This window comes from Blautia sp. AF34-10 (assembly GCF_003477865.1).
Taxonomy (GTDB): Bacteria; Bacillota; Clostridia; order Lachnospirales; family Lachnospiraceae; genus Fusicatenibacter; species Fusicatenibacter saccharivorans.
On sequence record NZ_QUED01000009.1, the window covers coordinates 1 to 57,011 of the forward strand.

A 57,011-nucleotide genomic window follows, 5' to 3' on the forward strand; every position below is an offset into this window, starting at 1 on the left:
GAAAGAAAAAGAAAGACGGAACCTTATATAAGGATTATTTCTATTATGCCTGCAAACATCGTCGCCTGGTAGACGGTCATAAATGTGGATATCGTAAACAATGGAGCGAAGAGAAGATTAACAATGCAGTAGAAGAAGTTATCCGGAAACTGGTGAAGAATCCGAAATTTGAAGAAGCAATTCTGAATAAAATTGGTTCAAGAATAGATACAGAAGAAATAGAAAAAGAGATTGAAAGACTGGAAAAACAGTACAGGCAGCTGACCGGAGCAAAAGCAAGACTTGGACAGCAGATGGATAGCCTGGACATCATGGATAAATTTTATGAAAAGAAATATCAGGATATGGAGACAAGGTTATACCGTCTGTATGATGAAATTGAAGGCGTGGAGAACAGTATAGAAGAAGTCAAGAACCGCCTGCTGAATATTCAGCAACAGAAAATATCAGAAGAAAACGTCTATCAATTTCTTTTATATTTTGATAAACTATATGATAAGTTCACCGACCTGGAGAAGAAAGAATTTCTTAACAGTTTTGTAGAACAGGTGGACATTTACGAGCAGGAGCAGCCAGATGGCAGATTCCTGAAGCACATAAAGTTCCGTTTTCCGGTGTATTTTGGAGACAGGGAAACACAGGAACTTTGTTGGGACAATGAAAGTACTGTGGAGACCGTGTGCCTCTTGAGCAAACGAAAACCAGATGCCACGGTAAAACTCAGCGTGGATATGGATGATTACTATCGTATTAAAGATGGTAAAGAGCCTAAATAAAATCGAATAATACACTGAATTAAAGCAGGATAGAAGCTGTTGATGCGTTAGAAGATAACGTGTCAGCGGCTTTTTCTTTTTATCTGAAAATCTATTAGTCAAATCTGAAAGGAGTCAATTCTATGGCAAAGAAAAATGTAAGGAATATGAAGGTTTGTGGACAGAGCGGTTATAAATATGAGACAGTTCCGGCAATTACATTAAAAGGAAAGTGGCTGGAAGAACTGGGATTTCATCTTGGGGATTATGTGCAGGTGAAATGTGAAAATGGTCAGCTGATTATCACGCCGGATGTGGATAAAGCACAGGAGCAGGAAGCGAAGACCGCATTTATGGATGAGGAGATTAAGAAACTGATAATCAGATACCAGAATGAAAAAGAAGAAATTACTGCAAAATATGTGGCAGAGCAGAGTGCAGGCTGTTATGGAAAGAAAGCATGAGAGGGGGAGAATGTATGGCAAGGATTATAATGTGTGGATCATTTAAAGGGGGAGTTGGCAAAACTGCCAGCTCCTGGAATTTGGCGTATTCACTGGCTGAGATGGGAAAAAGGGTTCTGGTTGTTGATTTTGACAGCCAGGCAAATCTGACAACCTGCTTCGGAGTAGAAGATCCTGCGGCTGTGCCGGTGACGATTGGACATCTGATGATGAATCGGCTGGAAGATGAGGAAATGCCGGATCCGTCAGAGTTTATACAGAGTAGAAATGGTGTGGACTTTATTCCATCATCCATGATGCTTTCAGCAGTGGACAGTAAGCTGCGGATGGAGATGGGTTCAGAGAAGATGCTGACTGGTATTCTGGAGCCGCTGAGAGGGCTGTATGACTATATTATTGTAGACACCTGTCCATCGCTCGGAACATTGACGATTAACGCATTGACGGCGGCTGATGAGGTGATTATTGCCGTCAATCCGCAGCTTTTGGCAATGATGGGATTGCAGGATTTTATCCGGACAGTGAAGAAAGTCAGAAGCAGACTGAATGACCGCCTGCAGATTGCAGGGATCCTGCTGACTATGTGTGATGCCAGAACAAATCTCTGTAAGGTAATCACAGAACAGCTGACGGATACTTTTGATGGACAGATCCGGATTTTTAAGAGTATCATACCAAACACAGTAAAGGTGGGAGAATCAATTTATTACAGTGAGCCGCTTCGGGAGTATGCACCGGAGAATAAGGCTTGTAAAGCATACCGGAATCTGGCAGAGGAGGTGGTTGGGGATGAAAGCTAATGCACCAAAAAGAAAAGTATTTCAGGACGCACTGGATCTTCTTGCTGAGGATCCGGTGAAGAATACGCCAGTGCCTGTGAACGGGATTGTTTCTATTCCGGTTGAGGAAATACATCCGTTTCAGGATCATCCGTTCCGGCTGTATGAGGGAGAACGCCTGGAAGATATGGTACAGAGCATCAGGGATCATGGTGTGCTGAATCCGGTGATTGTGAGGAAAGCTGCAAGGGGCTATGAGATGCTTGCAGGGCATAACAGAACCAATGCGGCAAAGATAGCAGGATTGACAGAGATACCTGCGATTCAGTATTTATCAGGTTTTGCCGAAGCTGATTGAATTGTGGGGGATGAACATCAGGACGGATGTGGAGGCTAAAAAAAACTTCATGCAACAGACCGTGAAAGGACAACTCCCCTGTTTCTTCTCCGGTGTGTGCAGCTGGGGATTTCCATCCGGGATCTGGATCTGCTGACTATCGGGATGGTGAATGATATGTTTGTGGAAAGCAGGAACGATGAGTATAAGGGATGGAGACAGGTTGCCACGCAGGAGGATTTTGACAGGTTCTGATCTGATGAAATGTGGTGACAGGATGTTTCAGAAAGGGTATAATGGGTTTATCAAAGTCGGGATTTGGAGGAGATTCTTATTTATGAAAAAAGGAATAAATAAATCAATCTTATTTTATATTGCATCAGTTCTGTTTCTCGTAGCCTCAGCTATAGACTTTACGAGTGGAAATGAAAATTCTATGGCTATAGTATGGTTATGTCTTGGTTCTTCGTTTCTTTGCTTGGGTTCGACTCATAAGAAAAAGGAAAACAATACAGATGATAAATAATTTTCTGCTTGTATTGCTGGAAAATCGGGATTCATAGAGTCCTTTTGTGATTTGCAACTGCTGGTTGACAGATTTACAGCCTGAAATGGTGGAATGCAAACAGCAAAACTGTTATATTTAGCTCATAAAATCTGCAAAAGGAGGAAAAAATGATTTTAGCTGATAAGATTACAGAGGAAAGAAAAAAGAATGGATGGTCACAGGAAGAACTAGCCAATCAGTTGGGCGTATCCAGACAGGCAGTATCTAAGTGGGAAAGTGCAGGAGCTGTTCCAGATTTGCAAAGAATTTTACAGATGTCGGAGCTTTTTGGTGTTAGTACAGATTACCTATTAAAAGATGAAATGAAAGCAGAAAATATCACCTATCACGAAAGTACTGAAAGCTATGCAGAACCGTTGAAAAAAGTAACTATGGAGAATGCAAATGAATTTCTTGACATGAAAAGAAATGGATCCAAAGTAGTGGCAAACGCAACAAGTATGTGTATCTTAAGTCCAATATTATTGATTGTTCTTGTGACAATGGCAGAAGATAGCGTATTTCATGTTTCGGAATCTCTGGCAACAGTATTTGGATGTGTTTTTTTGCTTGGAATGGTTGCGGCAGCCGTCTTTTTGTTTATTACATATGGAATGAGTGAATCACATATGGAACATTTTGAAAAAGAATGCTTTGAAACAGAGTATGGTGTATCTGGAATGGTACGAGAAAAAAAAGATTCCTATGAACCAATTTTTATCAGAGGAACGGCTGTTGGGGTAGTGCTTTGTATACTGGCAGTGATTCCGACAATTATTGCCGAATCTATGGAAGCGTCCGACTATTACTGTGGTCTTTCCGTTGGATTACTGCTATTCATACTTGCAATAGGAGTGAATCTGTTGGTTCGTGTTGGGATGGTAAAAAGCAGTTACGATACCCTTCTTCAGGAAGGGGAATATACAAAAGAAGAAAAACTGTTTAAGAAAAAGACTGACACGTTTTCTGGTGTATATTGGTGCTTGACTACAGCGATTTACCTTGCATGGAGCTTCTGGACGATGAGCTGGGATATTACATGGATTGTATGGCCGGTTGCAGGTGTTTTGTTTGCAGCATTGCTTGGTGTGGCGAAAATGGTGTTAAAGAGTGGCAGTGAAACTCAGCACTATATTTAAGATGGAGTTAAGTTTATTTTCCGCATATTATACTCATCCAGAAATTCAAGTTTGGAGAATTGAGGAAATCGTGAGCTGTTGAATGAATTTTTGAGGATTACCGAGGAAACAGTATGAAAAAATGCAAATATTGTGGTAAAAAACTAAATGGCAATTTTGAATTTTGTAACAGTAAATGTGAAAATTGTTATGAAAAGATGGTGGATAAGGACAGCCATAAAATCAAGTATTTTATATTAGGTATTATTTTGGGTTTCTTAGTTATGTTTTATGGCATTATTTCTAACAATAATGTCTTCATAATAGGCATTATTTCTAACAATAATGTCTTCATAATAGGAATTGGAATTATAGTAATGGGTATGGATGTTGTTTTATTGCCATTTACAACTCCCGAAACAATAAATTTTCTAGGATATAAAAAGTCGAAATTTGCAGGAAGAATATCGGGTATATTGCTTATAGTAGTTGGAGTATGGATGTGGTTTATTCAATGATAAATCCCAGCCTGTAAAATTGAAAATAAATTGAAAATCACGAAATCGGAGGAGTTAATGATTATGTGGAATGAATTAGGCATAAGTGGAGGAACTGCAATTGTTATTTTGATCGCACTGTATTTCGTTATCAAATGGGCAGTGAAAAATAGTATCAAAGAAGCCTACAGTGCTATCACTGGAAAGAAAACGGATGAAGATGTCAGAAACGAAAAAGAACTGAAAGAACTTGGATTTGAGTTAGAAGATAAATAAAAGTTTTCAGGGGGGTTATGAAGAAAAAAGTACTTGCAATTATGTTGGTTACGGTATCAATAATGTTGATTTCGGCGTGCGGGAAAAAAGAAAAACTGTACGAAATTCCTAACCTGTCGCAGTATAAGACAGATTATGTAGGAGATTCTTCGAATGTTATAAATATTGTAAGCGGTCAAGAGTATCCGGAGGGATACTCATATGACAGTATAGAGATACAGTCTGAAACAGAGCCTTATGGATTAACAGTTTTTCTAAAAGATGAGCCGTCTGCATCTAGGATTGAAGATGAATTGCAGGTCAATGCAGATATGACATTTAACTTGATTGGTAATTTGGGAACACTTGAGTATAGAATAGCAGACAGCAAAGAAATCATTGCATCGTATGAAAGGTAGAAAGAGTATTCTTCAACTTTCAGTTCTATTGATTGAATAAGAGATGATATGGAAAGCATTTGTCAGGAATGGCAGGTGCTTTTTTTGTGCCCGGAGTGCTCCGGGTATTTTTAAGCCTTTTTTTATGAGATTTATGGGGGAGCCGCATGGCAGGGAACAGAATCCAGGGGATCACTGTCGAGATTGGCGGCGATACCACGAAATTGCAGACCGCCTTAAAGGGGGTTAATACAGAAATCCGGAATACGCAGAGCCAGCTGAGGGATGTGGAGAAGCTGCTTCCGGTGACGGGAGTGGCGGCAGATATGGTAATTTCGCCGCAGATGGCCGCGGCAGACAGCGGTGTGATTACCGGTACGGGAACATCCGGCGGTGCGGATCTGACAGCCGGTATTGTGGCGGCACAGCAGAGAATGAGTCTGAGGAGCGGAGGTAGATAGGATGGCTTTTTTTCAGTATCTTGTGTTTGACGGGGAGAACCTGCCGCTTCCGGATTCTTATGAGGTGGAGCTGGAGGATGTGGAAGCGGATTCCAGCGGTGAGACAGAGGCAGGGACAACACAGAGGGATGTGGTGCGGCATGGTGTGGTGCGGATCCCGGTGTCGTTTTCCGTTACGGCGAAGTGGTTGAAGAAGCTGGCGGGGTATGCGAAGAAGGATAAGATCAGCGTGTAGTATTTTGATGTGGAGACGCTGGGGATGAAAACAGCGGAAATGTATGTGACGGGGTATAAGGCGAAGCTGAAAAAGGACACCAGTTATAAGGGGCTGTGGACGGTGAGTTTTACGTTGAAGGAGATGTAGGGAAATGGTATACTGGAAGCATCAAATCGTAATTTGCACAATTCTTGAACTCAACACAAACTGCCATCAGTGTTGTTCCGTTGCCCGTTCTTTGCTGGTAGAATAAAACCATCAAATGAAGGAGCAACAAGCCATGAATACAGATAAAATCTATGCAGAACAACTCGCAAACGAATATGCACTCAAGGACACCTCCAAGGTGATTGCTCTTCGCAAACTGGATGCAAAAGCCAAGCTTCCCGCAACCGTTTTTACCTATACCTTCGGCATTATCACTGCGCTGGTAGCCGGTGTTGGAATGTGCCTTTCCATGAAGGTCATCGGCAGCGGTAGCACCACTATGTTTGTCCTCGGCGTGATTGTCGGCATTATTGGGCTGCTGGGCATGGGCGTTAATTACCCCATCTACAAAAAATTGCTGGCACAGGGCAAGCAGAAATACGCTTTTGAAATCATGGAACTGGCAAAAGAAATCAGCGAGATGTAAACAACAACACGAAAGAAGGTGAGAACGATTGAATAGATCGGAAAGCAGATATTTTGCTACCGCAGCCAGAATGGACGAAGCCTTTCTGACCCTTCTGGCAAAAAAGGATTTTGAGTATATTACAATCAAAGAAATCTGTGAAGTAGCAGGGGTCAATCGTTCCACCTTCTATCTGCACTATGAAACGATGTCAGACCTGCTCTCGGAGAGTGTCGGTCGTATGAACGAGCAATTTCTTGCTTCTATGGAGAAAGATTCGGATGCCTTTTCTACAAAGCTGCGGAATTGCCCGAGGGATGAATTATATCTAATTACGCCGGATTATTTAACACCTTACCTCAGCTACATTAAGAATAACAAGCGACTGTTCCGCACAGCAACAGAAAATGCGGCGGTGTTGGGGATGGATAAAAGCTATGATAGGATGTTCCGTCATGTGTTTACGCCGATTCTCGACCGCTACGGTGTACTACAGCAAGATCGACCTTATATCATGGCCTTTTATATTCGGGGACTGATGGCAATTATCTCAGAATGGCTCAAGAACGACTGCACCGATTCCATTACGTATGTTACAGGTTTGATTCAGCAGTGTGTAAAAATTCCACAAAGCGAAACACCGAACGCTGTTTGACAATTTCAAGTTTGGAGAATTGAAAAAAACGGAATTTATCTATTAAGACATATAAACTCTTGACAATAAAGCTCCTATATAGTATGTTTTTAATAAACTACTATATAGGAGCTTTTGTGTGGAAATGAATGGAGGATTTCTTGTCACCAAAATAAAACAGCTTGGAGACCGGATTTTTGAGAAGATTCTCAGTGAAAAGAATATTGATGCGTTTAATGGAGCCCAGGGACGTATTCTTTATGTGCTGTGGCAGGAGGATGGTATCTCAATCAGGTCACTCTCGACTAAATGCGGATTAGCGATAACATCTCTTACTACGATGCTGGAAAGAATGGAAAATCAAGGGCTGATAAGCCGTGTTCAGTCTGAAACGGACAAAAGGAAAACACTCCTGTTTCTGACTGAGAAAGCACATGCCTTAAAGGGCGAGTACGATTCTGTATCTGATGAGATGGGCAGTATTTACTACAAAGGTTTTTCAGAGGAAGAAATTATCCGGTTTGAGGAATGTCTCGACCGCATCAGAAAGAATCTTGAGGAGTGGCAGAAGTCATGAGTATTTGTATCAAAGATCAGATTCAGAACATGAATATCGTCATTGGCTGCACAGTGGGGTGTACATATTGCTATGCCCGCAACAACGTGAAACGCTGGCATATGATTGATGACTTCGCTGACCCTGAATTCTTTCCGGGTAAGCTCAAGATGATGGAAAAGAAACGTCCGCAGAACTTTCTTCTTACTGGGATGAGCGATCTCTCCGGATGGAAGCCGGAATGGAGAGACGAGGTATTTGCAAAGATCCGTGAAAATCCACAGCATCAGTTCCTGTTCCTTACCAAGCGACCTGATCTGCTGGATTTTGATACCGATCTGGAAAATGCATGGTTTGGCGTTACGGTGACGAGGAAAGCAGAACGGTGGCGTATCGACGCCCTTCGGAAAAACATCAGAGCAAAGCATTACCATGTTAGCTTTGAACCGTTATTCGACGATCCCGGTACAGTTGACCTTTCCAGAATCAACTGGATCGTTGTCGGCACTATGACCGGGGCTCAGAGCAGGAAGATTCATACGGAGCCGGAATGGGCATGGTCTCTGACGGATCAGGCACACGCACTCGGCATTCCGGTGTTTATGAAGGAAGACCTTGTCCCTATCATAGGGGATGAAAATATGATTCAGGAAATGCCGGAAGAATTTAATAAAGTGTTAGAGGTACAGAAATCATGGAAGAAGTAATAAATGGAATCCTCATTCGTGAGGTGGAAACAAAGAACATCATGACTAAGTCTAGTCTGCCGGTAGGCGGTTACTCGGTCAATCCCTATGTGGGCTGTACACATGCCTGCAAGTATTGCTATGCTTCTTTTATGAAGCGCTTTACCGGGCACAAGGAGGAATGGGGCACTTTCCTTGATGTGAAGCATTGGCCGGAAATTAAAAATCCGAAGAAATATGCCGGACAGCGGGTGGTCATCGGTTCTGTGACAGATGGCTACAATCCACAGGAGGAGCAATTCGGGAATACCAGAAAACTTCTGGAGCAGCTGATCGGCAGTGACGCAGATATTCTGATCTGCACAAAGTCGGATCTTGTGGTACGGGATATTGATCTGCTGAAGAAGCTTGGACATGTAACCGTTTCATGGTCGATCAACACACTAGATGAAAATTTCAAGAACGATATGGATTCTGCTTCGAGCATTGAGCGCCGTATCTCTGCTATGAAGCAGGTATATGAAGCAGGTATCCGTACAGTCTGTTTCGTATCCCCGGTATTCCCCAGTATCACGGATTTTGAAGCAATCTTTGAGCGGGTAAAGGATCAATGCGATCTGTTCTGGCTCGAAAATCTCAATCTTCGAGGCGGTTTCAAAAAGACAATTATGGATTATATCGCCGGAAAATATCCTGATCTTGTACCACTTTACGACGAGATCTATAACAAGCATAACCGCAGCTACTTTGAAGCACTTGAAGTAAAAGCTGAGAAAATGGCTAAGAAGTATGATTGTGCCTTTGTGGATAATGAAATGCCTTATGGCAGAGTCCCGCAGGGACATCCGGTGATCGTAGATTATTTCTATCATGAGGAAATCCGTGGGACAGAGAATACCGGAAAAAGAAATCGCTAACTTCAAGTTTGCAGGGAAGGTGGCTATCATGGAGATGAAGAGAAATGGATGAGAGGAAAGCGTATTGGTTTGAACAGCCATATATGCCGCAGATGAAAAATATTGCGGTGGCTCCTGTTATTCTGGAAGATGGAAGACTGTCCTTCTGTGTTCCAGGGGATGATGGTCCTCCGTGGTCCGGGGTGTGGAACCTGACTGGAAAGGTTGTTTTGGACGGGGATGATTATTTTGAGTTCCAGTGTGATGATGAAGTGATGCACAGACGGGGTGGAACATATAAATTTCATGCTTTGGATGTTGATACATTCAGCAGGGAAACGTGTCAGTGGATATCACAGGGAAAAGAGATTGCAGACTGCTGTAAAACAACAGAAGAACTGCATGAATGGTACCTGAAACATTGGACTTATAACAGATAGAATGATTATATTTACGAAGGCATCGGTCACCTGGTTGGCTGGTGCTTTTTTCGTGGGGAAATGGAGGTGGCGGGATGTATCCGGTATCGGATGGGTTTCTGAGAGCTGTGAAGAGCAATACAAGAAAATATTACTGGACGGGTACGATCGTTACCAGAGGCGGAATGACGTATGAGTCGGGGCGAAGGAGATTGTGAAGGGTTCCGGGTATATTTCCAGGCAGTGCTGTGGAAGCACGGAAATTGAACTGGGGACGGTGTATGCGGCGGAGATGGGGATCACGCTTCTGAGTGACATTGACAGGTATACGCTGGAGGATGCTCAGGTGACGCTGGTGTTTCATCTGGTGCTGGCGGATGATTCGGTGGAAGATGTGCCGATGGGAGTTTTTGAGGTCAGTGAGGCGAACCGTCTGGCAAAGTGCCTGGAACTGAAAGCCTATGATTTTATGCTGCGGTTTGATAAGAGTTTCAACGGGTTTGAGACTGTGGGGACTGCTTATGATTTTATTGCTTTGTGCTGTAAGCGGTGTAAAGTGGAGTTTGCGAATAAGAGGGCGGAGATTGATGCCATGCCGAATGGCGGGGTGACGCTTTCTGTTTATACTGAAAATGATATTGAGACCTGCCGGGATGTGCTGTTTTATGTGGCACAGGTTCTGGGAGGTTTCTTTATTATTAACAGGGAGGGAAAGCTGGAACTGAGAAAGTACGGGAAGGATCCTGTGATGAAGGTGGAGCAGAGACACCGGTTTTCTTCCAGCTTTTCGGATTTTATTACCAGATACACGGCAGTGAGTTCCACCAACAAGCAGACGCAGATTGCAGAGTATTATGCTCTGGATCCGGATAATGGGCTGACCATGAACCTGGGTGTGAACCCGCTTCTGCAGTTTGGGTTAAAGGAGACTAGGGAGATGCTGTGCAGGAATATCCTGGCAGATCTGTCTGTGATCCGGTATGTGCCGTTTGATTCGGATACCATCGGGAACCCTGTCCTGGATCCAGGGGATGTGCTGACATTTGCGGGAGGACAGGCGGATGAGGGACAGATCACCTGTATCACTTCCATCAGACAGAAAATCGGGGGAAAGCAGAGCCTGAAATGTGTGGGGAAGAACCCGAGGCTGGATCAGGCGAAGTCAAGGAATGACAAGAATATTTCGGGACTGCTGAATCAGATTGAAGACAATGCGAAGACCGGGAAGATCGGGATCCATACGTTTACCAATGCTTCCGCGCATGAGATCGGGCAGACGAAGGTGAAGCTGATCAGTATCCAGTTTGCTTCTTCTGAGGAAAACCACATGCAGTTTTTTGCGCAGGTTGTTGTGGATGTGGCTGCGGATCCGGTGGAACGGTCTGCGGAGGCTTCCGGGACTGTGGTGATTCCATTTCCGGGCGGAAGCGGCAGTGGAACTGGAAGTGGTACGGGTGGTTCTGATGGAACCGGGGAGACATCGGATGCAGGAAGTTCTGAAAATGATGCGGCAGGGAATGAAGTTGGAAATACTTCTGGGAATGAGAATACAGGGAGTACGGATGATGTCGCTGGTGGCTCGGATTCCGGATCCGGAACCGGGAGTGGTTCGGAGGTTTCTGTGGATGTGAGCCTGCCGGTGAAGTGGCAGGAGGACGGACAGGCGGTCTGCCATGTGGTCTTTGAATTTAATAATGAGGAGATTGTGGAGCATTGTCCGGTGGAGACCTGGCATTCCGGGAAACATATTTTGTCGCTGTATTATCCAATTGAGAAGATCGTTGCCAATTATACGAATACATTCAATGTGTATCTCTGGATGGAGTATGGCAGCGGTACGGTTGATGTGGGAGACTGCATTGCTTCTGTCAGCGGACAGGCAATGGCGGTTGGGGAAGCCTGGGACGGAAAGCTTGAGGTGGAGGATTATACACGAGATTTGCCATTGGCGGAGGACTGGATGTGAATGGTTTCCGGGAATCGCTGTCCATGCAGATGAAGGAGACGGTGAACAGAGGATTTGAAGTGTATTTTGCTGAGAGAGCGGGAATCAGCGGTTTCTGCAGGCCGGTAGAAATGGAGGGTGTGTGATGAAGTTGAAAGGTGAAATGGTCATTGAACTGACCGATACGAATACGGGTGCGGTGGAGACAGTTCAGGAGACGAACATGATCACGGAGGCAGTGAATAATATTCTGGGGCTGAATCCCATGGGGATTTATCTGAAAGCCAGCGGGGAGTATGACAATTCTGTTTTGTGGAACGGGACGCTGCTTCCCATCTGCCCGAACATGATCGGCGGGATCCTGCTGTTTCCGGCAGTGCTGGAAGAAAAGGCGGATCATATTTACGAGCAGGGGAAGAACCTGCTTACGGCAGTTCTCAGAAATGGGAGCTGCTTTTTTCATGGGAGGAGGATTCTGGCATGAAGGAATTTTGGAACTTTATTCAGATGGTTTTTATGGCTGTAGGCGGATGGCTGGGTTGGTTTATGGGAGGCTGTGACGGGCTTCTGTATGCACTGGTCGCTTTTGTGGTGATTGATTACCTGACCGGGGTGATGTGTGCTTTTGCGGACCATACGCTTTCCAGTGAAGTGGGCTTCCGGGGGATCTGCAGGAAGGTGCTGATCTTTCTGCTGGTGGGAATGGCAAATATTCTGGATGTGGCTGTGATCGGGAACGGATCCGTGCTGAGGACAGCGGTGATCTTTTTCTATATTTCCAATGAGGGTGTGAGTCTGCTGGAGAATGCAGGGCATCTGGGGCTGCCGATTCCGCAGAAGGTGAAAGAGGTGCTGGAACAGCTGCATGACAGAAGTGAAAAGGGGGATGGGGAATGAGGATTGCAAGGGAAAAGTTTATCGCGGACATTGCGGGATATGTGAAAAAGTATGCCGGGCAGTATGGAATCCTGTGCCATTCTGCGGTGATCTCACAGGCGGTTCTGGACTCCGGATGGGGCGAGAGCCGGCTGACCAGTCAGTACTATAACTATTTTGGACTGAAATGTGGCACAAGATGGACTGGCAGGTCTGTAAATATGCGTACACAGGAAGAATACAGGGAAGGGACGCTGACTTCCATCCGTGATAATTTCCGGGTGTTTGATTCCATGGAAGAGGGCGTAAAGGGGTATTTTGAGTTTATCCAGCTGGAACGGTACCGGAACCTGAGGGGGATCCGCAGGAGTATCTGGAAACCATCCGTGCCGACGGGTATGCCACTTCTTTTTCCTATGTGGAAGACTGCATGAAGGTGATCCGTCAGTATGAACTGACAAGATTTGATGAAGGGGGATGTGAGGCTATGGCAAAGACTGCTGAGAGTGTTCTGGATGTGATGAGGGGATGGCTGGGATTCAGTGAGGCCAATGGAAAGTTTAGGGAGATTATTGACTTGTATAATAGTGTGAAGCCGCTTCCCAGAGGATATGCGGTGCAGCATTCGGATGAATGGTGTGATACCTGTGTGTCTGCTGCAGGGATCAGGGCAGGATGCAGTGAGCTGATCGGCAGGGAGTGCGGCGTGGAGGAACACGTGAAGATCTTCAGGGAGATGGGGATCTGGATCGAAGACGGAACCATTATGCCGGAGCCAGGTTATGTGATTGTGTATAACTGGGACAAGGCCACACAGCCGAATGACGGGTACAGTGACTATATCGGTTTTGTGGAGGAGGTTTCCGGTGGGAATGATTACTGCTATTGAAGGTAACCGGGTGAAAAGGTTGACAGAAGGGTGATCCCCCTGGGATGGGGATATATCCGCGGATATGCGGCTCCGCAGTATGAGAAGGCTGTGAAAGGAACCGGCGGGAATCCTGGTACAGGAAAGAAAAGTGTGGAAGCTGTGGCGAAGGAAGTGATTGCCGGAAAGTGGGGGAACGGCGAGGACAGAAAGAAGAGACTGCAGGCTGCAGGGTATGATTATCCGGCAGTGCAGGCGAAGGTGAATGAGCTGGTGAAAAGTAAAGTGTATGGAAGCAGGAATGAACGCACATCTTGCAAAGCCGTTGGATGATAAAAAGATTAAGCAGACCATAAGCGAAGAGTTGAGAAGGTCAAATGCCTGTCATGAATGATTATGAGACAGCCGCAGCAATCAGGAGCCTTCCAGATGCATGGGAAAAGCGGACAGGAAACATAGAGAGAGGATTTTGTTATGACAGAAATGAAATATATATTTCCGAAACAACTGCAGTCTGTGGCTGCGTTGGCTTTTATAGCCGTGCTGATCGCTCTGCTTCTTATCCTGACTGTAATGGTACATATGAGGAACAGAAAACTGAAACGTATGCTGGAAGAACAGATGGCAGAACGACGGCTTTTGGACAAAATATGTTCAGACTTTACTGCTGTCTATTATGTCGAATTAAATATCGGTTTCTTTGAGATTCTGCATATAAACGACGGAACCAATGCAAAAAAAATGAATCTGAAACAGTGTGATAATTTCAATTATGCTGCTGACCAATATGCGGTCCAGTATCTGTATGGGAAAGAAAGACAGGAATTTAAGGAGTGGATTTCGACGGGGCATCTGAAGGAACAGCTTTCCAGGAAGGAGCGCATTACCTATCATTACAGAAGCAAACCGAATCCGAATCAGCATGAATTTTTTGAGGCACAGGCAGTCAAAATATACCAGGATGAGAAACATTTTTTCGCACTGGTGGGTTTCCGGCATATCGATGATATTATGGAAAAAGAAACTACCATCCAGAATCAATTAAAGCAGGCACTGGACGAGACACGGCTGAGTAATGAAATAATTTCGGCAATTGCCAAGAGTTACTGTTCTATTTACAGGATTGATGTTCAGAAAGATTTTTTTGAAGAGGTATCAAATGACAGTGAAATACACAAACTGACAGGAAACAGAGGATGTGCATCGGAGAAACTGTATCAGCTTTGTGATACCATGGTTGCACCGAAATACCGTCCGCTGATACGTCCATTTCTGGATGTTTCTACACTTTCAGCCAGATTGAAGACGGAAGAATGTATTTCTACAGAATACAGGATGTGTGATGGCAGCTGGCACAGGATGCTTTTTACTGTAAAAAACGGGATCAGTCTGGAAATGTTACCCATGTTTTATGTACGGTCCGTAGTATCAGCGATTCCAAAAGACGTGAAGAGGATCTTAACTTTGCAGCGGAAGCAGCAAAGCGGGAAGCCGAAATGAAAACAAGGTTTCTGGCAACTATGAGTCATGATATCCGCACACCACTGAACGGTATTATCGGTATGGTAAATATGGGAAATCAGTACGCAGATGATCCACAGATGCAGCAGAAGATCAGAGAAAAGGCAATGGAAGCCCTGAAATATCTGGTGTCTCTGGTAAATGATGTGCTGGATATGAATAAACTACAGAGCGGAGAGTTGAAGGACCAGCAGATTTTGTTTGATCTGACAATGGTACTGCGTGAACTGAACCAGATTTATGATGAGCGGGCTGCAAAGAAAGGCATCCGGTATGAGGTTGACTGGAAAAATAGTACATACAGCCACAGCGCTCTGATTGGAAATCCGGTATATCTTGGCAGGATCCTGTCGAATGTCATGGACAATGCCATAAAATTCAGTCAGGCGGGCAGTGTGATTACGGTCTGGGTTAAGGAAGAAACTCTGGATGATGGCAGAGCATTTTTTACGTTCTACTGTAAAGACCAGGGTGTGGGTATGAGTGAAGATTTTATTGCACATGCTTTTGATATGTTCTCTCAGGAAAGCAAGACAAGCAGATCCAGGTATGAAGGCACCGGACTGGGGCTTGCAATTACGAAACAGCTTGTGGACAGGATGGAAGTATTGAACTGAAGAGCGAAGTTGGTGTTGGTACTACAGTTATTGTAAAAATACCGTTCAAAATTGACACACAGGATAAAAACAGTAATTTATCAGATAAGCCAGTAAGCCTTGATGATTATTCAGTGGAAGGCATACGGGCATTGGTTGTGGAAGACAATGAGCTGAACATGGAGATTGCCAGATGTATACTGGAAGACAGCGGTATGGAAGTTACATGTGCAGTAGACGGTCAGGAAGCAGTTGAAATTTTTAAGAAATCTGCACCGGATTATTTCGGGGTAATTTATATGGATATTATGATGCCGAGGATGAATGGACTGGATGCGGCAAGGACAATCAGGGAAATGAAAAGAAGGGATGCCAGGAGGGTTCCGATCATTGCAATGTCCGCCAATTCCTTTGCAGAAGACATTATCAACAGCCGGATGGCAGGAATGAATGTCCATCTTGCAAAACCGCTTGATGCAGAAAAAATGATTGTTGCTTTAAAAAAATGCATGGCAGATAATAGCAATGTAAAACTGCACGAAGATTTGTAGGAATAAAAAGACAGAGCGTATAGAGCTGCTATATGGTCTGTTTTTTTATTCCTTTGAAGAAGCTTGGGACAGGTACAGCAAATTAAAATGGTAAAAACATGCTCATATCCGGAGCATTATTTTTGCAGAGAAAATACCATCTTTATAGGTAAAGTCACAGATACCGCCGTTTTTGTCGGTAATGTGGCGTACGGATTCGATTCCTATGCCGTTTCCGGAACGTTTGGAGGATTGGAAAATATTGTTTTCTTGCCGTATTTTACCATCGAAAGTATTCTCCACATGAATCAGAAGCAGATGATTATGGTGGGGATAAACCTCCACATTAATCTTCCTGCGGGCCTGATCTGTTTTCACACTTGCCTGGATGGCATTTTCCAACAGATTGGAAAATACAAGGCACAGATTAATCTCATCTTTTAAAGTGTGGGGATATTCTTTTAAAGAGAATCTGTTAGCCGGAACCAGTAAGGAGGGCACATCGAGGAATATCAGAAGCTATGAAGAAGCTATGAAACAGCTGACAGATACTATCCGCGAAAGACTGGCGTATCTGGATAAAGAACTGGGAGGAAATTGAAAATGAAAAAAGTACTGGTGATTTTTGGAACAAGACCGGAAGCAATTAAAATGTGCCCTCTTGTTCTGGAAATGAAAAAAAGTGAAAAACTGGAAACGCTGGTGTGTGTCACAGGACAGCACAGGGAAATGCTGAAGCAGGTTCTCGATATTTTTAAAGTGGTCCCGGATTATGATATGGCGATCATGAAAAAAGGGCAGGATCTTACGGATGTGACAACGGCTATTCTTACAGGAATGAGGGAGATCCTGAAAAAGGAAAAACCGGATATTGTGCTGGTCCATGGAGATACATCTACTGCATTTGCCGCATCTCTGGCTGCATTTTACCAGCAGATCCCGGTAGGACATGTGGAAGCGGGACTTCGTACTTATAATATGAAATCTCCCTATCCGGAAGAATTTAACAGGCAGGCCATTGGACTTACTGCCAGCCTGCATTTTGCGCCCACTCAGAAAGCAGCGAATGCACTGCTGAAAGAGGGTAAAGATCCAGAGCGGATCTTTATCACAGGAAATACAGGAATTGATGCTTTGCACTATACGGTGCGAAGTGATTTTTATCATCCGGAAACAGAATGGGCAAAAGGCAGCAGACTGATTGCTGTAACAGCACACAGAAGGGAGAATCTGGGAGAGCCCATGCGTGATATGTTCCGGGCTATACGCAGGATCGTGGAAGAATTTACAGATGTGAAGGTTATTTATCCTGTACATTTGAATCCGCAGGTCAGGAAGATCGCAGATGAGGAATTTGGTGGATGCGAGAGAATACACCTGATCGAACCAATGGATGTGGTGGAATTCCATAACCTGATGAAAGCCAGTTATCTGATCATGACAGACAGCGGCGGAATTCAGGAAGAAGCTCCTGCACTGGGAAAACCGGTACTGGTCATGCGGGATACAACAGAGCGTCCGGAAGGTGTGGAAGCAGGAACCTTAAAGCTTGTAGGTACGAAGATGGAGGATATTTACAGAGAATGCAGGCGGCTTCTTACAGAGCCGGAGACATACAGAAAAATGAGTGAGGCTAGAAACCCTTATGGTGATGGGACTGCAAGTATCAAAATCAGAAAAATCCTGGAGGATATAGATGCATAAGCATAAACAGAGCCAATGCAAAAGAAAAGTGAAACATCGAAAGAACTTGATGGGACTTATTATATTTTGCATAACTGTGTGCATTGTGTTTATGTTTGCTTATTATCAGAACCTGAGAAAAGAAATATATGTCCGGCAGGAATGGCTGGAAACCGTCCTGACCAGAGAAAAAAAGTGGATCCTTGAGAATCAGGGCCCTGAAGGCGAAATCTACATGAATGGAAGTAAAGCCGGAGATGTTAATCCATACTTTGCATGTGTGGCTGCACTGGGGCTTCTGGCAGAAACAAAGAATTGCCCCATGACTGAAACAGAGCAAAAAGCTGTTGGCAGGTATCTGGACTGGCATACTGGGGTTTTGCTGGAAACAGATGGAAAAATGGGAATCTACAGGAAAGAGGGTGGGGAACTTATTTATAAAGAAAAGGCTGATTCCGAAGATGGATATCTTGGTATGTACCTTTTTCTTATGGGAAAATATCTGGAAAAGACAGAAAGTACAGACCTGCCGGAATCCTGGAAAAATGGAATCAGCCTTGCATTAAAAAAGATTCAAAGCCTGATGCAGGATGGAATTACACAGGTTTCAGAAGAAAACACAACAGTTTATCTGATGGATAATCTGGAAGTGTGGAAAGGCCTGTACGAATTGGAACTTGCAGGACTGGAAGATACGCAGGCAATCAGTGAAATTCGTAAAAAGATACAGAAACAGATAGAAAAGATATTCTGGGATGATGCGAATCAAAGATGGAGAATTATCGGAAACAGTGATCGGTATCATCAGACAGAATTTTATCCGGATGGTGTTGCTCAGATTTATCCGCTGATTTATGAATTTCCGGTAAAAGAGAAGAAAAAGCAAAAGGTATTATATGATCAGTTTACGGAAAGGTTTCAGTGGCAGAAACTGAATAAAAAAAGAACTGGCTTTTTGTGGGCAATGACAGGAATGGCTGCTGCGCAGATGAGGGATATCAATAACCTTGTGGAATTAGTAGGAAATTATGAAACAGAATATTGTAAGGAACGAAAATATCCGCTATATACAGGCGAAGCAGGATGGATATGCATGGAATGCGAGAAATTGTATGGATTATATGAAAGAAAAATAAAAACAGCATATTTGCAATATGCAGTTTGCGGATGTTGATGAAGCCCAAAGAACCCGAATCTGATTGCAATCAAGTAAAACGCCGGTTGTGTGAATTTCTGAAAAAACGTGAGGAAGAATTAAGCTCCACGCATGAAAACCTCCAGTTTATTGCCGTGAACCAGGAAGGATACTATTATTCCGATGAGGGTCTGCAGGGCGTGTGGTACGGATCTAAAGATCTGCAGGATGCGGATATCAAAAGCTTTCTGACATTGGACTGGATCACCAATGAAAACCAGATGGTATTTGCCAGAAAACTGCAGAGCCAGCTGGTGGTCGACGGCAGTATCATCACACACTTTATTCTGATCCGTTCGATGGAGGAGATGGCACCGTATTTCAGAAGCAGTGCATTCAGCAACCAGAGCACGACGTATGTGGTGGACAGCAACGGAACGAAGATGTTCGAGGATACCGCTGTCGAGGAGCTGAGGATTCTGGCAGTAATTCTGCTTCTGATCCTGGCATCGGTTCTCTTTGTGACGAAATTCCGGAACAGCAGCCACCCGCTGGCAAAGAAAATCCCGATTCTTGCGATGACAGACAACGCATTTTCAGAAGATGTGCAGAATGCCTTCAATGCGGGCATGAACGCACACATAGTAAAACCGGTGGATATGAAGGTACTGATAAAAACAGTGCGGAATCTTCAGACGGGCGCCGGAGCGGCAGGAACTTTAAATTGAAAAAATCCGGCAGAGTGTTTATAATGGATGGGAAAAACAAAACAGAAAGGCAATGCCGTTATGCGTAAAATTACAGAATTAAAAGAAAAACAGGAGATTGCGCTTGGAATATTACTGTATCTGGATGAAGTCTGCCGGAAACATCACCTGATCTATTTTGCAGCAGATGGAACTCTGCTCGGGCTGATCCGGCATCAGGGGTTCATTCCGTGGGATGATGATGTGGATGTCTGGATGCCGAGAGCGGATTATGAAAAACTGGAACAGATTGTAAACAGCGAAACGGATACACCGTACCGCGTCATGAATTTTCATAATACAAAGGGTTTCACACTGGCATACGGAAAGCTGGTACACACCGGAACGAGTCTCGTGGAGCACGTGGCAGGAGCTGTGGATACCGGTCTTTTCGTCGACATTTTCCCGTTTGACGGACTGCCGGAAAAAGATACACCGGAGTACGACCGTCACTGGAAAAAGCTGCTGTTTCTGGAAAGCCAGCGGATGAATGCATTCCGCACCTACCGCCAGACCTTAAAAGGAAACAAAGGAGCTTCGCAAAATGGTGCAAATGGGCGATCCGGAAATGCTATGGAAAAGAGCGGATTCTGCGCGAGATGGAAAAAGAGTGCAGAAAGTACCGCGCGGAGGACTCAAAGTGGGTGGCCTGCCAGTGCGGCGGTTACCGCAAGTCGGACGCGATTCCCAAAACAGCGATCGAAGAGATCGTGCGCCTTCCGTTTGAAGGCCATCTGATCAATGCCCCGGCGGGATACGAGACGTATCTTCACACCCTGTACGGCGATTACCATCAGCTTCCGCCGGAGGATCAGCGTCATCCTGCGCATGTGGGAGATGCCTACTGGCGTTAGAACAGAGAAAAAAGCAGATGAGAGGTAAGCAATGAGTAAAATACTGGTGCTGGGACGTACCATGGACATGGGCGGAACGGAAGTTGCCATGGCAGCGCTGCTGCAGAAACTGGTGGAGAAAAAAGAAGATGTAACGCTTCTTCTGGTCGAAAAAAGAGGCGTTCTGCTGGAGCGGATTCCGAAGGAAGTGGAAGTGCGCCAGATGATCTGGAACAAAAAGCCGCATCCGGCTTTGGAACGGATTGTGGGAAAACGGGAGACACCGGCAGAACGGTCTTTCTATGCCAGAGGAATGGGCGTATTTCTGATGCGCGTCGTGTATGGAAAGAAACGGTATGGAAAACTGTATGAACGGATTCTGGAGTGTGTGGAGCCGGAAACAAAACAATATGATCTTGTTTTCGACTTTTTCGGATTCGGTGCGTTCACAACCGCATTCGGAGCCAGAAAGACGAATGCGCGGAAAAAAGCGGTCTGGTTCCACGGAGAAAATCTCTGGTGGCTGTTCCGGACCAGGGACTTTATTCCGGAGTATGATAAAATTTACTGCGTTTCCGAGCCTGTCCGGAAACAGGTCATTGCCCGTTTTCCGGAACTCGCGGACCGGACAGAGGTTCTGCTGAATTTCATTGACATCAAACAGGTGCAGAGACGGAGTGAGGAGCCGCTTAGCGATCCGCAGTACACAGGAGAGCTGAAATTTCTGACGGTGGGAAGAGCTTCGGAAGAAAAAGGATATGATATTGCGGTGCAGATTACGGCGGAGCTGAAAAAACGGGGACTTCGCTTCAAATGGTTCATCATCGGTGATGGAAGAGATCTGAACAAGCTGCGGACCATGGCAAAGGAATATCAGGTGGAGCAGGAAATTATTTTTCTCGGAATGCGCGAAAATCCTGCGCCGTACGTAAAATCCTGCGACCTGTATCTCCAGCCGTCCCGTCACGAAGGCTATCCGATTACGATTGTAGAGGCGAGAAGCCTGCAGAAGGTCATCATCGCTTCCGATATTCCGTCCATGCGCGAGCAGATCCGGGATGGGGAAAACGGATATCTCTGTCCGCTGGATGTGATGCAGTTTGCCGATAAAATCCAGAAAGTGCTGGCAGATCAGGAAGGACGCGATGCGGTCAGAAAGAAGCTGCGGGAGGAACCCATTGATTTTTCAGCGGGATATGCGCAGATAGAAGCGTTTGCAAAAAAATAAAAGAGAAACAGCAAGAAAAAACGCCAGAACCGGCGATAAGATATTTCCGGTTCCGGCGTTTCTTTAGTCTTGGCGTCCCTGCTTGCTCTGCTGCTTGTTTTCATACATATATTTATCTGCTTTGTCAAACAGCGTGCGGAGCGTACATTCGTTGTAATCGGTGGAAAGTGCCAAGCGGTGGGAATAGCTGATGCGGAACTGGGTTCCGTAGCCGTTGAACTGTTCGACTTCGTTCTGAAGCTCTGTGAGGATTTCTGTGATGCTTTCGCGGGTTGCATCATAGATGACCGCCATAAATTCATCGCCGCCGTATCTTCCTACGAAATGCTTCGTGGGAATCGAGTTTCGCAGCAGCCGGGCAAAGTTCAGAATCAGCTGGTCGCCGATGGAGTGGCCGAGGCTGTCGTTGACGCGTTTCAGGTTGTTCATGTCAAAGACGATACAGGCGGTAGGAGTTTTGATGAATTCCACATTGTGGAACAGCTCTTCGCACTTGCTCTTGTTCGGCAGTCCCGTGTGAAGGTCGATGTAGGCTTTCTGTTCCAGCTGGCGGTTGGCACGGGAAACTTTGACTGCGGCAACCGTTTCATCTGCCATCTGGAAATACGTCTCGCTCATGTCTACCAGATCCGCCGTTCCGTTTTCTCCGGATTTGACCTTCTGAATTTCATTTTTCAGTTTATCCCAGTAGGCAATCTGGACATCCAGTTTTTCTGATAATCCTTGTCGGAAAGACTCACGAGATCGTAGTGGCCGTCCTCGTATTTCAGTCCGCTTAAGATATCGTCCAGGTCTATCTCAAATCCTGAAAGATCCCAGACTTCAATACTCTTTTTTCCCTTCCTGAAGCTCCTTTTTCTCCCCTCGTCCCGCTGAAACATGCTTTCCGCATCCTGAAACAGAAGCCTTCTTTCATCTTTCAGACGGATTACCGTTTCTAAACCGCATTCTTTCAAAGTATTGATAAACGGGGCATTCAGGTACAGTGCATCCGCCACAATCACATCTGCGAAATGACCATGCCTTTTCTTTAAACGCCGGATGAGCCTTTTCGCTCCTGTCAGTCCCCATTCATCTTTTTCTGAACCATCTCTGGGTTTCAGCATTTCCTGCCCAAAGATCACATGCGGCGATTTTCCTACCGTCATACATACCACACTTCGATGAAAGTATTTTGTCTTCCCCGTTCCGTTCTTCCGGCTCAGGCAGTCTGGACAGGACTTTTTTGTACTGCTGAATAATTCCACCCCATCAATACCTGCCGCAACATATCCGTCTATGGTTCCTTCCCGAAATACGCGGTTGCGTTTCAGAACATCAATCGTCTGCGCGTGAATTTCCTCGATTTCTTTTGGATCAATCCGGGAAAGAAGATCCCTGACTGCATCAACTTTTGGGATTTTTCCACGGATACAGTTTTTCAGTCGTTTCTCCATGCTTTCCGGCGCTGAAAAAATGGTGTGAAAACTTTCATACTGAAGCATCAGGAAAATCAGCACTGGCATAACGATATTAAACAACGGGATGGATTTTCTTTTTCTTTCATCGGATAAACCCTTGATTTTTTGTGGAATTTTGTATACACTTTTCATATAAGTTAGCAGTTTCTTCAATGCTAATTTTTCATTAAGGACACCTTCTTTCGTATGTTTGTGGGGTAACATAATTATACAATAAAAGGTGTCCTTTTTGAGTGTTTATCTGGACTGCGGCACAGATGGCCCGGGCATTTGGTGCTAATTTTACAGCACTGTATGTGCAGACCGCGGAACCGGCAGAGAAAACGCCGGAGGATCAGGCAAGGCTGCAGAAGCATATCCGCCTGGCAGAACAGAGCGGGGCGGAGATTGTAACGACGCACAGCGAGGACATTGCCCTGCAGATTGCAGAATATGCGAGAATTTCCGAAGTAACGCGGATTGTCATTGGAAAAAGCATGATGGATCAGGGATTTTTTCGAAAGAGAAGGGGATGGACCGAACGGCTGACCGATCTGGTGCCGGATTTGGAAATCCATATCATTCCGGATTCCAATATCATTACCATATATCTGGTCGGCGTTATGATGACGTCCATTCTGACCAGTGGTTATACCTGCAGCGTAATCAGTTCTGTGATCAGTGTAGTGCTGTTTAACTACTTCCTGACAGAACCTTCTTTTCAATACCAGCCAGCTTCTGCAGAAGGCAGAGGATGCGTCGGAGATTTTTGATATTACAGCGACAAAGCTTGTAAAACTGCTGGGAAGGGATCTGACGGCCGCACCGGCAGGGGCACAGGAGAGCAGAATTGTCCGCGGAACACTTTACAGCGCGCAGACAGGAGGAAAGACGGAAAAAATCTTTGACCCAAGGGAACAGGAAATCATTCAGTGGGTTCTCGACAGCCGGAAAAGAGGAGAAAAATGTCTGGATCGTGGTGGAGGACAACGGCCCCGGGATTCCAAAAGAGTCCAGAGAGCATGTGTTTGAGATGTTCTATTCCGGGAAAAATAAAGTAAGCGACAGCCGCAGAAGCCTTGGCCTTGGACTGGCACTCTGCCGTTCGATTGTAAATGCGCACGGCGGGGAGATAGCACTTTATGACTGCGATCCACAGGGCTGCTGCTTTTGGTTTAACCTGCCGCTCAGTGAGGTGAATTTGAATGAATAAGACATTAATTCTGGTTGTGGAAGATGATACGCCGGTTCACAACCTGATTACTACGACGTTAAAAACACACGATTATAAGTATATTTCTGCAAAGAACGGTGCGGGTGCCATTATGGAGGCATCCACACATAATCCCGACATTGTTCTGCTCGACCTTGGCCTGCCGGATATTGATGGCGTAGAGGTGATTGAAAAGATTCGAAGCTGGTCGAATATGCCGATTATCGTAATCAGTGCAAGAAGTGAGGACAGCGATAAAATCGAGGCATTGGACGCAGGAGCGGATGATTATCTGACGAAACCGTTTTCTGTGGAGGAACTGCTGGCCCGCCTTCGAGTCACACAGCGCCGTCTGTCCCAGATGCAGGCAGAAAATGGAGTCCAGTCGGCTGTCTTTGAAAACGGCGCACTGCGGATCGAGTACGCAGCGGGGTGCGCATATCTTGACGGAGAGGAACTTCATCTGACACCAATCGAATACAAGCTGCTCTGCCTGCTGTCGCAGAATGCAGGGAAGGTGCTGACGCATACGTTTATCACACAGAAAATCTGGGGAAGCAGCTGGGAGAACGATATCGCTTCTCTCCGTGTTTTCATGGCGACGCTTCGGAAAAAGCTGGAAAAGAACGGAGAGCAGACGCAGTATATCCAGACGCATATCGGGGTTGGCTACCGGATGCTGAAGGTAGAGTAAAAGAAGAAAAAATTTGACTTTACAGGCCTAAAATGATAGCATAAAGGACAGAGAACGCAGTTTTGGGAGGACGAAAAAACGGATGATGAAAAACCTCGAAGTACTGGAGGAAATTAGAAAACAGGGAAAAAATCTGATCGAGACAAAACGGGATGAGTTTGTAAAGCAGAATCTTTTATCGGACGAGTTTATTCAGATGATGCAGAAGAACAAAAAGCCGTTCGAGCTTCTGATGTCGTATTATCAGTGCGCCATTATGGAAATCGAGACAAAGTTCCGGGTGCTGAATCAGGAATACTCGCTTTCCTATGACCAGAACCCGATCGAAGGAATCAAAACAAGGGTCAAATCGTATGAGAGCATTATGCGGAAAATCCGCGTGAAAGACATCCCGGTCACACTGGAGTCTATCGAGGAGAATATCCGCGATATCGCCGGTGTGCGCGTGATCTGTTCTTTTCCAAGCGATATTTATAAGCTGGCAGACAGTTTTCTGAAACAGGATGACATTACGCTGATTGAGCGGAAGGACTATATTCAGCATCCGAAGGAGAGCGGCTACCGCAGTCTTCATCTGATCGTTCAGGTGCCGATCTTTTTACAGGATACAAAGAAACTGGTTTACGTGGAAGTACAGTTCCGTACGATCGCGATGGATTTCTGGGCGAGTCTGGAGCACAAGATGCGCTACAAGAAAAATATTCCCGAAAATCATGTCAAATATCTGCAGGATGAACTCTACGACTGCGCAAGACAGAGCGCGGAGCTGGATAACCGTATGCAGAATATCCGGAATCTGATTGCAGAGGAAGCAGAAGAGGAAGAGCGCGATACGCTTGCAATGCTGCCGATGAAATAGAGAACGGATTTGGGAGTTGGAGAAAAAGAGCATAAAAATACGCCGCAGGTCTAGTGATCAGATCTGCGGCGTATTTTTGCTCATGCTTCTTTCGAATAATGAATATGCTGCAATTTCCATTTCTCGTCCTCTTTGACGGCGACCTGTGTCTCGAGTCCGCGGATGCCGTACGAAGTGCCATCCTCACGGCGGATGCATTCGGTGTGGTAAGAGAAAAGGATGAGAGCTGTGTTTTCGTTGATCAGACGCGGTTCAATTTTATCTGTGCGGAACAGGATGGAAAAATCAAGCGAAGGTTCATAAGCGGCTTGCGCGGCTCGATTCGGTTAAAAAATCAGCTCCTGTTCCCGAAAGAGCGAATCAACGGCCTCTTCATACTCGGCAAGGCGATTTGCTTTTTTGATCTTTTTCAGATACTTCTGGGGATTCGTAAACGATGTTCCGAGGTAAATCCACAGTGCCTTTAATTTAAACAGCACATTTTTATCCCCGGAAATAACGCGCGCATAGCCGGCACAGAGATCTTCGCAGAATGCGCGCAGCAGCTCCTTATCTGCCGGAGCTAAATTTTCACTGCTGGCAGGATCTGTACTGCGCAGCATCCCGATCAACCAGGGGTTCTGCAGCACCCCGCGGCCGAGCATGACCTTTTCCGTCAAGGGAAAATCATGGCAGAGCTTCTGAAAATCAGCGGTTGAGAAAAGATCCCCATTGTAGCACAGCGAGTGGCGGCTCGTCTCATATGCTGTCCGATAACACTCCATGCGCGGCGTATATTTGTAGAAATCTTTCTGAATCCGCGGATGAATAATCAGCTCTTCCAGCGGATATTTGTCATAAATCGCAAGCAGCGTCTCCCACTCATCGGTGTCGGTTGTGCCAAGTCTTGTCTTGATGGAGATCCGGCAGTCGCAGGACGAAAAGATTTCATCGAGAAATGCATCGAGTGTATGCGGCCACGCAAGCAGTCCGGAGCCGCGCCGCTTGGCGACAACCGTGCCGGACGGACAGCCAAGGTTCAGATTGACGGTATCGTAGCCGTACTCCTTCAGTTCTTTTGTCAGAGAAAGAAAGTCCTCCGCCTGGTTTGTGAGAATCTGCGGGAGCACCGTCATCCCTTCGTTATGCTCCGGGAGAATGTCATTGCGCTCGCGGGAGCTCATCTTTTTATTTGTAATAAATGGCGTGAAATAACGGTCAGCCGCCGGAAAATATTTGTGGTAGGCGCTCCGGTACACATATCCGGTCAGCCCTTCCATCGGGGCGAGATAAAATTGCATGATGATAAAATCCTTTCAAAAAAATCGGTTTTCCAATACGAAAAGTGTATCATAAAACTGCCGGAAGGGACAGAAAAAAATGAAAGTAAAATAATATCTACTAAACAAGTAAGAGGTTAAAAGAAGAAGCCGGTGCGACGTCTGTTTTACAATGTGTGATGAGATGTAGAAAAAATCCGATACAGAATCTTTTTTTGAGGGGTCCTCAAAGATTTCTGTACCGGATTTTTCTAATTCTGCATATGGATCTGCTCGCCCGTCACCGGCGCAAAGCAGCGAAGCGTTTCGCCATCGAGATTCTCGCGGTGCATATCAACCGCAGAAATCTGATGATTGTCATACGTCGTATAATAGTAAATTCCCTGCGTCGCATTGCAGCAGGAAGTATAGAGCGTGATCTCATACTTTCCGTCCGCCACCTCACAGCATCCTCTCTGCTGGTCAACAGAATTTAAAATATGGAAAAACTGGCTGACACTCTCCGTTTCGCTGTTTCCCGAGATCGAGTTCTGCTTTACAAACGCCACGCGTGCAAAGCGGGAAGCAGAAGAGAGGTCGCCCGGCAGTCCGAGGCCACCCATGCCGCGGCTGTACGTAGAAAGATCGAGCTGGTTGGAAAATGTGTTGGCCGGCTGTTTCGGTGACAGATGCAGGTAATTGTTCAGTGAGAACATCTGCATTGGAAACGGCGGATTGTTTGTCAGAACGCCGACCGGATTGTCGTAGACATGCAGACCGTCCGCCGTGGATTCCACGGTGATGGCACCCGATGCATCTGCGATGATCCAGTGAAGCTGTGCGAGCGGAAGATTCTTTTTAAAAGGTGTGCTGATGAGATTGATACGGGAGAGGGATTCTTTTGCTTCCGCAAGCGAAGCACATGTACCGAGAATCCACGGGATCAGCTCGAACTGCGCGATATTGTCTTTCTCCGGTTTCGGATCGAAATAAACGGCATTTCCTACAAAATTAAGGCCGGCGATACCAAGCCCTTTTTCATTGAACGCCTCATAATAGAGCGGGTAATCATCCATCACACACGCCATGCCGATCATTGCATAGTGATGGGAAAGGGACGGCATATGAAGAAAGGAAAACGGGTAATTGCGAGGTGTAACGGTGATCTGGTCGCCATAGGAAAATTCATAATCGAGTGTGCGGCCCATATAAAAGTCGCGTGTTTGATAGGTTGCTGCTGTACACATAGAAAAACTCCTTTCGATGGATGATTTGTCATTGCTATAAGGTATCATAGCACAGAAGCGGAGGAACGAACAGGAGAAAAATATGAAAAAAGTATAAAAAAGGATCCTTCAGAGTGGAGACAAAACCCTGCTTTTGCAGGGTTTGCTATGGATGTTTTTTGAGGGATGATTGCTCAGATACGCTCCGGGTCGCTGACTGGTACCTGTTTCGAAGCAGCAGATCAGACATAGATGCTGTGATTTGAAATGATGCTGCAGAAAGAGGTGGAATTACGCAAGATGCTTCCGGAAGTGTTCTATGACAGCAACGGATTCTGCACTGACAGGTTTCGGAACAGCGGACGGTTTTGCAAGAAAATAGCCCTGCAGGAGATCAACATCCAGTTCCAGTACCTTCAAAAGTTCAGCTGGAGTTTCCAGACCCTCGGCAATGATTTTCATGCCTCTTTGATGTGCATAGGAAACAATATTTTCTACGATCTGCTGCTTGTCCGGATCGGAGTCGATATCGCGGATGATGGAAAGATCCAGCTTGATATACGCCGGTGCAAGCTCCAGAAGCGTTTTTTCATTGCTGTAGCCGCTGCCGTAGTCATCCAGGGCAAATACACCGGAAAATCCCGGCATCTCACGTTTTTTCAACAGAGCTGTAAGATCCTGTGAATCCTCCTCTGTGATCTCGATGACAATCCGATCCTGAAGAAAGCTGTATTGTTCGACGTAAGCCACTGACTCATCGTGATTCATGTATTGGCTTGCAATCGAATTGACAAAGAGAAGCTCATCACCGCGTATCTGATGGGTGGAGAGGAATGTGGCATAGGATTTTGCAGAGAGAAACATAGTCAGACGTTCTATTTCATGCAGGCACTCTTCCTCGTGAGCCAGCTGCAGGATCTGATCCGGACGAGTAAGTGCCGGGAGATTTCCGCGCATCAGTGCCTCGTAGGCGTAGATACTGCCGTCCGCAGCGGAAACAATTGGCTGGAAGTAATACGTAAACAGCTCTTCATTCAACATTTTATGGAACAGGCGGCGCATCTCGGTTTCCTTTGCGTTTTTTGTAAAAAGCTCCAGATCGAATTCGGTAATGTACCCTTTTTCTGCTTTCTTTACCTGGTACATTGCGAAATCCGCATATTTTTTCAGCGCAGACAGATCTGTACTGTTTTCCGGATACCAGGAAACTCCGCCGGAAAGGCGAAGGGGCAGTTTACGACCACTTGGCAGCTCCAGGGCTGTATTTGAAACCGCAAGGGAAAGATTCTGCAGAAGTGCTCGAATTTCTTCCTGCGATTGGTAGCCGTAGAACAGAAGATTAAATTCATCGCCGGAAATACGGGCACAGAGCGTTTTAGCCGGCACAGAGGAGATAAAACACTGTCCTGCCTGCCGGATATAGGCATCGCCCCAGTCGTGGCCGAAGGTGTCGTTGGTGCGTTTTAGATTGTCAAGGTCGATCATCAGAAGGGCAGCGTGACCGAGAACTTCCGAATGCTCAAAAAGAGCTTCACTTTCCCGCTGAAACGCGCGTCGATTGTAGAGACCGGTCAATGCATCGTAATCACGCTCGTGCTCTATGCGCTGCCGTTCCAGCATAACGGAGGTAAAATCTTCGACAAGTCCGATCTGCGCATAGCCCTCGCGGGAGGTCTCCATACGGATGTAGCGGATTGTTCCGTCAGAAAATGAAATTTCATACACCTTAGAATGCCCGACCCATACGGTATGAGAATGTGTCTGGTCAAATTCACGCAGCATCTGCTGGAAATACCGGGTGGAAAGCCCGGAGACATCTTCAGATGGAAGGTTGAGCATGGGAAAAAAGTTCTTTGTGACATAGACCGTGTTGAGATCAAAACGCATCTCATAGCCACCCAGTTCAATACTTGCCATTTCCATGATACGCAGGAATTTTGTGGAGGTTGTCAGAATAATGTGGATACTGCCGTCATCGGAAAAGTCACCTTCTTCCAGGTAATTGGGAAGATAGGCAGCCTTTTCTTTCTCTGTAAGATAAGGGGAAAGATCAACGACCTGTCCCATCTGCTCAAGCGTATAGGCGGTATCGGCGTAGGCGGAAAAAATATTTGGCATGGCAAGGGCACCAATCCTTCCTTTGGCGGCATCGAGAACATTTTTTCCCAGGTCATTGATGCTGCCCTGACTGGAGGCTTCGACCGTAATATGCTCTTTTTTTCCGATCGTTGTATTGAATTCCTCAACAAGACGTTCAAAGGAAGCTAACTGATCTCCGTTGTAATACGTCCATACGGTCAGCGTAACGGGTTTGTCGGAGGCGCGGCATCCGCCAAGAAGCGATACAGCGAGAACAGAACTCAAAAGAAAGGTTGTGACTTGATTTGAAAGAATTATAACATAAAGGAACAGGAGCCGCAATCGAAATTAAGCCGTGGAACAGAAAAGTTGTTACAGTTCACTGGTTCCCAGCGAACCGTAACATTCGCAGCCCTCATTTAAAGTTTTGCTTCGCAAAAGGAGGGCTGCTCACGCCTGAATCACTTTCTTACGCAGCGAAACAGCAAGTGTTTCACTGCTGAGTGAACAGTAACGAAAAGTTACCTGTTGTTTGCCGGGTACCGGTGAAGTGTAATGCAGCAGGAAAGAATCCGGTAAAGGAAAAAAGCTCCGCCGGAAAAAAAGGTGGTATTTCCGGTGGAGCTCTGTGAAAAAAGTGATCAGAATTTTACTGATGATAATAAGAGAGGAAGTCGGTGATCTTTTCAACCGCATCCTTTAAAACTTCAATTCGCGGCAGGTAAACAACGCGGAAGTGATCCGGCTGTCCCCAGTTGAAGCCGCCGCCGTGGACGATCAGAAGTTTTTTGTCGCGCAGCAGATCGAGAGCAAATTTTTCGTCGTTTGTGATATTGAACTTTTTCGTGTCAATTTTCGGGAACATATAGAACGCAGCTTTTGGTTTGACTGCGGTGATACCCGGAATATCGCAGAATGCCTTGTAAACGTATTCGCGCTGCTCGTAAATCCGTCCGCCCGGAACGATGTAGTCGTTGACACTCTGGTGGCCGCCAAGAGCGGTCTGGACAACGGACTGTGCCGGAACATTGGAGCAGAGACGCATGTTGGAGAGCATTTTGAGCCCTTCAATATAGTCCTTTGCGATAGCTTTATTTCCACTTAAGATCATCCAGCCGATACGGAAGCCTGCGATCATGTGCGATTTGGAAAGACCACTGAAGGTGACACAGAACAGATCCGGTGCGAGGGATGCAATAGAAACATGCTCGAGACCGTCCATGACGAGCCGGTCATAAATTTCATCGGAAAAGATGATCAGCTGATGTTCTCTGGCAAGCTCGACAATCTGCTGCAGTACCTCTTTCGGATAGAGTGCACCGGTCGGATTATTCGGATTGATGATAACAATCGCTTTTGTGCGGTCGGTGATCTTCTTTCGCATATCATCAATGTCCGGATACCATTCGGACTGTTCATCGCAGATGTAGTGGACGGCTTTTCCACCGGCCAGCGTTGCGCAGGCGGTCCAGAGCGGGTAATCCGGGGATGGGATGAGGATTTCATCCCCGTCATCCAGAAGAGCGGACATGCAGAGGTTGATCAGCTCACTGACGCCGTTTCCGGTGTAGATATCATCGATAGAAACATTTGGCAGTTTCTTTAACTGCGCATACTGCATGATCGCTTTTCGTGCAGAGAAGAGACCCTGGGAAGGAGAGTAGCCTCACAGTCGGTAAGCTGATGACTCATGTCATAGATGACCTCATCCGGGGTACGGAAACCAAAAGGAGCCGGATTTCCAATGTTCAGTTTCAGAACCTGTGTGCCGCACGCTTCCATGCGGTTTGCTTCTTCTACGACAGGTCCGCGGACATCATATAAGACATTGTCGAGTTTCGATGATTTTTTAAATTCTCGCATAGGGGAACCTCCTGTTTTTGTCTGGGAAAGGGAAGCGGCAGATGGATCAGAAAAGGATTCTGCCGGATCGGAAATCGTATCTGCCGTATAGTTTGCTGTGGAATCTTTTGCAAGCAGCCAGTCGGGATCGACCTGGAGCACATCGGCCAGAAAGTGAAGAATGTCGGAGCGCGGAACCGTTTTTCCGCTGACATACTGGCTGACATGGCTTTTTCCAAGCTTCACACCGCGCCGCTGGGCCGCTCGGATCAAATCGACCTGCTTGAACTGTTTCGCCTGCATGGCCAGTTTCAGACGGTCGGAAAAGGTTTCATTTGTCATAGAAAATCTCCTTAAGATAGAATACAAAATAAAAAAAGTTCAAAACTGTGCTTATTGTAGCATGGACAAGAAAAAAGTTCAATAGAAAAACTGAAAATTGTAAAAATGTTGAAAAGTTCAAAAATAAAGCGAAACAAGTTCAATTATAATATTGTCTATTCTGTACAGGTAAAGCGTTAAACCTTGCGCATTTTGCAAATTGACAAACGATGAGATTTCGGTAGAATAAAAAAATAGGATGCTATGCGTTTCTGTTGGGATCCGCCAATAGAAACGGGAGAGAAAGGAAGGAAAATGTATGGGGGAAGGTCATAAAAAACTGAATTTTTCCGATTGTATGGGACTTGCGATCGGACAGATCATCGGTTCGGGCATCATGGTACTGACGGGAATCGTCATCGGTCTGACAGGACACGGCATTGCCGCAGCGTTTATTTTAGGCGCCGTGCTTGCCATTATCACCTGTGTACCGTTCATCATCCTGACGTCCGCAATCCCGTCATCAGGCGCCGGCTTTACTTACATCCGACGATTGATGGGTGAAAAAGCCGGCTTTATGTACATTGCGATGTTTGTTTTAAGCCAGGTTCTGATCGCAACGTACGCGAAAGGCTTTGCAAGCTATTTCTGCTCGATTTTTCCGCAGTTTGGCGAGTCGGCTGTCGCAATGGCAGCACTTGTTATCTGCACCGCCATCAATCTTATCGGACTGAAATCGAGCGCACTGGTGCAAAAGGGCATGGTTGTGCTGCTGCTTTTGAGCCTGTTCTTATTTATTGTATTCGGACTGCCCAAAGTAAGCTGGGATGCTCTGAAACCGACGGTATCCAACCTGATGCCGAACGGTCCGAAGAACTTTTTCACAGGTGTAGCACTTTTGAGTTTTGCGTGCGGAGGCGCAAAATTCGTTGCGGAGAACGGTGATGATATCGTGGAGCCGTCCCGCACGATTCCAAAGGTTATCGTGCTTTCCACGAGTATCGTTGCTGTATTCTACGTGCTGATCGGTATCGTGGCAGGCGGCGTGCTTCCGGTCGAAACGGTCGCATTTCAGAACCTGACGCTTGTCGCGCAGGAGATTTTTCCAACCTGGCTGTACCTGTTCTTCGTGTTCGGCGGTGCTGTATTTGCACTGCTCACCACCCTGAATGGAACCTTGAGCTGGGTGACGCGAGGACTGCAGGCGGCCGCAAAACAGGGCTGGCTGCCGGAAAAAACTGCGGAGGAGAATAAAAACGGTGTTCCGGTGATCCTTCTGATGGTCTTTTTCCTGATGGGCGCTATTCCGATCCTTACGGGAATGGATCTGACATTGATTTCCAACATGGGTGTCGGAACCGATATGGTGACGGAATTTATGGTACTCCTGGCCTGCTGGCGTCTGCCGGATATCTTCCCGGAAGAGTATCAGAAGTCTGCGTTTTGTATGAAAAAGCGGACACTTCACATTCTGCTGTTTTTCATCGGCATTCTGATGATCGGAACCTCGTATGTCAATCTGTCGGATCTTACGGTTCCCGCGGCGATCGCATGCGGCATCTATATTCTGGTGATGTTTGTTTACACGCAGGTCCGATATCCGTATGTGAAGGCAAAACAGGAAAAGAAAGAAGACAAATAAAGAAGAGAAATGGAGAAGAAACATGAGGGCAACAACAAAAGAGCAGGGCTTTTACAGCCAGATTTTTAAGCTGGTTCTGCCGATTGTGATTCAGAATCTTTTAAGCGCGGCAGTCAACTCTGCCGATGTCGTGATGTTGAACTACGTGGGACAGTCCGCTATTTCCGCGGTATCCCTGGCATCCAACTATGCAAATGTATTATTTATGGTTTATTACGGACTGGGAACAGGAGCAACACTTCTGTGTGCCCAGTACTTTGGAAAGGGCAATATGCGCGCAATTCAGACTGTCGAGGGAATCGCACTTCGATTCTCCGTCATCATCTCCGTTGTTGTGGCAGGAATTGCTTTTACCATGCCACAGATGATGATGCGTCTGTTTACAGATAATGCGGAACTGATCCGGATCGGTGCTTCGTATCTGCGCGTCATGGGTGTGACCTACCTGTGTTGGGGCATCACGGAGATCTATCTTGCGGTACTTCGAAGCCTCGGCCGTGTGACGATCAGCATGGCGATGAATATGATGGCATTCGCACTGAACGTATTTTTCAACGCATGCTTCATTTTTGGCCTCTTCGGATTTCCGAAGCTTGGAGCAACCGGTGTTGCAATCGCAACGGCGATGTCGCGTGTCATTGAACTGATCGGCTGTGTGATTGTGTCGATCATGAGTAAGGATATCAAGCTCGATCTGCGGTACATGTTCATCCGCAACAAGATGCTGTTTTCCGATTTTGTGAAGCTGTCACTTCCGGCGCTTGGAAATGATCTTTCCTGGGGCGTTGCATTTTCGATGTATTCTGTGATCCTGGGCCATCTGGGAAGCGATGCGGTAGCGGCAAACTCGCTCGTTGTCGTTGTAAGAAATATCGGAACTGTGCTGTGCTTTGGTGTGGCAAGTGCGGGCGGTATTCTGCTTGGAAATGTTATGGGAGAAGGAAATCTGGAAAAGGCGAAGGAATATGCGTCTAAACTGCTGAAGCTGACGGTTGTTACCGGAGCTGTGGGCGGACTGGTTGTACTGGGTATCACGCCGTTTGTACTGAAGTTTGCTTCTTTAAATGAGACCGCGATGCATTATCTGAAATATATGCTGCTGATTAACACCTATTATATTATGGGGACTGCCGTCAATACAACGCTGATTGCCGGAGTATTCCGTGCCGGAGGTGACACAAAGTTCGGACTGGTCTGCGATACGATTGATATGTGGTGCTACGCGGTGCCGCTTGGATTTATTGCAGCGTTTGTCTTCAAGCTTCCTGTCCTTGTGGTTTATTTCCTGTTGTGTACAGATGAGTTTGTAAAATGGCCGTGGGTTCTGAAACGGTATAAGAGCGGACTGTGGGCAAAAAACATTACGCGGGATCATCTGTTTGAGGATGAAGAAAAAGAATAGATGATATAGAAAAAGACATCTGCAGAGGTGAAAAATCACTTCGTTAGATGTCTTTTTTCGTGTTTTTCAAACATGCTCTAGAGAACGGTATATCCTTTGCTCTTTAAGCTTGCTTCTGTCTCGTACACATCCGGTACATGGAACACCATGATCGGGCAGCCGGACTCGCGGTTGAAAGAGAGATAGATATAGTCGATGTCGATATTTGTCTCAAGCAGTGTTTTCAGAAGGGAATTTAAGTTACCCGGCTGATCAACTACCTCGACACCGAGTACATCCGTCTGGCGTGTCATGTAACCGGCAGCCTGAAGCGCCTGCTCTGCTTTATCCGGATCGGAAACGACCATGCGGACAATGCCGTACTCTGCGCTGTCATTGTTGACGGAACCTAAAATGTTGACGTCATTTTCAAACAGAATCTGTGTGATCTGCTGCATCGTGCCTTTTTTATTTTCTGCGAAAATAGAAAGTTGTTTTAACATAATTGGGGCCTCCTAAAATTGATCTGTGATTCCATTATACTGCCAAAATCAAACGCGTCAACGAATTTTGTGAAAGAAGACGAAAAAAGGTGGAAAAAGCGTATCGTTTACAGAAAAATCAATAGAATAAAAGCATCAATATAAAAAATAAAAAAAGAAATCAATGAGCGAAAAAAAGACAGAAAAGTCGGATAATAAGAGAAAATGCACAAAATACAAATAAAATATGAGAAAACGGGTGAAAAAACTTTTGCATAATGACGAAAAATGCGTTACAATAAAAGCGCTATATGTGAATTTGTTATTGGGAGGTATTAGAATTATGGCAACATTTTATGCATCAAAAACAGGAGAAGTATCTGCTAGAGAAAAAGAACATTCCGCGCTGGTACGTGAACTGGCCGGTGAGTGCATGACACTTCTTGAAAACGACGGAACCCTGCCGCTTGCCGGTGCAGGAAAAGTCGCAGTTTATGGTAACGGCGTCCGCCACACGGTAAAAGGGGGTACCGGTTCCGGAGACGTTAACACAAGAACGGTTGTTACGATTGAACAGGGCTTAAAAGAGGCCGGCTTTGAAATTCTGACCGGTAAATGGCTTGACGAATATGACAAAGTGCTTGCAGATGCGCAGGCTGCATATCAGGCAGAGCTGGCAAAAAAAGCAGAGGAGCTTCACATTCCGATTTTTGCTGTCATGTTCTCGGAAGCATTTGCGCAGCCTGATGTACCTGCGATTACCGAAAAAGAGGACACCGATACCGCTATCTACGTTCTGTCAAGAAACTCCGGTGAAGGTGCAGACCGCTATAACAGAGCATGCGATTATCTGCTCGGCGAAAACGAGCTCGCTGACATTGCCTATCTGGCAGAGCATTATGAGAAAACAGTTTTATTTTGAATATTGCGAACCTTGTAGACACCACAGAGTTAAAGAAAATCAAAGGACTGAATGCAATTCTTCTTGCAGGACAGGCCGGAAATGCAACCGGAAACATCGTTGCAGACGTTGTTCTCGGAAAGAGCATTCCATCAGGAAAGCTGACCGATACATGGGCTGCTTCCTATGAAGACTATCCGTCCTCCGAAAATTTCAGCCACAACAACGGTGACACTAACGATGAGTATTACAGCGATGGCATTTATGTCGGCTACCGTTATTTTGACACCTTCAACGTAACCCCGAACTACTGCTTCGGCTACGGCAAAGGCTATACTGATTTCGAGACGGAAGTAAGGGACGTGAAGGCAGATGATAAGAACGTTACCGTTACCGCATCCGTAAAGAATATTGGTGATACATTCGCCGGAAAAGAAGTCGTACAGGTTTACTATTCCGCACCGGATGGAACGATTGAGAAACCGTATCAGGAGCTTGGCGGCTTCGGAAAATCCGATCTGCTCTCGCCGGGTGAGTCCCAGACGATTACCATTTCCTTCCCGACGAGATCTATGGCTTCCTACGATGAGAAAAAAGCAGCATGGGTACTCGAAGCAGGAACGTATTACATCCGTGTCGGTAACAGCTCCAGAACAACGAAAGTGGCAGCAGCCCTGAATCTCAAAGAGACCGTTGTTACGGTTCAGGGAAAGAATCTCTTCCCGGCAGATGACGCTCCGCAGGAACTCTCCAAAGCAGGCGTAACACCGTACAGCTATGAAGGTGAGGCAGAAGAAAAAGCAGCTGCAAAACAGATTGAGATTTGCAGTAAATGCATCAAGACAGAGACCGTTATTTACAGTGGAACACCGGAAGCATTCCCAGTTTATGAGGGAGAGAAGCTGACTGCGGCAGATGTAAAGAGCGGAAAAGCGACGTTAAAAGATCTCGTATCGCAGCTGACCGTAGAAGAGATGGCTACCGTTTGCAATGGTACGGCAGACGGCCTCGGACAGGAAGGCTTTATCGGATCTTCTTCCGATATGGCGCCTGGAGCAGCGGGAGATACGACTTCCATTCTTCTTGCGGACAGAGGTATTTACAATACGATTCTTGCAGACGGTCCGGCCGGTCTTCGTCTGATTCCGCACTTTGTCGTTGATGCAGACGGAAAGATGGTATCCTCCGGAAATCCTCTGGAAGATGCGTTTAACAAAAATGAAATCGAAGTTCCGGAAGGCGGCACGGAGTATTTCCAGTACTGCACCGCAATCCCGGTAGCAGCGCTTCTTGCACAATCGTGGAACATGGATCTGATTCAGAAATGCGGTGATATCGTCGGAAAAGAGATGGAAGAATTCCACATTTCCGTATGGCTGGCACCTGGCATGAACATTCACAGAAATCCGCTGTGCGGAAGAAACTTCGAGTACTATTCAGAGGATCCGCTTGTGGCAGGTCTGTGTGCAGCAGCCGATACCAGAGGAATCCAGTCCCATGCCGGAATCGGAACCAGTATCAAGCACTTTGCAGCCAACAACCAGGAAGACAACCGTATGTACGTCAATGAGCATATCAGCGAGCGTGCAATGCGTGAAATCTATCTGAAGGGCTTTGAAATCGCAGTCAAGACAGCACAGCCGATGACAATCATGTCCTCGTACAACCTGGTAAACGGTGTACATACTGCCAACAGCCACGACCTTCTGACGGCAGCAGCAAGAGATGAGTGGGGCTTCGCAGGCTATGTCATGACCGACTGGGGAACCTCAGAGGACATGAGCGGATTGTTCGCTTACAAATATAACCTGAAATACGGACATTCCACTTCAAGAGAATGTGTTCTTGCAGGAAACGATCTGCAGATGCCTGGCCAGAAAGGAAACCGCCAGGAAATTGTAGCATCTGTCGCAGACGGAACCCTGCCGCTTGGACAGCTTCAGACCTGTGCGTACCGTATTCTGAATGTTGTTCTGCAGTCCCTCGCCTATGATGACTGTAAACCGTATGGTGACCAGTTCGATCTCGCGGAGGCGGTTACCGTTACAAAAGCATAAAGAATCAAAGAGTATAGAAGCAGCCCCGCAGACCTTTACCCTAAGGTTTTGCGGGGCTGCTTTTTGTATCGTCAAATGAGGACCTTTTTTGATCGGATTGAGGTTCCATGTCAGGTGCTGGCAGAAAATGTAAAAAGCTCACGAAAGAACTGTAAAACTGGAGAAAAACACAGAATAAAATCGGTAAAAAAATAAAAAATAGTGAAAAATGCACAAAAAGATTGTCCCTAGAGCACATAGTGTGCTATAATGAATGCATCTATTAAAACAGGGGGATAGATTATGGCAAAAGAAATGATAGCAATGCTTCTTGCCGGAGGTCAGGGATCTCGCCTTTATGCGCTGACCGAGAAGCTTGCAAAACCGGCAGTTCCATTTGGCGGAAAATATAGAATCATCGATTTCCCACTTTCTAACTGCGTAAATTCCGGAATTGATACCGTAGGTATTCTGACACAGTATCAGCCAATGGTGTTAAATGAGTACATAGGAAACGGCCAGCCGTGGGATCTGGACCGCCTCCATGGAGGTGTTCACGTGCTGCCTCCTTATCAGAAAGCCTCAGGTTCTGACTGGTATAAAGGAACTGCAAATGCCATCTACCAGAACATTCCATTCATCGAGAGCTACGATCCGGAGTACGTCATCATCCTTTCCGGAGACCAGATCTGCAAACAGGACTACAGCGATTTCCTCCGCTTCCATAAGGAAAAGGGCGCAGAATTCAGCGTTGCGGTTATGGAAGTGCCGTGGGAGGAGGCATCCCGTTTCGGACTTATGGTAGCAGATGAAAATGACAAAATCACCGAGTTCCAGGAAAAACCAAAACAGCCGAAATCCAATCTGGCATCCATGGGTATCTACATTTTCAACTGGGATATCCTGAAAAAATATCTGATTGAGGACGAGGCAGACCCGAATTCTTCGAACGATTTCGGAAACAACATCATCCCGAATTCTTTAAAGACGGACGCAATATGTACGCTTATCATTTCAGCGGATACTGGAAAGATGTAGGAACCATCTCCTCTTTGTGGGAGGCAAATATGGAAATCCTCGATCCGGAACACAGCGGAATCAACCTGTTTGACAATAACTGGAAGATTTACAGCCGAAACAGCGGAAAAACAGGCCATAAGATCACCGAAACCGCTGTTGTGGAAAACTGTATGATCACCGATGGCTGCCGTATTGCAGGTCATGTCAAACATTCGATTCTGTTCTCCGGTGTAAAGGTTGCAGAGGGCGCAGAAGTAGAAGATGCCGTTATCATGGGAGGAACCGTGATCGAATCCGGAGCAGTCGTGAAACACTGTATCGTTGCGGAAAACGTTGTGATTGGCCAGAATGCCGTGGTAGGAGAAATGCCGCATGACGGTGAAAAAGGTGTTGCCACCATCGGATCCGGAATCCATATCGGTGAGCGTGCCAAAGTAGGACCAAATGCAATGGTAAATGCAAATGTAAAGGATGGTGAAGAAGAATGGTAAACGCAAATGCAGATGCACTGGGCATCATTTTCCCAAACAGTTATGATGAGCAGGTACCGGATCTGGTAAACGAGCGTCTGATGGCCTCCATTCCTTTTGCCAGCCGTTACCGCATGGTGGACTTTATTTTATCCAGCATGGTAAACTGCGGAATCGGAAATGTATCCATTATCGTCCGCAAAAATTACCATTCGCTGATGGATCATCTCGGCTCCGGACGTGAGTGGGATCTCGCCAGAAAAAAAGGCGGCTTAAACATTGTTCCGCCTTATTCCGAGAAGAAAATTCAGGTGTATTCCGGAAGAGTGGAAGCACTGGCAAATGTTCTCGATTTTCTGAAATGGCAGAAAGAAAAATATGTTGTTATGGCGGACACCAACATTGCCTGCAATTTTGATTTCAAAGAGATGCTGAATCAGCATATCGAAAGCGGCGCAGATGTTACTGCAGCTTATACCAAGCAGCCGATTCCGGAAGGCGTCAGAAGCTCTTACGAGAAAACCAATTATCTGCACTACACCTTCTCCATGGCAGGACAGAAGATCAGCAAGATCTTTGTAAACTCGGAGGAAAACGGAGTACAGAATGTATCGATGAATATCTACGTGATGGAGCGTCAGCTTCTGATCGACGAAATCAAAAAAGGCTTTGTCCTTGGAAATAAATTCTTTGAGCGTGATGTCCTGGCACCGCAAACGGAGAAACTGAACATTCAGGGATATGAGTTTACCGGTTATCAGGCAAGAATCGACGATATGAAGAGTTATTTCGATGAGAACATGAAGCTCTTAAAAGATGAGAATCTCGATAGTCTCTTCTCCGGCAACCCGATCTATACCAAAGTCCGCGACGACAATCCGACCCGTTATATCAACGGATCAAAAGCGAAAAACGTGATGGTAGCAGACGGCTGTGTGATCGAAGGCGAAATCGAAAACAGCATTTTGTTCCGTGGTGTCAAGGTAGCCAAGGGAGCAAAAGTAAAGAACTGCATTCTGATGCAGGATACCGTGATTGAAGCAGGCGCTGAGATTGAGTACGTTGTTTCTGATAAATACGTTACGGTATCTGAAGGAAAACAGCTCAAAGGAACCGATTCCTTCCCGGTATTTATTGCGAAGGATCAGGTTGTATAAAGAAAAGAATAGAATGAAATAGAAATACCGACTGCCAATGTAGAATATATCAATATTGATGGGCAGTCGGTATTTTTTGGAAAAATTCAGAGAAAAATAGTAGATTGAGTAATGCATCTGTGATATGGTAATAAAACAAAACAGTGATAGCCTAAGGAAGGGAAGATTCTTACCATAAAAATTCCCGGTTGTACAGCTTATGGTTACAGTACAGTCTGTTTTTAGGCTTTCAGCGTTGGCAGCTGATACTGTTTTTTCAGCTCTTTATATTCTGTCTCAAATTCTTCTTCTTTCTTTAATGCATGCAGATACTCATGTGTATCAAACGATCCGCTGTGGATCTGGCTGACGCAGACGGCAATGTTGGAGCAGTGGTCGGAAATCCGTTCGAAGTCGGTCATCACATCGGAAAGGATAAAACCAAGCTCGATCGTGCATTTTCCACTCTGGAGCCGTTCGATGTGGTGGTTCTTCAGGCTGGAATTCAGGCTGTCAATCACCTGCTCGAGTGGTTCCACTTCATTTGCTTTTTTCACATCCTCATTGTTGAAAACGGAGAAGGTCAGGCTGACAATATCTTTGACTGCTTTGCCATAAACAGCAAGCTCTGCGGCTCCATCAGAAGAGAACTGCAGGCTCTTGTCATGCATCTCTCTTGCAGCTTTCATGATGTTGACGGTGTGATCGGAAATTCGTTCGAAATCGCCGATGCAGTGCAGGATCATGGAAAGTGTCTGGCTGTCCTTCGGGGAAAGCTTTTCACTGGAAAGCTTCACCAGATATGTGCCGAGGGCATCTTCAAAATGATCCACCTTTTTCTCAAGAATATCTACATTTTCCGCATCCGCCTCGTTGTAGGAGGCCATCAGGTCAACAGAGGTAATAAGGCCGGTTTCGGTCAGCTCTGCCATTTTTGCGGCTGCAACTTTACACTGCTGCAGAGCAAAAGCCGGGCTGTCGAGGAAACGGGTATCGAGCATCTGAACAGCTTCGTCTGCTTTTTCTTCCGGTCCGTCCGGAATGGTCAGTTTCGCAAGTTTGACCAGTCCGTCTGCAAACGGGAACAGGATCAGTGTTGCAAAAATATTGAAGCCGGAGTGAACGATTGCAATACCGGCTGCATTTGCGGAGGTTTCCAGGAATGGAAAATGCACAAAGGCATTGATTCCATAGAAGAGAACCAGGAAAAGAACAGTACCGATGATGTTAAAATAAAGGTGAACCATTGCGGTACGGCGTGCATTGCGGCTTGTACCGATGGAGGAGAGCAATGCGGTAATACATGTACCGATATTCTGTCCCATGATGATCGGGATCGCTACGGCGTAGCTGACGGAACCGGTTGCGCAGAGTGCCTGGAGAATACCGACAGAAGCAGAGGAACTCTGGATCACGGCGGTCAGAATGGTTCCGGCAAGAACACCGAGCACCGGAATTGAGAATTTTACGAGAAGTCCCGTGAATTCCGGTACATCTGCGAGCGGTGATACAGCGCTGCTCATGGTGTGCATACCAAACATCAGAATGGAAAAACCGGTTAACAGGGTACCGACATTTTTCTTTTTATCGCTCTTTGCCAGCATCAGCATAAAAACGCCGATGATTGCAAGAATGGGGGAAAAGGACGACGGGTTCAGCATTTTAATGAATACATTGTCGCCCTGAATGCCGGTAAGACTTAAGATCCAGGAAGTGATGGTGGTACCGATATTGGCGCCCATGATGATGCCGACTGCCTGGTTCAGCTTCATGATGCCGGAGTTTACGAATCCGACAACCATAACAGTAGTTGCAGAAGAGGACTGGATAACTGCGGTAACACCGGCACCTAAAAGAACTGCCATAATCCGCTTTGATGTCAGCTTTTCCAGCAGGTATTCCAGTTTACCGCCGGAAAGTTTGGTCAGGCCATCGCCCATGGCACTCATGCCGTATAAGAACATGGCAAGGCCACCGACAAAGGATAACACTCCAAAAATGTCCATAATTTCTCCCTTTACGTAATTTTCTTTTTCTTTTCGTGGTTTTAACAATAGATACACGTTTTGCAGGTCTTACTCGAGAAAAAACCTACATTTAGAAGATAACACATCTAAAAACAGTTTTGTGTTAAATGTATGTAAAGTTTGTAAAACGGTCAAAACAACTCAAAATCCGGTGCGGCACTGTTTTGTGCCGGTACCGGATCGTTTCTCGATTCCTTTGCATCCGAAAGAAGCTGCCACTCGCAGGATCTGCAGATGCGGGTAGTTTGGCTGAATATGATTTTCATAAGAAATCTTTTAACTTTTCCATGTTGTATTCTTCAAATTTTCGCAGCTTATCCATCAGATCCCGGATTTTGGGATCCGCGTCCTCATACTGGCGGTACTTCTGGATTGCCTCGACGATGCCCATGCTGCTTCCGGTAATCAGCATGCTGGCAATGTGTGAGACGGACGGATCCGTCATAGTCTGCAGGTTTATCATAAAATACGTGCGTGCTTTTTCCATTATGCCAAGGCCTTTTTCATCGTAGCCGTGTTCATTCAGCAGCTCCTTTGCCGCCTGATGAAATTCCTCATAGCCCTGAAACTGGGTTTTCAGATGTTCTTTTAAGTCTTTGTCCTCAACGACTCCAATGAGCTGCCGGATCGTGTCGACACCCATCTGGGAGTTCTGGTAAATAAAGTTTAAAAGCTCTGCATCTCCACTCATCGTGCATCTTCCTTTCTTACTTTCTTTGGTGGTTTCATGAAAAAGTATTGCCGGAAATCGGGGCAAATATACCTGATTTTAATTGTAATTTTACAGGGAAAAAAGTATAATAAAAGCATCGGAAAAAGAGTACGAAAAAGCGGGAAAAACCGCAGAAAAACAGAAAGGAGAAGAAAAAATATGCAGTTATTTTATACCCCGCAGCATGCTCGTGTCGGCGATGTGATTCCTTATTATGAAGATGGGAAATTCCACCTTTTTTATCTGAAAAACTGGAATCCATATTTCGGCAGCGACAGGAAAGACGGCTGGCATCTGCTAAACACAAAAGATATGGTGCATTACGGGCCGGAGACGGCGATTGGGATTCTGGGAGGAACGGGATCTGTCATCAAGGCAGATGGGATTTACCATTTATATTACTGCGTCTTTGAACAGAATCCGCAGCGGCAGTACGTCTGCCACGCGACGAGCCGTGATCTGGACAGTTGGACGAAACACGAAGAAGAAACATTCGGACCGGACGAAACGATCTATCTGCCGACCGACTGGCGCGATCCATACGTGTTCTGGAATGAGGAAGAAAACTGCTGGTGGATGCTGCTGTGCGCGCAGAGCCAGGGAAAAACAGGCCGCCGCGGCTGTGTAGGCTTATGTAAATCTGCCGATCTTCACCACTGGGAGTGCTGTGAGCCGCTGTATGCACCGCATGCGAGCATGGCTGCGTACGAGTGCCCGGACATGTTTTACGAAAACGGCTGGTGGTATCTGATCTTTTCACAGTTCACAGACCGTTTCCAGACCATTTACCGCATGAGCCGTTCCTGCCATGGACCGTGGAAACGCCCGAAAACAGATTCCTTTGACGGTCGTGCGTTCTACGCGGCAAAAAGCTGCGGGGATGGAAACCACCGGTATCTGTTCGGCTGGAATCCGACAAGGACACAGAATACCTGGAATTTCGACCCGGATCCGAACCACGAGGGATACGATTACAAAACATATGACTGGGGCGGTACGCTGATTCCGCATGAAATTTATGCACGGGAGGACGGCACACTGGCGGTAAGACCAAATCCGGCGCTGAAAGAGGTTCTGAGCATTCAAAATGACGTAAAGTGGGCACCGATGAACGGCGCGTGGGAGATTGGTGAAACATCTGCCGTTGTTGATACGCCGTATGCTTATGCGTCTGCACTCAGTGAAAACGACGTTCCGCATCAGGCTGTCTGGCACTTGATTTCACGTTTTCTGAAGGAACGGAGCGCTTTGCCGTGGCACTGCAGGTGGATGAGGAGTTTGCGAGAGGCTACTATTTCTACTTAGATCCGAAGCGGCAGCGTCTGGAGTACAAGAGCGCAATCCGTATGCATGAGCAGGGCGGATGGACGTTCCAGTACGATGTCGAGCTGGAGCGGCCGCTGGAACTGATTCCGGGGAAAACGTATTCCATGGAAATTTATATCGATGAGTCTGTGATGGAAGTCTATGTGGGCGGAACAACGGCTCTCAGTGTGCGCGCGTATGACTTGCACGACCGGAAGTTTGGTCTTGCTGTATCTGACGGAAAGGTGCGCTTTGAAAATATTCAATTGACAACGATGGGAGGGTGAGCGGATGAGTCTTTATTTTCGACCGGAAAAGGCAGTGCTGGGTGATGTGATCCCCTATTATGACAATGGTGTTTTTAAACCGTTTTATCTTCGCAATTACCGTGCGAACCGGGATGAACAGCATCAGGACAGCTGGGTGATGCTGAGCACGACAGATCATATTCATTATACGGAGCATGATACAAAAATTGTGGGCGGCACGGGTTCTGTGATCAAAGTGGATGGCCTGTATCACATGTTTTACTGTACCTTTCAGAAGTTGCCAGAGAAGAACTACATGAATCACGCCGTCAGCACCGATCTGGATGTGTGGACGGAAATCCCGGAGGACCGCTTCGCATCGGATGATGTGATCTATGAGCCGATCCACTGGAGGGATCCGTTTGTTTTCTGGAGTGAGGAGGAAAACTGCTGGTGGATGATTTTTGCGGCGCAGAAAAAAGGAAAAACGACGAGGAGAGGCTGTGTGGGTCTGTGCAAATCGAAGGATCTGCATCACTGGGACTATTGCGAGCCGTTCTATGCTCCGATGAATGCACAGTGTGCGTTTGAGTGCCCTGACTTTTTCCGGATGGGAGACTGGTATTATCTCGTCTTTTCTTCGTATGCGGACCGCTATCAGACGATGTACCGGAAGAGCAGAAGTCCGTATGGACCGTGGCAGACGCCGGAAATTGATACGTTCGACACGCGTGCTTTTTATGCGGCAAAGACGGGAAGTGATGGCGTTCATCGATACGTTTACGGCTGGAATCCGACAAGAGAAGTCAACGAGCACAATTTTGATCCGCCGGGATATCCCGGAAAAGACTGCAATACCTGGGACTGGGGAGGAAGTCTGGTGGTGCATGAGCTGTGGCAGGATGAGAATGGCGACCTTTTTGTGAAGCCGATTCCGCAGGTGCTGGAAGCCGTGGGACGGGAAGAACCGCTTCAGATGCAGGCGCTGACAGGAGAGTGGAAGCTGGAAAAGGATCAGGCAAAGGTTGATACACCGTACGATTTTAGTGCGCTGCTGCTGAATCCGGTGGGTGAAACGAGCCGCCTTTCCTTTGACGTCGAGGTAGCCGGGGATAACCCGAGCATTGGAATTGCGGTACATGTCGGGGAAACATTTACAGTCGGTTATTATCTTCTGATTGATTTTGGACGCCGCCGGATCGAGTTTAAATCCGGAGTCCGCATGAAAGAACGGGGCGGACAGATGTTCCCATATGAGGTGGAACTGGAACGGCCGCTGCCGTCATCAACGGGAAGAAGCTTTCATGTCGATGTGATTGCAGACGGTACGATTCTGGAAGCTTATGTGGATGGCAAAATTGCGCTTGGAACACGGATGTATGATCAGACGGGCGGATGCTTCGGGCTGTATGCATCGGATGGGAAAGCGGTATTTCGGGATATAAAAGTTTTTCACGCATGATAACCTTACTGCACGCGCCGTCCGCATGCGGAATCCGGCGGAGGGTCTCTTTTGAGAGAGTTATTCATTTGGGAACTTTTGCTTGCAGTTTTGCCGGAGTGTGGTAAAGTAGTAGAGGAGTTATATGAATTTCAGCGGGAGACAGAAAATCGGATCTGTCGTTCCGCGTTCAGAAAGAGGATAGAACATTATGCTGAAAAAAATTGGAAGAAATGATCCCTGCTGGTGCGGCAGCGGGAAGAAGTACAAAGACTGCCATCTGGCGCTGGATGAGAAAATCAATTCTTATAAATTAAAGGGATGGAAAATTCCGCCGAAGAAAATTATCAAAAGACCGGATCAGATCGATGGGATTCGTGAAAGCGGTCTTGTCAATATTGCAGTTCTGGATTATGTGGCCGAAAACATTCATGCAGGCATGAGTACGGAAGACATCGACCGTCTGGTCGCAGAAAAGACAAAAGAACTCGGCGGAATTGCAGCACCGCTGAATTATGAAGGATTTCCGAAGAGCGTGTGTACCTCCATCAACGATGCGGTATGCCATGGAATTCCGAATGAGGAGGAAATTCTGCAGGACGGAGACATCATCAACGTCGATGTTTCTACTATTTATAAGGGATATTTTTCTGATTCTTCCCGTATGTTCTGCATCGGTGAGGTAGACGAGGTTTCAAAGAAGCTGGTGGAAGATACGTTAAAAGCCGTACAGCTTGGACTCTCCGAAGTACGTCCGTTTAACCGGCTTGGCAATGTCGGCGCGGTGATCAATGAATTTGCCCAGAGTCAGGGCTATAAAGTAGTCCGTGACATCGGCGGCCATGGCGTCGGTCTGGAGTTCCACGAGGATCCGTTCGTCAGCTATGTCACAAGACGAGATACCGGAATGCTGCTCGTACCGGGTATGGTATTCACCATTGAGCCGATGATCAATCTCGGAACGGATGAGATCTTCATCGACTCCGACAACGACTGGACTGTCTACACTGAGGACGGCGCACCGTCAGCCCAGTGGGAGGTTACGGTTGCGGTAACAGAAGATGGATATGAAATTCTGGCATATTAATTGACGCATAGAAATACAAAAGCTGTGTCTGTGGAAGAAACTATTCTCCGGAGACACGGCTTTTTTCTAAAAAGAAAAGGGAGAAATATTATGCTGGATTTGGAACAGGAGATAAGCCGGTGCCGGGTCTGTCCGCGGAAGTGCGGAGCGGACCGGGAGCATGGAAAGACGGGATATTGTAAGGCGCCCTCCGGGGTTGCGGCGGCGCGGGCTGCACTGCATTTCTGGGAGGAGCCGTGTATTTCCGGGACGACGGGGTCGGGGACGGTTTTCTTTTCCGGATGTAATCTGCGGTGTGTTTACTGTCAGAACCATCATATTGCGGAGATGGAGAGCGGAAAAGTGATTTCGATCGGGCGGCTTTCGGATATTTTTCTGGAGCTGCAGGCGCAGAATGCGAATAACATCAATCTTGTGACGCCGAGCCACTACGTGCTGCAGATCCGGGAAGCACTTCTTCTGGCGAAAGAGAAGGGACTTACCGTACCGATTGTCTATAACTGCGGCGGGTATGAGAGCGTGGAAGCCCTGCAGGCCCTGGATGGGCTGATCGATATTTATCTGACAGATTTTAAGTATATGGACTCCTCCCTTGCAAAAGTGTACTCGCGGGCAGAAGATTACCCGGAAACAGCAAAACGGGCGCTGGCGGAAATGGTGCGTCAGACAGGAGAGGCTGTATTCGATGAGAATGGTCTGATGAAAAAAGGTGTGATTGTGCGCCATTTATTGCTGCCCGGTGCTGTAAAAAATGCAAAAGCTGTGGTAAAATACGTCTATGAGACGTACGGCGATACCGTCTGGCTGAGCCTCATGAGCCAGTACACGCCGCTTCCGCAGGTGGAAAACATAAGTCCGCTGAACCGGAAAACGACAAAGCGGGAGTATGAGCGTCTGCTGGACTATACGTTTTCCCTCGGCGTCACCAACGCCTTTTTACAGGAAGGCCCGGTGGCTGAGGAGAGTTTCATTCCGGAGTTTGACGGAAGAGGAATCTGACGTTATAGTTCACTCGTGCAAAAAGGAGCTGTGCAGCAGCAAAAAGCGCTGGAAGCGCGGTTTTGAGAATGCAAGCAAAACACATTTGTCTATGATTAGATATGACTAACTATATTGTTTTAAGGAGGAAAAACTTTTGAGCAACGCAGTTGTAACACTGAAAAAAGGAGAGGGCCGCGCCTTAAAGCAGGGCGGAGCCTGGATTTTTGATAATGAGATCGCTTCGATTTTAGGAGCATATGAAAACGGAGATATCGTGCTGGTGCGCGACTTTGACGGATACCCGATGGGACGAGGTTTCATCAATGAGCATTCCAAAATCCGCATCCGTATGATGACAAGAAATATCGACCAGGAAATCGATGAAGCATTTTTGAGAAAAAGAGTGCAGGATGCCTGGGAGTACCGCAAAAAAGTGACGGACACATCGAGTTGTCGCCTGATCTTTGGCGAGGCAGACTTCCTGCCGGGACTCGTAGTGGATAAATTCTCCGATGTGCTGGTTGTCCAGTCGCTGGCACTCGGCATCGACAAAATGAAAATGACGATCATCCGCCTGTTGGAGGAGGTTCTGGCAGAAGACGGTGTTAAGATCCGCGGTGTGTTTGAGCGAAGTGATGCAAAAGTGCGTGAGCAGGAAGGCATGGAGCGTGTGAAAGGATTTCTCTCCGAGCCGTTTGACACCAGCGTGGAAATCGTCGAGAATGGCGTCCATTATCTCGTCGATGTCAAGGACGGCCAGAAAACTGGTTTCTTCCTGGATCAGAAATACAACCGTCTGGCTGTGCAGAAGCTCTGCAAGGACGCGAGAGTGCTCGACTGCTTTACCCATACCGGGTCGTTTGCACTGAATGCGGCATATGCAGGAGCAAAGGAAGTTATCGGCGTTGATGCATCAGAGCTCGGTGTAGAGCAGGCACGGAAAAACGCATCCTTAAATGGTCTGGAAAACGTAGCATCTTTCGTGTGCGAGGATGTCTTTGAACTGTTGCCGCGTCTTGAAAAAGAGGGAGAAAAATTCGACGTCGTTATCCTTGACCCGCCGGCCTTCACAAAATCAAGAAACTCTATCAAAAACGCAATCAAGGGATATCGTGAAATCAATTTGCGCGGCATGAAACTGGTCAAAGACGGCGGCTATCTGTGCACCTGTTCGTGTTCCCACTTTATGGACTACGAACTCTTCACGAAAACCATCAACCAGGCGGCTCACAACGTCCACAAACGCCTTCGTCAGGTAGAATACCGCACCCAGGCCCCGGATCACCCAATTCTGTGGGCGGCGGATGAGTCCTATTACCTGAAATTTTATATCTTCCAGGTTGTGGATGAAAAATAGAAATTCTTCCTCTGCTGGAAGCGCCGAAACGGAAAAGCGAAGTGTAAGAAATGGGAGGAATTGCCATATGATAGAACCAACACCCCATGCACAAAAGAAAAAGCACTCCCGCCAGATGGCCACAAGCTGTGAGTCGTGCGGTAATTTTGTGTATGATGAGGATTATGAGTGCTACACCTGCGAGGTGGATCTCGATGAGGATGAGATGGCACGTTTTCTGCAGGATAAATTTTACAACTGTCCGTACTACCAGATCGGCGACGAGTATCGGATTGTGCGGAAACAGATGTAGGCAGGCAATGCGTCCGGTATACAGAGCTGCGGCGTTTGCGATAAAAACAAAAAAAGAACAGGAGGATTTTTACCATGAACAACGAAGTATTAAATGCAATCAAAACAAGAAGAAGCATCCGCAAATACAAAGCGGAGCAGATTACGGATGAGCAGCTTGATGCGATTCTGGAGGCCGGAACGTATGCGGCAACCGGCATGGGAAAACAGTCGCCGGTGATTGTTGTGGTACAGAAACCGGAGCTGATTGCAAAGCTTTCGAAAATGAATGCGGCTGTTATGGGTACAACATCCGATCCGTTCTACGGCGCTCCGACCGTTCTGATCGTGCTTGCTGACCCGGAGCGCGGAACTTATGTGGAGGACGGCTCTCTTGTCATGGGAAATCTGATGCTGGCAGCACATGCCGTTGGTGTGGATTCCTGCTGGATCCATCGTGCAAAAGAAGAGTTCGCGAGCCCGGAGGGAAAAGCCCTCTTAAAAGAGTGGGGACTTTCCGAAAATTATGTTGGCATCGGCCACTGCATCCTCGGCTATCGCGACTGTGAGTACCCGGAGGCAAAAGAAAGAAAAGCAGATTATATTGTAAGAGTATAATCATCTGCGAAAACGGCTCCGGGAGCGGCTGTGCGTTGAAAACACCAGCCCGGAGTCTATATTTTTAACCGAATCAAGCAAGTAGCGAAGCGGATTGCGAATATCCGCTTTGCTAGAGACAACAGAGGAACAGCCATGTATCGAATTATGATTGTAGAAGATGATGAAGTCATCGCCCGCGCCGTGCAGCAGAGCCTGGTTTCCTGGGGCATGGATGCGTTCTGCGTACAGGATTTTTCCAGTGTTCTCGCCGAATTTGCCGTGAAAAATCCGCAATTAGTGCTGATGGACATTCATCTTCCCTTTTTTAACGGATTTCACTGGTGCCAGGAGATTCGAAAGGTCTCGAAAGTGCCGGTAATTTTTCTTTCTTCTGCATCAGACAACATGAACATCATTATGGCCGTTAATATGGGCGGCGATGACTTTATCGCGAAGCCGTTTGATTTAAGTGTCCTGACCGCCAAAGTCCAGGCGATGCTCCGTCGCACCTACGAATTTGCCGGAGAAACGAATTTCCTCGAGCACCGCGGTGCCATGCTCGATACGGGAAGTGGTGTGCTGAATTACCGGGGAAAGCGAATTGAGCTGACAAAAAATGAGTGGCGCATTCTGCAGTCCCTTCTCGAAAATAAAGGAAAAGCCGTCAGCCGCGATATGCTGATGATGCATCTGTGGGAGTCGGACAGCTTTATAGATGACAACACGTTGACAGTCAACGTCACGCGCTTGCGGAAAAAACTGGAGGAGGCAGGACTTACAGACTTTATCCAGACGAAAAAGGGTGTCGGCTACCTGATCGCATGACGGAAGCAGAACAGGAGAAAGAGGATGGAACAACAGAAAGAGGGAATCCGGCAGGAGGTTACACTTCTTAACTGGTATTTGAAAGAGCATCTTGCATCGGCCGTGCGGATTGCCGCTTTTATAGGAGTATTTTCACTCCTCTGTTTTCTGCGCAATGTGCCGCAGGATGTCACCGTTTATATGATCGTGCTGATGGCTGCTGTCGGAGCCACAGGTTTTTGCTTTCATTATGGGAAGTACCGGAAACATCATCTGGTCTTAGCACTCCTTGCCGCCGAACCGCAGGGCAAAACAGAAGCGCTTCCGGAGGCGGACGGGCTTCTGGCGCGGGATTACCAGCAGATCATCGCATCCTATGAGCGGCAGTTTCAGGAAGAACAGATTAAGATGGAGCAGAAATACCGCGATATGATGGAGTATTACACGATGTGGACCCATCAGATCAAAACGCCGATTGCGGCGATGCGGCTGCTTCTGCAGGAGGAGGATACGCCGTTTTCGCGTGAAATGCAGAGCGAACTTTTCCAGACGGAGCAGTATGTGCAGATGGCGCTGCAGTACCTGCGCATGGAAAAAATGACATCGGATCTTGTCTTTGCAAGGTACGATTTGGATGCGCTGATCCGCCAGGCTGTGCGGAAATATGCTCCGCTTTTTATCCGCCGGAAGATTATCCTTTCCTACGAGCCGGTGCACTGCGAGGTGCTGACAGATGAAAAATGGCTCGTCTTTGTGCTGGAGCAGATTCTGTCAAATGCGCTGAAATACACGAAAAGTGGAAGCATTCACATCTATCTGTCACCGGATGCACCAAAAACGCTGGTGATTGAGGACACCGGCATCGGCATTGCGCCGGAGGATCTGCCGCGGATTTTCGAAAAAGGCTACACGGGCTGCAACGGCCGCGCAGACAAGCGGTCAACGGGCATCGGACTGTATCTGTGCCGCCAGATCATGGAGAAACTTTCGCATACCATCCGCATCGAGTCGGAGATGGGAGTGGGAACGAAGGTGTATCTTGGGCTGGATACCGTATCCTTGTAGTACATAGAGAGCTTCGCCGGGAATCTTACAGAAATGTAAGGTTGCCGGTCTTTTTGTAAGATGATCCTAAGGCAGAAGAGAGCGCGGACGGGTATAATAAGCCTTGTCAATTAAGAAAACAGTTCAGACAGAAAGGAAAATGTGACATGGCAATTCTGGAAGTAGAACATCTGAAAAAAACATATACCACGCGCCTTGGCAGCAACCGGGTGGAAGCGTTGAAAGACGTTAATTTTACAGTGGAACGGGGCGAATTTGTTGCAATCATGGGCGAATCGGGAAGCGGAAAAACGACGCTTCTGAACCTGCTCGCAGCACTAGACAAGCCAACCGGCGGACAGGTGCGGTTAAATGGAAAGAATCTCGGCGAATTAAAGGAGAAGGAGATTGCCGGATTCCGCCGCGAAAATTTAGGTTTCGTGTTCCAGGACTTCAACCTGCTCGATACCTTTTCCCTGCGTGACAACATTTATTTGCCGCTCGTGCTGGAAGGAAAAAAATACGAGGAGATGAGTCTTCGGGCAGAGCCGATTGCGAAAAAACTCGGCATCACCCAGATCCTCAATAAATACCCATATGAGGTGTCCGGCGGACAGAAGCAGCGTGCAGCCGTTGCGCGTGCGCTGATTACCAATCCGGAGCTGGTTCTTGCGGATGAGCCTTCCGGCGCGCTCGATTCCCATGCAGCGGATGGCCTCATGAAACTGTTCGGGGAGATCAACGAGGAGGGCCAGACGATTGTTATGGTAACGCACAGTGTGAAGGCGGCCTGCTCGGCGAAGCGTGTGCTGTTCATCAAGGACGGCGAGGTCTTCCACCAGCTGTATCGCGGTTCTTTAGGGCGCGATGAGATGTATCAGAAGATCTCCGATACGTTGACAATTCTTGCGACGGGTGGTGAACGGGATGAATAATCTGCTGTATGCCAGACTGGCAAAAACAAATTTGAGCAAAAACCGTCAGAATATTCTTCCGTATCTGCTGTCATGCATCGGCACGGTGGTGATGTTTTTTATCATGGATACACTGGCGCAGGGAAGTGGCTTTGATTCCATGATCGGAAAAGATACGATCCTGACAGTGATGGGGATGGGAACCTATATCATTGGCCTGTTCGCGGTGATTTTTCTGATCTACAGCAACAGTTTTCTGGCAAAAAGAAGAAAAAAAGAGTTCGGTCTGTTCCAGATTCTCGGCATGGAGAAAAAGCATCTGGCGAAGATCCTCTTTTTTGAGAGTCTGTATCTGTGGGCGGCATCGCTTGGAATCGGTATTCTGCTCGGTGTGTTGCTGTACCGCCTGCTGTTTCTGGTGCTGATGAAGCTGACCGGACTGAACGGAACAATTGGTTTTGCGTTCAGTGCAAAAGCCGTGGGAAGTACGATGCTGCTGTTCGGCCTGACTTTTGTGATCAATTTTCTCTTAAGCCTTCGCCAGATCCACGTCTCACAGCCGGTCGAACTGCTGCACGGCGGCGCGCAGGGTGAGCGGGAACCGAAAACGAAGCTTTTGACGGCGGTTCTTGGATTCATGCTTCTTGGTGTTGGCTATTATCTGGCTCTGACCTGCCAATCCTCGATGGACGCACTTGATAAGTTTTTTAATGCAATCGCTTTGGTTATGGTGGGAACGTACTGCCTGTTTTCTGCTGGAAGTATTGCATTTTTGAAAATTCTGAAGAAAAACAAAAATTACTATTACCAGACACGCCATTTTACAAGCATTTCAGGCATGCTGTACCGCATGAAGCAAAATGCGGTCGGTCTTGCGAATATCTGTATTCTGTCAACGGGTGTGCTTCTGGTTATCTCCATCAGCACATGTCTGTGGACGGGAATTGAGGAGGTTACCTATACGCGGTTTCCACATCAGATTTCGATCGAAGCAAATACTGGCGTGAGCGGCATTATGAAGACGGTGGAACCGGTCAGTCAGAAGATGATAGAGGAAGTGAAAACTGGGATTGATCAGCATCTGGAAGAAAAGCAGCTCAGAAAAAAGTATGAAAGTGATCAGAGATACTATGTTATGCTTGCTGTTGTAGATAGAAACAAAGTAGAAAAAACACAGTCAGATGATGCTGCGGCGAGCACACTGATAAAAATCATGGAAGAGTCGGAGTACAATCAGGTAACCGGCGAACAGGTAGAGCTGGAACCAGGGCAGGCTCTGGTTTTTCAGGAAAAACAGAAAAATTATGGATATGACACGATTGAACTGGGAAATCAGACGTATGAAGTAAAAAAATGGAATACCGATAAGAAATCGTATATTCTGGATGAGAAGACGCAAGTGTATGAGACAATGACGGTGGTGACGCGGAACAAGGAAGCAAAGGAAGCGTATGCGGCTGTGCAGGGAAAGGAGCCAGAAGGATACAGTTGGGAATATGCTCTGGATCTTATCGGGGATGCCGGCGAACAGATCACTGTTGGAGATGAGATTGAGACGATACTGACGGAATCATCTTTTAACGGATGGGTGGAAGTGCGCGAAAAAGAGCGCAATACGGTTTACAGTCTGTATGGTTCACTTCTGTTTTTAGGTGTTTTCGTCGGTGCGCTGTTTTTGATGGGTGCCGTTATGATTATCTATTACAAGCAGGTTTCAGAAGGCTTCGATGACCGAAAACGGTTCCAGATTATGCAGAAGGTCGGCATGAGCCGCAAAGAAATCCGTCAGACGATTCAGTCACAGGTGGTAACGGTCTTTTTCATGCCGCTCGCGGTGGCCGTGGTGCATACAATGGTAGCGTTTCCATTGACCAGGCGTATCATGGCAATGCTGAATTTCCCGGACAGCAATCTGTTCCTGGCTGCAACAGCGATTACGATTGCGGCGTTTGCCGTGGTTTACCTGATCGTCTATGTGCTGACGGCGCGGGCGTATTACAAAATTGTGGAATAAGAAGATGTACTTTTTTTAATACATCGAAGCGCCTTTGAAAAAAACTTAACAAAAAAATAATAAGAAAAAGACATCCGGCGCAGACGGAAAATCTGCGGGGGATGTCTTTTTGGTTGTTCTATTTATAAATGCCGTTGATGGTAACTTTGAAAAGAGCTTCCTTTCCATTGAGTTCGTCTTTTCCATAGTCTTCCGGGAAAGTGACGGTTACATCTACGCTGTCGCCCGGGTGATGGCCGATGAGCTGTTCTTCAAAGTCATCGATGTAAGTGTGGGAGCCGATCACAAGATCAGCGCCGTTTCCTTTTGTGTTTCCACCTTCAAATTCCACGCCGTCAATGGAGCCGACATAGTCGATATTGACGGTATCACCGTCCTCAATGGTGAGGGAAGTGTCGGTCTGCAAAGAGGCAGAAGCCGAAGTGGAGGCTGATGAGGAGGCTGCGGTATCCTCCGAGGCACTTTTGGCAGAGAGTCGTTTGGAATCGAGTACGCTGGCGATGATAAGGCCGACGATCACAACGACAATCAGAGCCGGTCCGGCCCAGCTCCAGATCTTTTGGTAATGCGCTACTTTCGCTTCATGCTCCCGCTCTTTGGCACGCCGTTCCTTGGCAGCTTTTCTGTTTTCTTTG

General features: G+C 46.7%; 58 protein-coding genes and 7 pseudogenes (1 of these 65 running past the window's edge). 54 read left to right on the plus strand and 11 right to left on the minus strand.

All coding sequences use genetic code 11. The annotated features are described in order from the left end of the window. From DWZ60_RS07120 to DWZ60_RS07240, 26 genes and pseudogenes are all read left to right on the plus strand, one after another. Positions 1-776, plus strand: a pseudogene (locus DWZ60_RS07120) (recombinase family protein); the annotation flags it as partial. Positions 777-898: 122 nt separating this feature from the next. After that, the gene (locus tag DWZ60_RS07125) at positions 899-1,219 is read left to right on the plus strand and encodes a SymE family type I addiction module toxin (protein ID WP_117509302.1); all 321 of its coding nucleotides are present in this window, start codon (positions 899-901) and stop codon (positions 1,217-1,219) included. Between the two features lie 14 nt (positions 1,220-1,233). Beyond that, positions 1,234-2,019, plus strand: a complete 786-nt coding sequence (locus DWZ60_RS07130; RefSeq protein ID WP_119221428.1) for a ParA family protein — start codon at positions 1,234-1,236, stop codon at positions 2,017-2,019. After that, the gene (locus DWZ60_RS07135; protein ID WP_243037996.1) at positions 2,009-2,356 is read left to right on the plus strand and encodes a ParB N-terminal domain-containing protein; all 348 of its coding nucleotides are present in this window, start codon (positions 2,009-2,011) and stop codon (positions 2,354-2,356) included. Before DWZ60_RS07130 ends, DWZ60_RS07135 begins: the two co-directional genes overlap by 11 nt. 316 nt (positions 2,357-2,672) lie before the next feature. Further along, positions 2,673-2,861 (plus strand): hypothetical protein, encoded by a 189-nt coding sequence (locus DWZ60_RS07140; RefSeq protein WP_117509428.1) that lies wholly within the window; start codon positions 2,673-2,675, stop codon positions 2,859-2,861. A 149-nt stretch (positions 2,862-3,010) separates the two neighbouring features. After that, the gene (locus DWZ60_RS07145) at positions 3,011-4,021 is read left to right on the plus strand and encodes a helix-turn-helix domain-containing protein (protein ID WP_117509301.1); all 1,011 of its coding nucleotides are present in this window, start codon (positions 3,011-3,013) and stop codon (positions 4,019-4,021) included. Positions 4,022-4,134: 113 nt separating this feature from the next. Continuing rightward, positions 4,135-4,518, plus strand: coding sequence for a DUF2116 family Zn-ribbon domain-containing protein (locus DWZ60_RS07150; protein WP_119221429.1), 384 nt, complete (start codon positions 4,135-4,137; stop codon positions 4,516-4,518). A 63-nt stretch (positions 4,519-4,581) separates the two neighbouring features. Then, positions 4,582-4,773 (plus strand): DUF6019 family protein, encoded by a 192-nt coding sequence (locus tag DWZ60_RS07155; RefSeq protein WP_119221430.1) that lies wholly within the window; start codon positions 4,582-4,584, stop codon positions 4,771-4,773. 17 nt (positions 4,774-4,790) lie between these two features. Continuing rightward, positions 4,791-5,171: a DUF4825 domain-containing protein gene (locus tag DWZ60_RS07160; RefSeq protein WP_119221431.1), complete on the plus strand. Its 381-nt coding sequence runs from the start codon at positions 4,791-4,793 to the stop codon at positions 5,169-5,171. A gap of 146 nt (positions 5,172-5,317) precedes the next feature. Beyond that, positions 5,318-5,452 (plus strand): annotated as a pseudogene (locus tag DWZ60_RS21145) (phage tail tape measure protein); the annotation flags it as partial. A gap of 160 nt (positions 5,453-5,612) precedes the next feature. Continuing rightward, a pseudogene (locus DWZ60_RS20690) lies at positions 5,613-5,975 on the plus strand (hypothetical protein). A 133-nt stretch (positions 5,976-6,108) separates the two neighbouring features. Then, positions 6,109-6,462, plus strand: a complete 354-nt coding sequence (locus tag DWZ60_RS07175) for a hypothetical protein (protein WP_013274291.1) — start codon at positions 6,109-6,111, stop codon at positions 6,460-6,462. A 28-nt stretch (positions 6,463-6,490) separates the two neighbouring features. Then, positions 6,491-7,096: a TetR/AcrR family transcriptional regulator gene (locus DWZ60_RS07180; protein ID WP_055228654.1), complete on the plus strand. Its 606-nt coding sequence runs from the start codon at positions 6,491-6,493 to the stop codon at positions 7,094-7,096. 118 nt (positions 7,097-7,214) lie between these two features. Further along, entirely contained in the window at positions 7,215-7,652 is a 438-nt protein-coding gene (locus tag DWZ60_RS07185; protein ID WP_007884694.1) for a radical SAM mobile pair system MarR family transcriptional regulator, read from the plus strand. Continuing rightward, entirely contained in the window at positions 7,649-8,338 is a 690-nt protein-coding gene (locus DWZ60_RS07190; protein ID WP_055228655.1) for a radical SAM mobile pair protein A, read from the plus strand. The genes DWZ60_RS07185 and DWZ60_RS07190 overlap by 4 nt, the downstream gene beginning before the upstream one ends. Further along, positions 8,326-9,234: a radical SAM mobile pair protein B gene (locus DWZ60_RS07195; protein ID WP_055228656.1), complete on the plus strand. Its 909-nt coding sequence runs from the start codon at positions 8,326-8,328 to the stop codon at positions 9,232-9,234. Before DWZ60_RS07190 ends, DWZ60_RS07195 begins: the two co-directional genes overlap by 13 nt. Positions 9,235-9,278: 44 nt before the next feature. Then, positions 9,279-9,653 (plus strand): hypothetical protein, encoded by a 375-nt coding sequence (locus DWZ60_RS07200; protein WP_055228657.1) that lies wholly within the window; start codon positions 9,279-9,281, stop codon positions 9,651-9,653. A gap of 74 nt (positions 9,654-9,727) precedes the next feature. Beyond that, a pseudogene (locus tag DWZ60_RS07205) lies at positions 9,728-11,723 on the plus strand (hypothetical protein). After that, positions 11,723-12,061, plus strand: a complete 339-nt coding sequence (locus DWZ60_RS07210) for a hypothetical protein (RefSeq protein ID WP_055228658.1) — start codon at positions 11,723-11,725, stop codon at positions 12,059-12,061. The pseudogene DWZ60_RS07205 and the gene DWZ60_RS07210 overlap by 1 nt, the downstream one beginning before the upstream one ends. Further along, entirely contained in the window at positions 12,058-12,474 is a 417-nt protein-coding gene (locus DWZ60_RS07215) for a phage holin family protein (RefSeq protein WP_055228659.1), read from the plus strand. The genes DWZ60_RS07210 and DWZ60_RS07215 overlap by 4 nt, the downstream gene beginning before the upstream one ends. Continuing rightward, the gene (locus tag DWZ60_RS07220) at positions 12,471-12,887 is read left to right on the plus strand and encodes a glycoside hydrolase family 73 protein (protein WP_117509298.1); all 417 of its coding nucleotides are present in this window, start codon (positions 12,471-12,473) and stop codon (positions 12,885-12,887) included. Before DWZ60_RS07215 ends, DWZ60_RS07220 begins: the two co-directional genes overlap by 4 nt. After that, positions 12,884-13,342 (plus strand): hypothetical protein, encoded by a 459-nt coding sequence (locus tag DWZ60_RS07225; RefSeq protein ID WP_173815312.1) that lies wholly within the window; start codon positions 12,884-12,886, stop codon positions 13,340-13,342. Before DWZ60_RS07220 ends, DWZ60_RS07225 begins: the two co-directional genes overlap by 4 nt. 30 nt (positions 13,343-13,372) lie before the next feature. Then, positions 13,373-13,654 (plus strand): hypothetical protein, encoded by a 282-nt coding sequence (locus tag DWZ60_RS17485; RefSeq protein ID WP_173815311.1) that lies wholly within the window; start codon positions 13,373-13,375, stop codon positions 13,652-13,654. 141 nt (positions 13,655-13,795) lie between these two features. After that, positions 13,796-14,821 (plus strand): hypothetical protein, encoded by a 1,026-nt coding sequence (locus DWZ60_RS07230; RefSeq protein WP_119221433.1) that lies wholly within the window; start codon positions 13,796-13,798, stop codon positions 14,819-14,821. Continuing rightward, positions 14,818-15,459, plus strand: coding sequence for a sensor histidine kinase (locus tag DWZ60_RS07235; protein ID WP_119221434.1), 642 nt, complete (start codon positions 14,818-14,820; stop codon positions 15,457-15,459). Before DWZ60_RS07230 ends, DWZ60_RS07235 begins: the two co-directional genes overlap by 4 nt. Positions 15,460-15,572: 113 nt before the next feature. After that, entirely contained in the window at positions 15,573-15,989 is a 417-nt protein-coding gene (locus DWZ60_RS07240) for a response regulator (protein WP_147397731.1), read from the plus strand. A gap of 102 nt (positions 15,990-16,091) precedes the next feature. Here DWZ60_RS07240 and DWZ60_RS07245 read toward each other — a convergent pair whose 3' ends face one another. Further along, the gene (locus tag DWZ60_RS07245; RefSeq protein WP_226906366.1) at positions 16,092-16,469 is read right to left on the minus strand and encodes an ATP-binding protein; all 378 of its coding nucleotides are present in this window, start codon (positions 16,467-16,469) and stop codon (positions 16,092-16,094) included. Positions 16,470-16,571: 102 nt separating this feature from the next. Here DWZ60_RS07245 and wecB point away from each other — a divergent pair, with 102 nt between their 5' ends. From wecB to DWZ60_RS07270, 5 genes and pseudogenes are all read left to right on the plus strand, one after another. After that, positions 16,572-17,672: a non-hydrolyzing UDP-N-acetylglucosamine 2-epimerase gene (gene wecB / locus DWZ60_RS07250; RefSeq protein WP_119221435.1), complete on the plus strand. Its 1,101-nt coding sequence runs from the start codon at positions 16,572-16,574 to the stop codon at positions 17,670-17,672. A gap of 214 nt (positions 17,673-17,886) precedes the next feature. Beyond that, positions 17,887-18,825, plus strand: coding sequence for a hypothetical protein (locus tag DWZ60_RS07255; protein WP_147397732.1), 939 nt, complete (start codon positions 17,887-17,889; stop codon positions 18,823-18,825). Then, positions 18,825-19,514, plus strand: a complete 690-nt coding sequence (locus DWZ60_RS19505) for a response regulator (RefSeq protein ID WP_158576342.1) — start codon at positions 18,825-18,827, stop codon at positions 19,512-19,514. Before DWZ60_RS07255 ends, DWZ60_RS19505 begins: the two co-directional genes overlap by 1 nt. Positions 19,515-19,574: 60 nt before the next feature. After that, positions 19,575-20,386: pseudogene (locus DWZ60_RS19510) on the plus strand (LicD family protein). 31 nt (positions 20,387-20,417) lie between these two features. Then, positions 20,418-21,593, plus strand: a complete 1,176-nt coding sequence (locus DWZ60_RS07270) for a glycosyltransferase (RefSeq protein ID WP_117760761.1) — start codon at positions 20,418-20,420, stop codon at positions 21,591-21,593. A gap of 63 nt (positions 21,594-21,656) precedes the next feature. Here DWZ60_RS07270 and DWZ60_RS07275 read toward each other — a convergent pair whose 3' ends face one another. Continuing rightward, the gene (locus DWZ60_RS07275) at positions 21,657-22,211 is read right to left on the minus strand and encodes a GGDEF domain-containing protein (RefSeq protein ID WP_119221439.1); all 555 of its coding nucleotides are present in this window, start codon (positions 22,209-22,211) and stop codon (positions 21,657-21,659) included. Positions 22,212-22,267: 56 nt separating this feature from the next. Then, positions 22,268-23,029 (minus strand): transposase, encoded by a 762-nt coding sequence (locus DWZ60_RS07280; protein ID WP_243038245.1) that lies wholly within the window; start codon positions 23,027-23,029, stop codon positions 22,268-22,270. A gap of 257 nt (positions 23,030-23,286) precedes the next feature. On the opposite strand from DWZ60_RS07280, the gene DWZ60_RS07285 reads away from it, so the two are divergent. The 4 genes from DWZ60_RS07285 to DWZ60_RS07300 all read left to right on the plus strand — a co-directional run bounded on the left by DWZ60_RS07285 (position 23,287) and on the right by DWZ60_RS07300 (position 25,798). Further along, complete coding sequence (locus tag DWZ60_RS07285; RefSeq protein ID WP_119221440.1) at positions 23,287-23,805, plus strand: DUF4118 domain-containing protein; 519 nt, start codon at positions 23,287-23,289, stop codon at positions 23,803-23,805. A 131-nt stretch (positions 23,806-23,936) separates the two neighbouring features. After that, positions 23,937-24,245, plus strand: a complete 309-nt coding sequence (locus tag DWZ60_RS07290) for a sensor histidine kinase (protein WP_243038246.1) — start codon at positions 23,937-23,939, stop codon at positions 24,243-24,245. Beyond that, a complete protein-coding gene (locus DWZ60_RS07295; protein ID WP_022461465.1) occupies positions 24,238-24,939 on the plus strand; it encodes a response regulator in 702 nt (233 codons plus the stop codon). The genes DWZ60_RS07290 and DWZ60_RS07295 overlap by 8 nt, the downstream gene beginning before the upstream one ends. Positions 24,940-25,021: 82 nt before the next feature. Then, on the plus strand, positions 25,022-25,798 hold the full coding sequence (locus tag DWZ60_RS07300; protein WP_119221442.1) for a GTP pyrophosphokinase: 777 nt from the start codon (positions 25,022-25,024) through the stop codon (positions 25,796-25,798). 326 nt (positions 25,799-26,124) lie between these two features. On the opposite strand, the gene DWZ60_RS07305 is transcribed toward DWZ60_RS07300, so the two are convergent. From DWZ60_RS07305 to DWZ60_RS19515, 4 genes and pseudogenes are all read right to left on the minus strand, one after another. After that, positions 26,125-27,078 carry a tRNA dihydrouridine synthase gene (locus tag DWZ60_RS07305; RefSeq protein WP_117760769.1) on the minus strand — a complete coding sequence of 318 codons (954 nt, stop codon included), beginning with the start codon at positions 27,076-27,078 and terminating at the stop codon, positions 26,125-26,127. Positions 27,079-27,308: 230 nt separating this feature from the next. After that, a complete protein-coding gene (bsh, locus tag DWZ60_RS07310; RefSeq protein ID WP_055219508.1) occupies positions 27,309-28,283 on the minus strand; it encodes a choloylglycine hydrolase in 975 nt (324 codons plus the stop codon). Between the two features lie 270 nt (positions 28,284-28,553). Then, entirely contained in the window at positions 28,554-30,626 is a 2,073-nt protein-coding gene (locus tag DWZ60_RS07315) for an EAL domain-containing protein (RefSeq protein ID WP_119221443.1), read from the minus strand. A 364-nt stretch (positions 30,627-30,990) separates the two neighbouring features. Next, positions 30,991-32,525, minus strand: a pseudogene (locus tag DWZ60_RS19515) (aminotransferase class I/II-fold pyridoxal phosphate-dependent enzyme). 298 nt (positions 32,526-32,823) lie between these two features. Between DWZ60_RS19515 and DWZ60_RS07325 the strand changes: the two are divergent. Both DWZ60_RS07325 and DWZ60_RS07330 read left to right on the plus strand, forming a co-directional pair. After that, positions 32,824-34,146 (plus strand): APC family permease, encoded by a 1,323-nt coding sequence (locus tag DWZ60_RS07325; protein ID WP_119221444.1) that lies wholly within the window; start codon positions 32,824-32,826, stop codon positions 34,144-34,146. A 22-nt stretch (positions 34,147-34,168) separates the two neighbouring features. Continuing rightward, complete coding sequence (locus DWZ60_RS07330; RefSeq protein ID WP_022461392.1) at positions 34,169-35,548, plus strand: MATE family efflux transporter; 1,380 nt, start codon at positions 34,169-34,171, stop codon at positions 35,546-35,548. Positions 35,549-35,625: 77 nt separating this feature from the next. Here DWZ60_RS07330 and DWZ60_RS07335 read toward each other — a convergent pair whose 3' ends face one another. After that, the gene (locus tag DWZ60_RS07335) at positions 35,626-36,030 is read right to left on the minus strand and encodes an ACT domain-containing protein (protein WP_022461391.1); all 405 of its coding nucleotides are present in this window, start codon (positions 36,028-36,030) and stop codon (positions 35,626-35,628) included. A gap of 322 nt (positions 36,031-36,352) precedes the next feature. Between DWZ60_RS07335 and DWZ60_RS18645 the strand changes: the two genes are divergently transcribed. From DWZ60_RS18645 to glgD, 5 genes and pseudogenes are all read left to right on the plus strand, one after another. Next, complete coding sequence (locus tag DWZ60_RS18645; RefSeq protein WP_158576346.1) at positions 36,353-36,931, plus strand: glycoside hydrolase family 3 C-terminal domain-containing protein; 579 nt, start codon at positions 36,353-36,355, stop codon at positions 36,929-36,931. Next, the gene (locus DWZ60_RS18650) at positions 36,928-38,967 is read left to right on the plus strand and encodes a glycoside hydrolase family 3 N-terminal domain-containing protein (RefSeq protein ID WP_158576348.1); all 2,040 of its coding nucleotides are present in this window, start codon (positions 36,928-36,930) and stop codon (positions 38,965-38,967) included. The genes DWZ60_RS18645 and DWZ60_RS18650 overlap by 4 nt, the downstream gene beginning before the upstream one ends. Positions 38,968-39,270: 303 nt before the next feature. Next, positions 39,271-39,965: pseudogene (locus DWZ60_RS21150) on the plus strand (sugar phosphate nucleotidyltransferase); the annotation flags it as partial. Between the two features lie 48 nt (positions 39,966-40,013). Further along, positions 40,014-40,457 carry a hypothetical protein gene (locus tag DWZ60_RS21155; RefSeq protein WP_330422169.1) on the plus strand — a complete coding sequence of 148 codons (444 nt, stop codon included), beginning with the start codon at positions 40,014-40,016 and terminating at the stop codon, positions 40,455-40,457. Beyond that, entirely contained in the window at positions 40,451-41,593 is a 1,143-nt protein-coding gene (gene glgD / locus DWZ60_RS07350) for a glucose-1-phosphate adenylyltransferase subunit GlgD (RefSeq protein WP_117801747.1), read from the plus strand. The genes DWZ60_RS21155 and glgD overlap by 7 nt, the downstream gene beginning before the upstream one ends. Positions 41,594-41,814: 221 nt before the next feature. Here glgD and DWZ60_RS07355 read toward each other — a convergent pair whose 3' ends face one another. Then, entirely contained in the window at positions 41,815-43,578 is a 1,764-nt protein-coding gene (locus DWZ60_RS07355; RefSeq protein WP_119221445.1) for a Na/Pi cotransporter family protein, read from the minus strand. Positions 43,579-43,861: 283 nt separating this feature from the next. Continuing rightward, entirely contained in the window at positions 43,862-44,290 is a 429-nt protein-coding gene (locus DWZ60_RS07360; RefSeq protein ID WP_022461386.1) for a hypothetical protein, read from the minus strand. A 180-nt stretch (positions 44,291-44,470) separates the two neighbouring features. On the opposite strand from DWZ60_RS07360, the gene DWZ60_RS07365 reads away from it, so the two are divergent. The 12 genes from DWZ60_RS07365 (at position 44,471) to DWZ60_RS07420 (ending at position 56,376) form a co-directional block, all read left to right on the plus strand. Next, positions 44,471-45,616 carry a family 43 glycosylhydrolase gene (locus tag DWZ60_RS07365; RefSeq protein ID WP_158576350.1) on the plus strand — a complete coding sequence of 382 codons (1,146 nt, stop codon included), beginning with the start codon at positions 44,471-44,473 and terminating at the stop codon, positions 45,614-45,616. Beyond that, the gene (locus tag DWZ60_RS07370) at positions 45,565-45,903 is read left to right on the plus strand and encodes a GH32 C-terminal domain-containing protein (RefSeq protein ID WP_243038247.1); all 339 of its coding nucleotides are present in this window, start codon (positions 45,565-45,567) and stop codon (positions 45,901-45,903) included. Before DWZ60_RS07365 ends, DWZ60_RS07370 begins: the two co-directional genes overlap by 52 nt. A gap of 4 nt (positions 45,904-45,907) precedes the next feature. After that, positions 45,908-47,326, plus strand: a complete 1,419-nt coding sequence (locus DWZ60_RS07375; protein ID WP_119221448.1) for a GH32 C-terminal domain-containing protein — start codon at positions 45,908-45,910, stop codon at positions 47,324-47,326. Between the two features lie 190 nt (positions 47,327-47,516). Next, positions 47,517-48,392, plus strand: a complete 876-nt coding sequence (locus DWZ60_RS07380; RefSeq protein WP_117760778.1) for a methionyl aminopeptidase — start codon at positions 47,517-47,519, stop codon at positions 48,390-48,392. A gap of 90 nt (positions 48,393-48,482) precedes the next feature. Continuing rightward, positions 48,483-49,391, plus strand: coding sequence for a radical SAM protein (locus DWZ60_RS07385; RefSeq protein ID WP_119221449.1), 909 nt, complete (start codon positions 48,483-48,485; stop codon positions 49,389-49,391). A gap of 136 nt (positions 49,392-49,527) precedes the next feature. Beyond that, positions 49,528-50,730 (plus strand): class I SAM-dependent rRNA methyltransferase, encoded by a 1,203-nt coding sequence (locus DWZ60_RS07390; RefSeq protein ID WP_119221450.1) that lies wholly within the window; start codon positions 49,528-49,530, stop codon positions 50,728-50,730. Positions 50,731-50,845: 115 nt separating this feature from the next. Beyond that, positions 50,846-51,022 (plus strand): DUF6472 family protein, encoded by a 177-nt coding sequence (locus DWZ60_RS07395; protein ID WP_243038250.1) that lies wholly within the window; start codon positions 50,846-50,848, stop codon positions 51,020-51,022. Positions 51,023-51,096: 74 nt separating this feature from the next. Next, positions 51,097-51,618 (plus strand): nitroreductase family protein, encoded by a 522-nt coding sequence (locus DWZ60_RS07400; protein ID WP_022461381.1) that lies wholly within the window; start codon positions 51,097-51,099, stop codon positions 51,616-51,618. Between the two features lie 135 nt (positions 51,619-51,753). Beyond that, positions 51,754-52,425, plus strand: coding sequence for a response regulator transcription factor (locus DWZ60_RS07405; protein WP_117509267.1), 672 nt, complete (start codon positions 51,754-51,756; stop codon positions 52,423-52,425). Positions 52,426-52,449: 24 nt separating this feature from the next. Beyond that, positions 52,450-53,469: a sensor histidine kinase gene (locus tag DWZ60_RS07410; RefSeq protein WP_118666479.1), complete on the plus strand. Its 1,020-nt coding sequence runs from the start codon at positions 52,450-52,452 to the stop codon at positions 53,467-53,469. Between the two features lie 146 nt (positions 53,470-53,615). Then, complete coding sequence (locus tag DWZ60_RS07415) at positions 53,616-54,383, plus strand: ABC transporter ATP-binding protein (RefSeq protein ID WP_055219485.1); 768 nt, start codon at positions 53,616-53,618, stop codon at positions 54,381-54,383. Beyond that, positions 54,376-56,376: an ABC transporter permease gene (locus DWZ60_RS07420; protein ID WP_119221452.1), complete on the plus strand. Its 2,001-nt coding sequence runs from the start codon at positions 54,376-54,378 to the stop codon at positions 56,374-56,376. The genes DWZ60_RS07415 and DWZ60_RS07420 overlap by 8 nt, the downstream gene beginning before the upstream one ends. Positions 56,377-56,494: 118 nt before the next feature. Here the strand turns inward: DWZ60_RS07420 and DWZ60_RS19535 are convergent, their stop codons facing one another. Then, on the minus strand, positions 56,495-57,011 hold the 3' portion of the coding sequence (locus DWZ60_RS19535) for an FKBP-type peptidyl-prolyl cis-trans isomerase (RefSeq protein WP_119221453.1). Its footprint extends 5 nt past the window's final position; only the last 517 of its 522 coding nucleotides appear in the window; its start codon lies beyond the right edge, outside the window; its stop codon occupies positions 56,495-56,497.

Excerpts from the sequence above, each read along its gene's own strand:
- DWZ60_RS07125 (WP_117509302.1), top strand. The coding sequence starts at position 899 with ATGGCAAAGAAAAATGTAAGGAATATGAAGGTTTGTGGACAGAGCGGT.
- DWZ60_RS07130 (WP_119221428.1), top strand. The coding sequence starts at position 1,234 with ATGGCAAGGATTATAATGTGTGGATCATTTAAAGGGGGAGTTGGCAAA.
- DWZ60_RS07135 (WP_243037996.1), top strand. The coding sequence starts at position 2,009 with ATGAAAGCTAATGCACCAAAAAGAAAAGTATTTCAGGACGCACTGGAT.
- DWZ60_RS07140 (WP_117509428.1), top strand. The coding sequence starts at position 2,673 with ATGAAAAAAGGAATAAATAAATCAATCTTATTTTATATTGCATCAGTT.
- DWZ60_RS07145 (WP_117509301.1), top strand. The coding sequence starts at position 3,011 with ATGATTTTAGCTGATAAGATTACAGAGGAAAGAAAAAAGAATGGATGG.
- DWZ60_RS07150 (WP_119221429.1), top strand. The coding sequence starts at position 4,135 with ATGAAAAAATGCAAATATTGTGGTAAAAAACTAAATGGCAATTTTGAA.
- DWZ60_RS07155 (WP_119221430.1), top strand. The coding sequence starts at position 4,582 with ATGTGGAATGAATTAGGCATAAGTGGAGGAACTGCAATTGTTATTTTG.
- DWZ60_RS07160 (WP_119221431.1), top strand. The coding sequence starts at position 4,791 with ATGAAGAAAAAAGTACTTGCAATTATGTTGGTTACGGTATCAATAATG.
- DWZ60_RS07175 (WP_013274291.1), top strand. The coding sequence starts at position 6,109 with ATGAATACAGATAAAATCTATGCAGAACAACTCGCAAACGAATATGCA.
- DWZ60_RS07190 (WP_055228655.1), top strand. The coding sequence starts at position 7,649 with ATGAGTATTTGTATCAAAGATCAGATTCAGAACATGAATATCGTCATT.
- DWZ60_RS07195 (WP_055228656.1), top strand. The coding sequence starts at position 8,326 with ATGGAAGAAGTAATAAATGGAATCCTCATTCGTGAGGTGGAAACAAAG.
- DWZ60_RS07200 (WP_055228657.1), top strand. The coding sequence starts at position 9,279 with ATGGATGAGAGGAAAGCGTATTGGTTTGAACAGCCATATATGCCGCAG.
- DWZ60_RS07210 (WP_055228658.1), top strand. The coding sequence starts at position 11,723 with ATGAAGTTGAAAGGTGAAATGGTCATTGAACTGACCGATACGAATACG.
- DWZ60_RS07215 (WP_055228659.1), top strand. The coding sequence starts at position 12,058 with ATGAAGGAATTTTGGAACTTTATTCAGATGGTTTTTATGGCTGTAGGC.
- DWZ60_RS07220 (WP_117509298.1), top strand. The coding sequence starts at position 12,471 with ATGAGGATTGCAAGGGAAAAGTTTATCGCGGACATTGCGGGATATGTG.
- DWZ60_RS07225 (WP_173815312.1), top strand. The coding sequence starts at position 12,884 with ATGAAGGTGATCCGTCAGTATGAACTGACAAGATTTGATGAAGGGGGA.
- DWZ60_RS07230 (WP_119221433.1), top strand. The coding sequence starts at position 13,796 with ATGACAGAAATGAAATATATATTTCCGAAACAACTGCAGTCTGTGGCT.
- DWZ60_RS07235 (WP_119221434.1), top strand. The coding sequence starts at position 14,818 with ATGAAAACAAGGTTTCTGGCAACTATGAGTCATGATATCCGCACACCA.
- wecB (WP_119221435.1), top strand. The coding sequence starts at position 16,572 with ATGAAAAAAGTACTGGTGATTTTTGGAACAAGACCGGAAGCAATTAAA.
- DWZ60_RS07255 (WP_147397732.1), top strand. The coding sequence starts at position 17,887 with ATGAATGGAAGTAAAGCCGGAGATGTTAATCCATACTTTGCATGTGTG.
- DWZ60_RS19505 (WP_158576342.1), top strand. The coding sequence starts at position 18,825 with ATGAAGCCCAAAGAACCCGAATCTGATTGCAATCAAGTAAAACGCCGG.
- DWZ60_RS07270 (WP_117760761.1), top strand. The coding sequence starts at position 20,418 with ATGAGTAAAATACTGGTGCTGGGACGTACCATGGACATGGGCGGAACG.
- DWZ60_RS07275 (WP_119221439.1), bottom strand. The coding sequence starts at position 22,211 with ATGAGCGAGACGTATTTCCAGATGGCAGATGAAACGGTTGCCGCAGTC.
- DWZ60_RS07280 (WP_243038245.1), bottom strand. The coding sequence starts at position 23,029 with ATGGAGAAACGACTGAAAAACTGTATCCGTGGAAAAATCCCAAAAGTT.
- DWZ60_RS07295 (WP_022461465.1), top strand. The coding sequence starts at position 24,238 with ATGAATAAGACATTAATTCTGGTTGTGGAAGATGATACGCCGGTTCAC.
- DWZ60_RS07300 (WP_119221442.1), top strand. The coding sequence starts at position 25,022 with ATGATGAAAAACCTCGAAGTACTGGAGGAAATTAGAAAACAGGGAAAA.
- DWZ60_RS07305 (WP_117760769.1), bottom strand. The coding sequence starts at position 27,078 with ATGCAATTTTATCTCGCCCCGATGGAAGGGCTGACCGGATATGTGTAC.
- bsh (WP_055219508.1), bottom strand. The coding sequence starts at position 28,283 with ATGTGTACAGCAGCAACCTATCAAACACGCGACTTTTATATGGGCCGC.
- DWZ60_RS07325 (WP_119221444.1), top strand. The coding sequence starts at position 32,824 with ATGGGGGAAGGTCATAAAAAACTGAATTTTTCCGATTGTATGGGACTT.
- DWZ60_RS07330 (WP_022461392.1), top strand. The coding sequence starts at position 34,169 with ATGAGGGCAACAACAAAAGAGCAGGGCTTTTACAGCCAGATTTTTAAG.
- DWZ60_RS07335 (WP_022461391.1), bottom strand. The coding sequence starts at position 36,030 with ATGTTAAAACAACTTTCTATTTTCGCAGAAAATAAAAAAGGCACGATG.
- DWZ60_RS18645 (WP_158576346.1), top strand. The coding sequence starts at position 36,353 with ATGGCAACATTTTATGCATCAAAAACAGGAGAAGTATCTGCTAGAGAA.
- DWZ60_RS21155 (WP_330422169.1), top strand. The coding sequence starts at position 40,014 with ATGGAAATCCTCGATCCGGAACACAGCGGAATCAACCTGTTTGACAAT.
- glgD (WP_117801747.1), top strand. The coding sequence starts at position 40,451 with ATGGTAAACGCAAATGCAGATGCACTGGGCATCATTTTCCCAAACAGT.
- DWZ60_RS07355 (WP_119221445.1), bottom strand. The coding sequence starts at position 43,578 with ATGGACATTTTTGGAGTGTTATCCTTTGTCGGTGGCCTTGCCATGTTC.
- DWZ60_RS07360 (WP_022461386.1), bottom strand. The coding sequence starts at position 44,290 with ATGAGTGGAGATGCAGAGCTTTTAAACTTTATTTACCAGAACTCCCAG.
- DWZ60_RS07365 (WP_158576350.1), top strand. The coding sequence starts at position 44,471 with ATGCAGTTATTTTATACCCCGCAGCATGCTCGTGTCGGCGATGTGATT.
- DWZ60_RS07375 (WP_119221448.1), top strand. The coding sequence starts at position 45,908 with ATGAGTCTTTATTTTCGACCGGAAAAGGCAGTGCTGGGTGATGTGATC.
- DWZ60_RS07380 (WP_117760778.1), top strand. The coding sequence starts at position 47,517 with ATGCTGAAAAAAATTGGAAGAAATGATCCCTGCTGGTGCGGCAGCGGG.
- DWZ60_RS07385 (WP_119221449.1), top strand. The coding sequence starts at position 48,483 with ATGCTGGATTTGGAACAGGAGATAAGCCGGTGCCGGGTCTGTCCGCGG.
- DWZ60_RS07395 (WP_243038250.1), top strand. The coding sequence starts at position 50,846 with ATGGCCACAAGCTGTGAGTCGTGCGGTAATTTTGTGTATGATGAGGAT.
- DWZ60_RS07400 (WP_022461381.1), top strand. The coding sequence starts at position 51,097 with ATGAACAACGAAGTATTAAATGCAATCAAAACAAGAAGAAGCATCCGC.
- DWZ60_RS07405 (WP_117509267.1), top strand. The coding sequence starts at position 51,754 with ATGTATCGAATTATGATTGTAGAAGATGATGAAGTCATCGCCCGCGCC.
- DWZ60_RS07410 (WP_118666479.1), top strand. The coding sequence starts at position 52,450 with ATGGAACAACAGAAAGAGGGAATCCGGCAGGAGGTTACACTTCTTAAC.
- DWZ60_RS07415 (WP_055219485.1), top strand. The coding sequence starts at position 53,616 with ATGGCAATTCTGGAAGTAGAACATCTGAAAAAAACATATACCACGCGC.
- DWZ60_RS07420 (WP_119221452.1), top strand. The coding sequence starts at position 54,376 with ATGAATAATCTGCTGTATGCCAGACTGGCAAAAACAAATTTGAGCAAA.